Origin of the sequence: Enterococcus hulanensis (assembly GCF_005405485.1) — a bacterium.
Lineage (GTDB): Bacteria > Bacillota > Bacilli > Lactobacillales > Enterococcaceae > Enterococcus_A > Enterococcus_A hulanensis.
The window spans coordinates 173,015-229,004 of record NZ_BJED01000001.1; the positions used below are offsets into that span (position 1 = coordinate 173,015).

Here is a 55,990-nt window from a genome sequence, read left to right on the forward strand (position 1 = left end):
TGTTCGATGGGCCCAACGGTCAAGGCTTATCGAGAAAAGCCATTATGTCGCAAATTGATCAAAGCCTGCAACGTTTGCAGACGGATTATGTGGATCTATATATTATTCATCGATGGGATTATACGACGCCGATCGAAGAAACGATGGAGGCGCTGCATGATGTCGTGAAGGCTGGTAAGGCTCGGTACATCGGGGCCTCTGCCATGTATGCTTATCAATTTCAGCAGGCCAACAATATTGCTGAAAAAAACGGCTGGACCAAATTTGTCTCAATGCAAAATCATTTAAATCTGATCTATCGCGAGGAAGAACGTGAGATGATCCCGTATTGCCGTTCAGAAAAAATTGCCTTAACGCCATACAGTCCTATGGCATCCGGTAGATTAATCCGCGATCGCTCAGAAGCGACCAAGCGCAGTACTACTGACACGGCACAAAAATCAAAATACGATGAAACCGCCGATATGGATCAACTCATTATCGATCGTGTAGCTGAATTAGCCGATAAATATGAAACGAATCGTGTGAATATCGCATTAGGCTGGTTGCTGCAAAAAGATCCAGTGGTCGCACCAGTCATAGGCGCGACAAAAATGAGCCACATCGAAACAGCAGTTGGTGCGGTGGATTTCAAATTATCAGCAGAAGATGCAGCGTATTTGGAAGAGCCATATATTCCTCATAAAGTGGTAGGTCATGACTAAATTAAAAGGGAAACTGTGTCAATTTAATTGGCACGGTTTTTTGTCGTGGAAAAGGGATCTTAAAGGAATAGGAGCTGTGATTTGGTAGGGAAGTACAGAATTATTTTGTGTCTAGGATTAACTTGAAGTACACTTTAAGTTAATAAATAGTAAAAAGGAGTGAGCTTAGTGAACATTTCTGAAGTAGCAGCGAAATTTGAAATGACACCAGCGACGATTCGCTATTATGAAAAGCAAGGATTGATCCCGCCAATTACCAGAAATGCCTCTGGAGTAAGAGATTTCCAAGAAGAGGATCTGAATTGGGTTGAGTTTATTAAATGTATGCGAGATTCGGGATTATCGATTGATTCATTAGCTCAATATTCCAAGCTGTATCAGCAGGGAGACTCAACGTTAATCGAACGTAAAAAGATTTTGATAGACGAATATCAGAAACTGCTGGAAAAGCAGCGGCTGATCAATGGAACTGTCGCTCGTTTAGAGACGAAATTGGATAATTACGATCATATGATCCAAGAATGCCAGCAGCAAATTTTTTCTAGTACGTATAATTAATTTCAAAGAAGAGTTAGCGATTTTTATCTAAAAAGTGCGCGGGAAAGTGCTCTTCTCCTTTTTCGCAAAAAGTAAATTGAAAATCCCCGTCAAGAATAGTACCCTAGATAGAAATACTTGTTTTTTTGGAAATGTGAGGGAAATTGATGGGGAAGATAATATTTTTAGATATTGATGGTACTTTGTGTAATGATGTTGGAGTTGTTCCAGCGAGTGCTAAACAAGCGATTATTCAGGCTTATGAAAATGGGCATCGCTTTTATTTATGTACGGGCCGATCTAAGGCAGAGATTTCTGAGGAAGTGCTGGACTTGCCGATTAGCGGGATCATTGGCGCGGGAGGCGGTTATTGTGAGGTCGACGGTGAAGTGATTCTGCATCAGGTTTTTGATTCAAATGAATTGAAAAAGCTAATCGGTTTCTTAGAGGAGCATCGTGTGGAGTATTACCTTGAATCGAATCAGGGACTATTCGCAAGTGCTAATCTGAAAAGCCGACTTATCCAGCTTACATTAGGTGACACTAAAGAGGATTCTGCAGAAGGGCAAGAAAAAATCGCGGCCATTAACTGGTTTTTAGATTTGCTGATTGATGATCCTAGTTTGATTGATTACGAAGATGTCAATAAAGTTTCTTTTGTCAATCACTCGATTCCTTATGAGGTGATTGAGGCAGAGTATGATGGTGATTTTTATATGCTGAGAAGCACGGTTCCAGCCTTTGGACCAGACAGCGGCGAGATCGGGATTAAGGGGATCAATAAAAAAACTGCGATTGAAACGTTGTTAAAACATATCCAGCGGGATAAGGAAGATTGTCTGGCCTTTGGCGATGGCAATAATGACCTCGTGATGTTTGAAGCAGTGGGAACTGGGATCGCGATGGGAAATGCCAAGGACGAATTAAAGGCCGCCGCCGATGAGATTACGTTGACTCATGATGAGGGCGGTATCGCTCATACATTAGCTAAATTAGATTATGTTAAAATTTAGGCGAGTACACCTTAAAGTATGCAGTTGATTGAGCTGCATACTTTTTTATCTGTTGGAATAAACTACTTTAGAGCTAGGCGGATTTTTAAATATTTTGGTGCTGTGAGCGAATCTGCTATAGTTAAAAGAAAAGAGCAAAGAGGAAAATTATGGAGATCAGACTTTTACGTTACTTTTGGGCAGTCGCACAAGAAGGAAATATCTCGCGGGCCTCACGCATTTTAAATATCACCCAGCCGACATTGAGCCGCCAGATCAAGGAGCTTGAAGAACGGATCGGCGCGCCGCTTTTTCATCGCGAAAAGAATCGCCTGAGTCTAACCAAGGACGGCTATTTTTTGAAAGAGCGGGCGGAAGAAATTCTAGCTTTGGATGAAAAATTAGAACAGGCTTTTTCTGCCCAGCGGAACGAGCAACTGAGCGGGACGATCTCGATTGGCTGTGTTGAGGCGGATAATTCCGATACGGTTGCGATGCTGCTGGAGGAACTGATCAGCGATTACCCTCAAATTCAGTTTAATTTAGTGACTGGCACTAGCGATGACATCTCGGATCGTCTTGAAAAAGGGATTTTGGATCTAGCGATATTATTGGAGCCAGTGATTTTGAATGAAGTAGAGACATTGATTTTACCGCGAGAGGAACGCTGGGGCTTTTTGGTTTCGAAGGAGATGTTTATTGCCGAGAAGGAATTTTTGAAACCTCAGGATATCAAGGGCTTGCCGATTCTTTGTTCCAGCCGAAGTGAGGTGCAGAATTTATTGTCTGACTGGTCGGGAGAATCTTTGGATCAACTGAACATTGTTGGAAACTTCAATTTGATCTTCAACGTGCTTCCGCTGGTCAATCATAAAGTCGGTGCAGCGCTGTCGGTCGAAGGCGCGATTTTAGATCGGAGATTGGAGGAAGCCGTGTTTATTCCTTTGCAACCATCGGTCAAAACACATTGCGTTTTAGTCTGGAAAAAAAGAGTCCAAACACCGGCTGTCCAAGAATTAATTAATCGATTTAATCATGCCTTCAAGCTATAGTACTATGACTATATAGGCATTAGACATAGATGGAAATGAGTCGTATTCTGAAGTTGTTCAGAGTATGACTCATTTTTTAATCTATAAATATTTCACAAGCAAAAACATTGAATCAACAGCGTTAACGGTGTCCGGCTTCACGAACTAACTTTATCGGCAATAAGCGAAAATTTTGTTAAGTCTGAGAAACGCCAAGTAGGTATCAATCAACATCAGCTCCTAAAGATCGCTGTGTTTCTTGACAACTTATCAAAATTTTAGACTTATTGTTGTGAGACACAGCGATCGGTTTTTGGAGCTGATGTGGAACAGTACCTACTTGGTGCTCAAAAGCTGAGCGAGTTCGCGAAGCCTTTCTAATTAAGGAGGCTATTTATGAAGAAGAGAATGATTGGTCAGAATAAGCTGGAAATGTCGGAGTTAGGATACGGCTGTATGGGCTTGAATCATCATCGCGGCCCAGCAAAAGATCCAAAGGAAATGATGCGCGTCGTTCAAGCGGCCTATCAACAGGGGATCACAATGTTCGACACCGCGGAAGTCTACGGTCCGTATACAAATGAAGAACTTGTGGGTGGGGCCATCAAGGAGTTTCGCCAAGAAATTGTTTTAGCGACAAAGGGTGGATTCAAGATCGACGGACAAACGAATTATCCAGATAGCAGTGCTGCGACATTGAGAGCCTCACTTGAAGGCTCCTTGAAACGTCTGCAAACAGATTACATTGACTTATATTACATTCATCGAGTAGATCCCAATACACCTATCGAAGAAGTAGCTGAAACGATTCAGCAATTTAAACAGGAAGGAAAAATTTTGAATTGGGGATTATCCGAAGCCAGTGGTGAAACGATCAGACGAGCACATAAAATCGAACCGTTGACTGCGATTCAAAGTGAATATTCGATTTGGTGGCGTGATTTAGAGAAGGATATTTTTCCTGTTTTAGAAGAACTAGGAATTGGTTTAGTAGCCTACAGTCCATTAGGAAGGGGCTTTTTAACAGGGAAAGTGACGAAGGATTCCATCGCCAACGAAAATGATAACCGTGCGGACCTGCCGCGCTTCACAACAGAGGCGATGGCAGCCAATCAAGTAGTTTTGGATTTACTGCAAGAAATCGGTAATCAGAAGAATGCGACTTCCGCACAAATCGCTATCGCTTGGATATTAGCTCAAAAAGAATGGATCGTGCCAATTCCGGGCACAACGAATCTGAAACGCTTGAGCGAGAATAATCAAGCCGTCGATATTACGTTTACTAATGAAGAATTAAGTCGGATCAACACGGCAGTTGATCAAATGACGATTGTCGGCGATCGCTATCCTCAATCAGAAAAAGAGCGGACAAGAAGATAAAGCAATCAAAATTAGGAGGGGAGTTTATGCAAGCAGGAATCATTTTTTTCTCGCGGGCGGGAGAAAACTATATCAATGGAAAGAAACAACTGGTTTCAACCGGAAATACAGAAATATTAGCACAAAAAATCAGTGAACAAGCGCAGCTTCCGGTCTATTCGTTGCGACCGCTTGAGCCTTATTCGATGAATTATGATGAGGCGGTTCAAAAAGCAGAAAAGGAAAAGCAGACTTTAGCAAAAGTAGGCTATGAAGAGTTAGCAGCAGACATCGAACAGATGGAGACGATTTTTCTCGGCTTTCCCAACTGGTGGGGGACGTATCCCAGAATAGTCGCGACTTTTTTAGAACAGCAGGATTGGAAAAATAAAACACTCTATCCATTTTGTACCCATGAAGGCAGTGCCTTTGGTTCAAGTATCCAAGACCTGCATAATTATTGCCCGGGTGCTGAAATTAAAAAAGGTTTGGCGGTTCGTGGTTCAAAGGTCGATCGAGCAGATACAGCGGTGAAAAACTGGCTGCTTTCTTATCAAAATAATCATTAACGATTTGGAGGAAGATCTAATGGCAAAGCACGAAGAAGTAAAAAATGGTGTGATTTTTCCGATTGGCGAAAAAAATGACGCCTTCGCTCAATATTTTATTGGACAAAGCTATCTGCAGGGGCTGATTTCTGATCCGGAGATCAATGTGGGTGTAGCGAATGTAACTTTTGAACCGGGCTGCCGCAACAACTGGCACATTCATCATGAGGGCTTTCAATTATTGTTAGTGACTGGCGGCGAAGGCTGGTATCAAGAAGAGGGCAAACCCGCCCAGTTTTTGAAGGCAGGCGACGTGATTGTGACTCATGATGGTGTCAAGCATTGGCATGGTGCCGCGCAGGATAGCTGGTTTGAGCACATCGCCATCACAGCCGGTACACCTGAATGGTTGGAGCCAGTAAATGACGAGTGGTATGAAAAATTAGAAAAATAAGGGGAAATTACGATGAAAAAACAAACAGCTGGCAGAGAACAATTAGGAGATTTCGCACCGCAGTTTGCGGCTTTAAATGATGATGTTCTATTTGGCGAAGTCTGGGCAAAAGAGGAGGAACTCTCTGCACATGACCGCAGTATGATTACCTGTTCTGCACTTTTGGCGATGGGGGCGCCTCAGCTTGAGGCTCATTTGAAGATCGCTAAGGAAAACGGCGTGACGAAAGAAGAAATCAGCGCATTGATTACTCATTTAGCATTTTATGCTGGTTGGCCGAAAGCATGGAGTGCCTTTACAATGGCAAAAGAAATTTTCGAATAGCAAGTCGCATTCCATAATAGTTAATTTAAGAATAGAGGAATAAAATGATGGATTTACAGGAAAGCTATACATTAAATAATGGAGTTGAAATCCCTAAACTAGGATTCGGAACGTGGATGATTGACAATCAAGCAGTCGTTCAGGCCGTGAAAACTGCTTTAGCGATTGGTTATCGTCATATCGATACTGCTCAAGCCTATGAAAATGAAGCGGGCGTTGGTGCGGCTATTCGAGAATCTGCTGTTGATCGAAAAGATATTTTTGTGACCAGTAAAGTTGCTGCGGAATGGAAAAGCTATCAGGAAGCAGCTAAATCAATTGATGATTCCTTGAACAGATTGGGCTTGGATACGATTGATCTAATGATTATCCATGCACCTCAACCGTGGGCCAAGTTTAGAGAAGCAAATTATGATGCTGAAAACATTCAGGTTTGGCGCGCTTTAGAGGATGCCTATAACGCAGGAAAGGTTCGGGCGATTGGTCTTTCAAACTTTAATCAACAAGATGTGGAGAACATTTTACAGCATGCTGCTATAAAGCCCGCAGTAAATCAGATTTTAGCACATATTTCGAACACCCCTATCGAATTAATCGACTACTGCAAACAAAATGGCATTTTAGTCGAAGCATACTCACCAGTAGGGCATGGCGAGTTATTAAAAAATGCAAAGTTAAAAGAAATGGAAGAAAAATATCAGGTTAGTGTACCTCAATTAGCAATCCGCTATTGCTTGGAGCTAGGTTTGCTGCCGTTGCCGAAATCAGCGAATAAAGACCATATCCAAAATAATGCTGACTTAAACTTTGAAATTTCTCAAGCTGATATGAATGAGCTAAAAGCAATGAAGCCCATTGATGACTATGGCGAGTCGAGTCATTTTCCAGTTTATAATAAGAGATAGAGAGACAATATATAACTATATAGGGTAATAACTATTTTTTATGAAGTGCGCAAGCATGACACAAACCAACTGGCCTTTAAGTTTATGGGCTAGTTGGTTTTTTGTGAGTCAAAAGAGTAAACCGTCTAGACAGATCAATAGTCAATGCTGTATACTAAACGTTGAGTATAAGGCGATAGGAGGAGACTATTATGACGAGGTTAATTGTTTTAGGCTTATTAAGCGAAAAGCCGATGTCTGGTTACGACATTCAGCAAAGCATCAGTGATAGGGATGCAGAACGTTGGGGCGGTGTGTTGGTTGGCTCGATTTACCATGCTCTAAAGAAATTAGAAAAAGAACAGCAGATTGAAGTGGCAGGGGTTGAACAAACCGGACATCGTCAAAAGACCGTGTATCAGATTACGGATCAAGGAAGAAACTATTTGCAGTCATTAGTGATCGATTCATTAAGAACTACCTCGGTCAGCTATCCGACTACCCTTTATAGCGGACTATCTTTGCTGGATAAAATTCCGAGAGAAGCGGCCATCAAGGCATTAAAAGCACAAAAAGATTCGATTGATCAAGAGTATGAAGCAATCATTGAAAAGAATCGAGGCAATGAAGAGTCAGAAGAAGAGATTTCCGAAATCTCTCAGCTTACGATAGACAACATGTTTGCGATCGTCGAGCAACAGCAGCATTATATTGAATGTCTATTGAAAGTATTAGCGGGTGAATAGTTATGAAGACTATTTTGCTCTTTTGTGCAGGAGTGTTTCTTTTAATCTTAGCAATTCTTCTAGGTGGAAAGTCCTTCAATAGGATGAAATACAAAATTCGAACGAAAAATGGTATTCAAAAATCTGGCTATATGCGGATTGGTGGGATTGATCAGTATTATCAAATTCGAGGGGAAAATATAGAGAATCCGATTATTTTGGCACTTCATGGCGGACCGGGAAATAATATGTCTGACTTTTCTTATTGTTGGCAGACGGATTTGGAAAAAGAGTATACGATTGTTCATTGGGATCAGCGTGGTTGCGGAAATACTTATTATCGGGATACACAAGCCGAACGGCCTTCACTGGAATTGTTACTAGCGGATCTTGATGAAGTTGTAAATTATTTGAGAGTTGACTATCACAAAGAAAAACTTATCATTATGGGGCATTCTTGGGGTACATTTTTAGGTGCAATCTATGCTGGAAAACATCCTGAAAATGTATCGGCTTATATTTCGATTAGCCAAGTGTTGGATTTTAACCAATCGGAAAGAATTTCTGCACAAGAAGCTGTTCGTTTAGCGAAAATCGCTGGAAAAGAGCAAGATATACCGAAAATAAATGATTTGCTTGAACAGATAACGACCTATCAAAAAATTGGCAAAGCAGAAGTCAAAAGCTTACTGGAATTTCGACAGCTCAAAGAAAAATATCTGCCTAAACAATATGGAAATAAGATGATTCTGTATCGTTTGTTTTCTCCATATATGAATCTCAATGAGATAAGATGGATGTTCAGTATCAATAAAATGCTAGAATCAAACAATAAAATTTATGAAATGCTGATGATTGATGGAAGGTTGTCAATGTATGACTATCCATTGCATTATGACATTCCGGTCATTATGATCATAGGAAATCAAGATTGGACTACACCTTATAGTATGGCCTTGGATTATTACCAAGCAATTTCAGCCCCGCAAAAGGAGTTCATCACCATAGAAGGATCAGGACATCTGCCATTCATTGATCATTCGAAAGAATTTTCTCAAGTGCTGGAAAAAGCGTTGAACAAAATAGACTAGATTTTTACGAAAAAAAAGCAGGAAGGATATTAGATTTTTAATATCCTTCCTGCTTTTTATTGAAGTCAGCTACTCGCTGTGCATCAATCGCCATGATCTCTTCGCCGGAAATCATATTTGGATTGAAGACAAGATCGTAAGTTGGATCTTTGGGTTTGTATTGGTTTACACCAAAGGCGACACTGTTTGCTGGAATGTCTTTAGTAATGATCGCGCCTGCGCCGATCACTGTGTTTTCGCCGATCGTAATCGGTCCGAGAACTTTTGCGCCGTCAGCGACGATCACATTTTTTGCCAGAATCGGACTTCCAACCTGCTCCCATTTCTCCTGTATTTTGTTGTAGCGCATATTTGAACCAATCGTCACATTTTGATAAATGATGACATTTGCACAAATTTTGGCAGCCACCACCGTACAGCCGCGAGCATGATGCGCAAAGCGAACGCTTCGATCCATATCAGCGCAATGGATTTCACAGCCATAGCGAAATTCCAATAATTCAGCAGCCTTGGCTTGCTCAGCCGGATCTTCGGAGAAGCAATTGAACGCCAACAGTTCGTCAAAGGAATAATCTTTCATTAATAAAACCTCCTTATAGGTCAATCTCGTTCTAATTTCATTCATTATAGCGCAGATAAAAAAAGAAGCAGTCTTTTCTGAACTTTTTAAAGCAAAAAATCATTTGAACAATTTAGTCCAAATGATCCGTATTATAAATAAGTTCGTATCGCAGCGACTTGCGTCAATGCTTCTGCGATGATTGTTTGCTTTAGTTGGCTGAGATCTGAAAAATCAGGTCCTGCCACAAGCACAGTATCCAATACTGTATATTTCGGCATTTCGGTCTTAGCAGCATTCCATTTAAGATGCTTCAATTTCTCCCAATAAGTGACTTGCAGATCGGCATTTTGGGCCATCAGCCAAAGCTCAAAGCGCATCTCTTGATGATTTAAGACGATCCCAAAACGCAAGCCGTCACTTCTGAGCTGCTCATCAAAGAAGGGGAAATAAGTATAGTCCAAGTAACCTGCGGAAAGGTTGCCGACTTTATAATCAACGGCATCGATAAAAAATTCAGTTCGAACACTTCCGATAAATTTCAAAAGACCCGCATACGCACGACAAACGGGACTATCTTGATAAACATGCTGCTGGTAAACTTTGATATCTTCGGTTAAATTTGGCTCCATAAAAAGACCTCCATATTTTTAAGTAGCGTTCTAACGGCTGTTACTTTTTGCGAAACTGTTGGATCAAAAAAACAAAGACAAAGAAGAACAGTGCCTCCCAAAGCGTTGTTGTCCAGCTGTATCTTGGACTGATCCCGAAAATGAGGTTGCCGATATTGGAGATGAGCAAATAAACCAGTGTAATTAAGAAAGAACTCAGTAATCTTCGCATCATAAAAAAACACCCTCCGTTCATACCTTAGAGTATAAACGAGGATGATCAGCGCGTCCAATCATGAATGATCGGGCTTAGTAAATTTATCTGATAAAAAACGAATGATCTTCTATAATTAAGGCTTCTTTGTTGGTCAGCGGGACTAATTCAATCAGATCATTAAAGTCATGGAAAATCTCAAGTGAGACTGCTGAAAAATATTCTTCCTTATAGTGAGGAAGCGGGTAGCAGGTAGTCAAATTCAAACCATCATCAGAAATCAGATTTTCGGCTTGATTTCGGTCGTCCATCTTGGCGATATAAGAGATACTAGGCGCAGCGACAATCGCGCCGGCAGATTCTCCTAGATAAACTTTCCCAGCGCTGACTGCTTCGATGATTTGTTCGGCGGCTCCAGATGCTTTCAACTTTTCTAAAAGAAAGAAGCTGTTTCCGCCAGAAAGATAAATAAAATTATTCCGCTGCAAGGTTTCTTTGATCATTTCAGTATCTGCAATTGCTACATCCAGTTCTTCAATTTCAAATCCTAATAATTTGAAGGTTGCTCGTGCCTCATCCACATAAAAATCGATTTCCTCAACCAAACTGGCTGTCGGGATGAAGGCTACCGTTTTTGCTAAAGAAAATTTCTTTAGATAATCTTCAAATTGTTCCTGAACGTCTGCGAACGAGGATGATAGAAACATATTAATCATAAATAAAGCTCCAATCTGTTTTGATTATAAGTCTACCATTTCATAACCACAAAAACAAACATACGTTCTTTTTAGACTCGTATTTATTTTGTTTTCTTTTTTTTGATCGCAAAAGCACCAGATGCACCTAAAGCAACACCAAGCGCCATACCAAGTGCCAAATTGTCAAAAAGAAGTCCGAAAATTAACCCCAGTGACAATCCGATTGCTAGCGAACCTCCATCGTCCTTTTTCATTGTAACAACCCCCATTGTCTAATTTTTTCTACTTCTATTGTAAAGGATGCCAAAGGAAAATAATAGCTATCCAGAAGGAGTAATTTTATTAGCCGCAGCCGTGATACCATTTGTTCCATTTCATATTCAAAAAAATTTTTCACCATTTTTCAGCTATAATAGACAGAGAAATACCGACCAAATAATCGAAAAAACTTCCACTTTTGTGGGAGTTTTTTGTTTGATTTTACTTAGTTTAAATAAGTGAAGGGGGAAATATATTTTGTGTTAGCCGACCTTTTGAAACATCCGTTACTTCTATATAGATACAATAGTAAAATAGGCTGGAAAACTTTCCGATCAACTAGATAAAATAACGTTAATTTAAAATCGGAAGCAATGCTGAATTTTCAGCTATTTTAGGTTGCGCTTACATTTTTGCCAAAAAAGATTGCAAGAATCTCTACTTATCAAGAAAAATAAAGGGTTATATACTCACCTTAGACGAGAGGAAGATATGGATGAAGGATCGAACAGTAAAAATATTGCGGATTTTTATAACTTCTGATTATCCAGTGACACTCGCAAAACTGGAGGAGGAATTTCGTACCAGTGCGCGTACGATCCGAAATGAACTACGAGAAATCAATCAGTTTCTGATGGAAAAAGGTCTGCCGGAGATTAAAAATCTTAGGAAAAAAGGCTACCAGCTGACTTTGGAATCGGAAGAAAAAGCTGCTTTATTAGAACAGCTTGATTTGGCAGATGATGAACGCTATTTGGATCGTGAAAGCCGGATCTTTGATTTGATTCTTTCCTTTGCTTTAGGAAAGAAAGCGACCTTTCTTTATCAAAAGGAGGAAGAATATCAGATTTCCAAGAGTTCATTGGATGAGGACATGCGGCGAGTCAGGAATATTTTGGCGGAATATGGGATCGAGGTTTTGAGTGTGCCAAAGCAGGGCATTTTACTGCAAGGCGCCGAACGGTCGATTCGAACGATGATCTATGACATCATCAACAACTCGGTTGGGGTGATCACACCACAGGGCGAGCAGGAATATTCGATCAATATGACGATTTTAAATCATTATATTCCGCAGCGGCTGCTAAAGAAATTGGATCAGCTGTATGTCGAATCCGTCGCATCGATGGAGGACGCGATTTATCGTAATCAGCTGCTAATGTTTACCGCAGTGTGGTTAAGTCGGTATTTGCGAGAAGATCTGATCGCCAGTTCCGCCTGGGAAGCCGCCGATACTCCTCAAAGCGACATTCGTGATTTTGTTACGGCAATCTGCGAAGCCTTTCAGATTTCACCGCCGGAAGTCGAAATCAAGTACATTGTTTTCATGTTGAACACCTTTAATTCAAGAGACATGAACAATTCCATCGAGTGGGTCCAAGCCCAGCTGCTGTCAATTCAACTGATGCAGTTTGTGGAAGAACAGACGAAAATTCCTTTTTCACGAAAAGAGGAGATGCTGCAGGAGGGATTGTATAAGCACTTAGTCGGGTTGATCAATCGAGTGAAGAGCGACATCCAAATCGTTAATCCGCTGAAGGAAAATATCAAAAAGAACTATGGCAATATTTATTCCGCCATTGATCAATTTACCCCCTCGATCGAACAGATCACGGGTAAAAAGATAACCGAAGACGAGATCGCCTTTCTTACGATTCATTTTTCAACTTCTGTCAGTGCGATCAATCAAGATTTGCATTATATCTACAAAGCGGTGGTCATTTGCAACCACGGAGTCGCCACCGGCAAGCTGCTCTCGGAGAATTTGAAGGAGCTTTTCAATATCGAAGTTTTGGCCGTATTGAGCTCACGAGAACTGGATTTGATCGAAAAGCTGGATGTTGATTTGATCTTCAGCACGGTGGCAATCCACTATTCGCAAAAGCCTGTGCTGGAGCTGGAGCCGATCATCAAAGAAGAGAGCAAAAAAAGAATTACCAGTTTTTTGAATGAGAATCAAAACCTTAAACGCTTAGTCAACAATCAGGATTCGACACAATTGTTTCATGCACTGATCGACACCATTGAGAAAAGTGGCGGAGAAGTATCTGGCGAAATTTACAAAGAATTAGAAACGCTTTTTGACCAAAATCATTTAACGATAAACAAGAAGGAGATTCAGCCGATGTTAGAAGACGTATTGAAGGACAGCAATATTTTATTGAATCAGCAGGTAAATACTTGGGAGGAATCGATCCGCAGGGTCTCCGAACCTTTAATCAATCAGCAGGTGATCGAACCTAGTTATGTCACAGCGATGATCGACTCGGTAAAAGAATATGGTCCGTATATCGTGATCGGCAAATACATCGCCTTGGCTCATGCGCGTCCGGAAGATGGGGTCAATCAGTTGGGAATTAGTGTAGCGACGATCAATGAACCGATCGAATTTGGAAACGAAGAAAATGATCCGGTAAAAATCATTTTCTGCTTAGCGGCGATTGATTCTTACTCCCACTTGAATATCATGAAGAGCTTGATCGAATTGATCAATGACGAAGAAAAAGTGGATCGTTTAAGCCGCGAAACGGATATCGAGCGGTTCAAGGAAATCTTATTTAGTTAGGTAATTATGTATTATTCGATAAATAAAACAGAATGGAGAGAAAAAAGATGGGAAAACAAGTATCAATTTTATTCGTATGCGGGGCAGGTTTAGGAAGCAGCTTTGCAGCTCAAATGGCGGCAGAAGATGTGCTGAATGCACATGGCGTGGACGCAAAATTGGATCACGTAGATATTTCAACGGCGGCATCATCACAATCGGACATTATTATCACCGCGCAAAATTTCAAATCACAGTTTGAAAAATTTTCAATCGATGAAGAGAAAACCGCGATCGTCTATTTAAAAAATATCGTCTCAAAACCAGAAATCGAAGAAAAACTTATACCGATTTTGGAATCAAAAGGTGCGCTGTAGAAAATTACATCAATATGAATAAGGATGCCAGTTCCACCCTTAACAGTTATTGTAGCGGAACAATTCTAAAAGCAGGTAAAAACACTTATACGTAAAAGCTGCTAGTGGAATGGTATACGGCATGAAAATCAAACTCATTTTTCGTTTTTTGAAAAATGAATACATCAATATGAATAAGGAGCGAAACAAATGGGAGTAATTAATTTCATAATCGAGAATATCTTGACACAAGCATCGATCACGATTGCATTGATCGCAATGTTGGGGCTGTGTCTACAGAAAAAATCGGCTGGACAAGTGATTTCAGGAACCTTGAAGACCTTGCTTGGCTTCCAAGTTTTAAGTGCTGGTTCTAGTATTATTGTCGGCAGCTTGACCTACTTTGGCGAGATTTTTACTGCAGGCTTCCATATGCAGGGAATCATTCCTTCGATCGAGGCGATCAATGGACAAGCAATGAACGAATTAGGCTTAGGGCGCGACATTGCACTAACATTTCTAGGTATTTTTATTGTTAATATTCTGATTGCCCGTTTTACGAAATGGAAATATATTTTCTTGACTGGTCAGGCGATTCTTTGGATGGCGACCATGACAACTGTTTTTGGATACTTTGCTGGTCTGAGAGGCATAGTTTTGATTATTGTCGGCAGTATTGTAGGGGCCATTTTTGCGGTAGCGATGCCTGCAATTGCGCAGCCGATCATCCGTAAAATCACAGGATCAGACGACATTGCACTTGGTCATTTTTGTACTATTGGTTATATGTTTGAAGCGGGTGTGGCTTACATCTTTGGTGAACGCGGAGAAAACAAAAAATCAATCGAAGATATTAATTTGCCGAAATCATTTGAGTTCTTACAGGATACGTATTTGTCAGTAATGGTCGTGATGGTTCCTTTATATATCATTACCGCCGCATTTGCCGGTCCTGGTGTCGGTGATCCAGGCGGGCAGCACTATCTGATGTTCGCATTCTTGCAAGCAATTCAATTTGTGGTTGGTGTCTATGTGCTGTTATCCGGCGTACGTTTACTATTAGGCGAAATCGTGCCAGCCTTCCGCGGAATTGCGATGAAGCTTGTACCAAATGCGATTCCTGCCTTGGACTGTCCGGTATTTTTCCCTTATTCACCGAATGCCGTGATTTTAGGATTCATTACAACAACGATTGGAACGATCATCGCGATGTTTGTATTGCCGACATTTGGCTTGGCGATGATTTTACCGGGCATGCTGACTAACTTCTTTGCGGGAGGTACAGCAGGGATCTTTGGGAATGCAACAGGCGGACGTCGCGGCGCAATTATCGGCGGGATCGCTCATGGGTTCTTTATCACTTTACTGCCAGCACTTTTAGTAACGATTTTCAATCAAATGGGTTTTGTCAACGCGACTGCGACTGATGTAGATACTGTAGCTGCAGCCTTGCTTTATGCATGGATTCTTAGCCCGATCTTGAAAATGTTCTAATTAGGAGGTGTCACAATGTTTGGTTTCTTAAAGAAAAAGAACAAACCGGAAAAAACCGAGGAAAAAGTTGAGCTATCAGCTGAAGAAAAAACGGTCTTAACAGATGAAAACCAGCAATTAATGGCAAAAATTGCGGCGGCGGAACAAGCAGATCCAGTTGAAACCGATGAATTAGCCGGTTTATACGAAAAATTAGGTCTAAACTACGCCACACTGGAGCAAACCGATGCGGCCATCGAAAGTTTAGAAAAAAGTTTAGATCATAAACTGACGATCGGCGACGGCTACAAGAAATTAATGAGTCTTTACAATGGAAAACGGGCGGAAGCCGCTCGCAATGGGGATGATGCGGGCATCGATAAATACATGGGTAAAATGGATGAGATGCGGCAAATTGCTAAAAAAGTAACGATCAGCGGGTAATTAATCAAAAGAAAAGAAGGTATTGGACAAATGTATAAAACATTAAAAGAAGTAACACAAATAGCAGAAGATTTGAATATGACGATTGGTGCATTCAACACTCACAACTTGGAGATGCTGCCGGAAATGATTCGCGCAGCTAAGGAGAAGGGTTCACCGATCATTATTCAAACCAGTATTGATACAGCGAAATATATCGGCTACGACGTGATGGTAGCAGTAGTGAAGGAAATCGCTAATACTGAAATGGTTGATGTGGCCTTGCATTTAGACCATGCCAGAGATTTCAATGAGATCAAAGCGGCAATCGACGCAGGTTATTCTAGCGTCATGTATGATGGTTCCCATTTGCCATTTAAAGAAAATATTGCTAAAACGAAGGCGGTTGTTGAATACGCCCATGCAAAAGGTGTTTCGGTTGAAGGTGAATTGGGCACGATTGGCGGCACCGAAGAGGGTATCTCTGTTGCAGAAGATGACAAAGTTTATACTAAACCAGCGGATGCCGTGGAGTTTGTAAAACAAACGGATATCGATGCTCTTGCGATCGCGATTGGCACCAATCACGGACAATTCAAATCTAAGACCGAAGTCAATATTCCATTATTAAAAGAAATCCATGCAGTTGTCGATGTGCCGCTAGTTATCCACGGCGGTACCGGAGTAAAAGAAGAGGACTACCCAGAATTGATTAATAACGGAATTCGCAAATTCAATGTTGGAACTGAATTGTTAGTGAATTGGACCAAAGTAGCGAAAGAGTCTTTTGGAGAAACCGAAGTGAACAAATCACTGCGCCACAATGTTATTCCGGCAAATCAAGCAGTCAAAGAAATCGTCAAACACAAGATCGGCTTATTTATGAATGTCGACAGCCCATTGGCGATGCAAAAATAAATGAAGAAATATCTGATTTTGATTGCCGGCAGTCCCGCAACTGGGAAGTCCTATTTGATCAATGAAATGCGGCGTGTTCTAGGAAACTTTTTCCTGATCACGCCGGATGAAGGGAAAGAAATCCTAGCCGATCAGATTGGTTTTGATAATTCAGCTGAGAAAAAAGAGCTTGAAAAAAAGGTTTGGGCGTTCTATTACAACGCACTGGCACTTTATATGGAAGCAGGAAAGCGGATCGTCGTTTCCGAGTATCCTTTTAGCGATAAACAAAAGAGCAAGTTGAGCAATTTAGCCGACCGATATGGCTATGAGCCGATCACGATTCGTTTAGTTGCCGATTTTGAAACACTTTGGGCACGCAGAAAAGTTCGTGATGTCGAACCGGATCGCCATTTGTCACATATCATGACCCATTATCATTTTGGGGATGAGTTGACTGATCGGACCCAAGCTGATGATTTAATCACAGAAGAGGCTTTTCGTGAAGTTATCGAAAAGCGCGGTTACAACAATTTTCAACTAGGTAGCTTGGTGGAATTTGATGTATCGGATTTCTCAAAGGTCGATTACGAACCTTTCCTAAAAAAAATAGCTGAACGAATCGCACAGAACCGTTGATTGTTTTAATCAACGGTTCTTTTTAATGCGTTTGTTTTTGTCAAAATGGCTAACAAATAGACTAACCATCTGAGGTCAGTTAAATCTCAATGCTGTTTTTTTAAATAATTGTGATTGACAAAGCAGCAAAGGCATCGTATGATAGTTATGAAATCGATACCACAAGGCGGTGAGACATTGGCAACCATTAAAGACGTAGCAAAAAAAGCAGGCTTATCTGTATCGACGGTTTCTAGATTTTTAAACAATCATCCGTATATTTCTGAAGACAAACGCAAACGTATTCAAGCGGCGATGGCAGAACTGGATTATACGCCCAGCTCGGTAGCGACGCAGCTGCGATCAAAAAAGGGAACGATGATCGGCATCTTAGTCTCACGAATCGTCAATCCATTTTTCTCTCATTTAGTTGATTCAATCGAGAAAAATGCCCGTTCTCATGGATACAATGTTTTAGTCATGCAGACCTATGATGACAAAAAAGCCGAGACCAATATGCTTGAGATGCTGAAGCAGCAGGTGATCGCCGGTCTAATCATGTGTTCGATCGAGGGTGATCCTAAGGTTATCGAAGCCTATCAAGAATATGGTCCGATCGTCTTATGCAATGAACAAATTCCTGGCGCGGATCTGCCGCAGGTCTTTACGAATCAAGAGGCGGCCAGTTTTGATGCGACGGAATACTTGATCAACAAAGGACATAAAAAAATCGCTTATTGCACAGGCGGAACATTGACCCGAGGCGGGCATGGAAATTCCCGTACCGCAGGATTTGAACGGGCATTGAATCAGCATAAGCTGCCGATGAAAATTGACTGGATCTTTAAGCAAGTGCACACGATCGAAGACGGCAAGCAGGTAGCGGATAAGCTGTTATCGTTGCCAGAAGCCAATCGTCCTGATGCTGTATTTACCAGCAGTGATGAAGTAGCCAGCGGCGTGTTGGAAAGATTTTTAGAAAAAGGCAAGCGAGTGCCGGAGGATTTGGCGATTATGGGTTTTGATAATCAGCCCTTCACCGGAATGCTGGCAGTACCCTTGACCACGATCGCGCAACCAGTCGAGGCATTAGGACAAGAGTCCACGAATTGGCTGATCGCCCGCATGGAAGAAAGAGACTATCAATTAGATGAGTCTGAATTAGTACTAAACTTGATTATACGAAAATCTGCCTAAGCAGATTTTTTTAAAACTAAATGTGGTATCGATACCATAAAAGGAGAGTTATATAATGAACATGATTTTGAAAGAAAAGAACCGGTTGGATCAGCAGGAATTTTGGAAGGAAGAGGTTGTTTATCAAATTTATCCCAAGAGCTTTTATGATAGTGATGGCGATGGCATTGGAGACATTAAAGGGATCACGCAGAAGCTGGACTATTTAGCGGAGCTTGGGGTTACGATGCTATGGATTTGTCCGATTTTTACTTCACCAATGGTTGATAATGGCTACGATATTGCCGATTATAAAGGTATCCAAACAGAATTTGGCACGATGGAGGATCTAACGGAATTGATCGAGGCCGCAAAAGCGAAAGGAATCAAATTAATCCTTGATTTAGTCGTTAATCATTCTTCTGACGAACATGCGTGGTTTCAGTCAGCTCTAGCAGATCCCGAAAGTCCGTATCGTGATTATTATATCTTCAAGTCTGGCGAGGCAGGCAATCCGCCGAATAATTGGCGCTCGATTTTTGGCGGCAGTGTTTGGGAGCCTGTACCCAATGAAGACAACATGTATTATTTCCATACCTTTGATAAAAAACAGCCCGATCTAAATTGGGAAAACCCAGCTCTAAGACAAGAGATTTATGAAATGATTAATTGGTGGCTGGAAAAAGGGATTGCCGGATTCCGAATTGATTCCATTACCTTTATCAAAAAGGATCAGGACTATGAAGATGTCGCGGTCGATGGCAGCGATGGCTTAGGCAGTGTGAAGGTTAAAACCAGAAATCGGCCGGGAATCGAAAAATTCTTAGCGGAATTAAATCGTGAAACCTTTCAAAATTATGAATGTGTCAGTGTTGGAGAAGCCCCCGGTGTTCCGTATGACCAATATGATCAATACATCGGTGAAGATGGCTACTTCAATATGATCTTTGATTTCCATTATGCAGACATCGACGTGGAAAATGGCAGTGAATGGTTCCGTCGTACGAATTGGCAGCCGCAGGACTTGAAGGACTTATTATTTAAGAGTCAAGGAGCGATCCAAAATAGCGGATGGGGTGCCAACTTTTTAGAAAATCATGATCAGCCCCGTTCCTTATCCAAATATATTACGGATGAACGGTACCAAAATGAAATTGGAGCCAAGGCTTTGGGGACATTGTTCTTCTTTTTACGAGGCACGCCCTTTATCTATCAAGGACAAGAAATCGGTATGAAGAACTTTCAGCGGGAAACCATTGAGGACTTCAATGATGTATCTAGTATCGATAATTACCATCGCTCACTTTTAGAGGGATATTCTGAAAAGGAAGCGCTGATGTTTGTTAATCAACGTTCGAGAGACAATAACCGGACACCGTTTCCGTGGGATGCTGCAGAAAATGCCGGCTTTAGTGAATCAAATGAACCTTGGTTAAAATTAACGGGAGATCAAGCGGCAGTGAATGCGGCTGATCAGGTTCAACGTGAGGATTCGGTTTTTTCTTATTATCGTCAAATGATTCAATTACGAAATCATTCGGCGTATCGCCAGACACTGATCTATGGTCAGTTTTCTCCATTAAAGAGTGCAGATGCAGTGGTTGCATATGAACGATCTGGAAATGAAACGCTGCAAGTCTTTGTTAATCTAAGTAATCAAGAACAGGAAATCGAAACATCAGGAGAAGTATTGTTGAATAATTATCGTGAGTTGCAGATGCAAAACGGAGCACAAGTTTTACAGCCTTACCAAGCGGTTGTTATCAGAAAGGGTGAAAAGCATGACTAAAACAAACTATCAAGAGATCGCGAAAAAACTTGTCGCAGTCGTAGGAGAAGACAATATCGTCTCTGCTACGCACTGCGCGACTCGCTTACGTCTGCAGGTAAAGGATCGGAAAGCCATCGACGACAGTCAAGTGGAGCAAGTCGAAGAAGTCAAAGGGGTCTTTTATAACGCCGGGCAGTATCAAATCATTCTAGGAACAGGGATCGTCAATAAAGTTTATGATGCTTTGCAATCGATTTATTCATTTAATGAGGTATCAAAGGACCAAATGGCGAAGGATGATTCTTCTCCATTACAACGGGCGGTCAGAAATATTGCCGACATCTTTGTCCCGATTATTCCAATTCTAGGTGCCACAGGTCTTTTTCTTGGGTTGAAGGGTGTGCTTTTCAATGAAACCGTTCTTAATGCAATGGGCTTGACCCCTAATAGTATTCCTGAATGGCTGAGCGCATCGGTGACTGTTTTGACCGACACGGCTTTTGGGTTCTTAACAGCATTTATCTGCTGGTCAGCCTTCAAAAAAATGGGTGGCCTGCCGATTATTGGTTTCTTAATCGGGCTGATGCTAGTTTCTCCAGCTTTGCCAAATGCTTATGCCGTTGCAGGCGGAACAGCCGAACCGATCATGGCTTTTGGAATGATTCCGTTAGTTGGGTATCAAGGCTCGATTCTGACGGCGTTGATCACCGGGATGATCGGTGCGACGTTAGAGAAGAAATTGCGCAAGATCATGCCGAATGCGATGGATTTGATTTTTACACCTTTTTTAGTCATCCTCGTTTCTGTTTTCGTTGCTTTGTTTGTATTAGGACCTATCGTTCATGGCTTTGAAGGTCAAGCGGTGAAAGTGATTGAAATGTTTTTGCATCTGCCATTGGGTATCGGCGGCTTGATCATCGGATTCTTGTATCCAATCGCGGTAATGACTGGAATGCACCATATGTTTATTATGATCGAAACCTCTTTGATTGCTACGACTGGTTTTAATCCATTGATCACTGTTTGTGCGATGTATGGTTTTGCGAATGCAGCAGTTTGTTTGGCGATTGCCTTGCGAACAAAGAGTGCTTCGATTAAAACCGCGGGAATTTCTGCGACGATTACGCAAATGCTGGGGGTCAGTGAACCAGCGTTGTTCGGTGTGGTGATGCGCACAGGAATGAAAGCGATCCTAGTGATGCTGGGCAGTTCAGCCGTGGGCGGTATGGTTCTTTCGTTATTAGGGATCAAAGCGAACAGTTATGGTTTAGCAGTTTTGTTGTCGCCATTGATGTATATCTATGAACCATATCAGGTAATTACTTATGTAGCGGTGGGGATCGCGACCTTTATCCTAGCTTTTGTTTTAACCAATCTATTCGTTATCAAAAAAAGCGAAACGGTTGAAAAGACTGCCGAGTCTCGCGGAAATACTAAAAATATCAAAGTCTATTCACCAATTGACGGAGAAATCATTCCGATTACGGAAGTGAATGACCAAGTATTTGCCAGCAAAATGATGGGTGAAGGCTTTGCGGTGTTACCAAGTCAAGAAACGATCAAGGCGCCCGTTTCAGGTGTAGTAAAAATGATTGCTCCGACAAAGCATGCAATCGGCATCGTGACGGATGATGGTATGGAGTTATTGCTCCATCTGGGAATTGATACGGTTGAATTAAATGGTGCTCCCTTTAAGTTGAACATCAAGGAAGGCCAGACGATCCAGCGGGGACAGAAGATCGGAACAATTGATTTGAAAATGATCGAAGCCAAAGGCAAAGATGCGACCGTCATGGTGATCATCACGGATTCGAAGGAAACAATCGCGGGATTGGAATACAATCAAGATTATGTCCTGCCGATTCTTGGATCATAGGTGAGTAAAATGGAATGGACACAAGAAATGCGCTATCGTCAGTATCAAGAGTGGTCGGAGAAATATGTTCGCGAGTTAAAAACGAATGTCGAACAGTCAAAATGGCGCTTAAACTATCACATTCAGCCAGAAACAGGCTTACTGAATGATCCGAATGGCTTCAGCTTCTTCAATGGAAAGTGGCATTTGTTTTATCAATCTTTTCCTTTCGGAGCTGTTCATGGCTTAAAGTCTTGGTATCATGTGAGCTCCACGGATTTGATTCATTGGGAGTCGGAAGGAGCAGCCTTAGAACCGGATTGCGCTTTTGATTCTCATGGGGCCTATTCTGGTAGTGCCCTGCCGGTGGGGGAGGCGTTGTTTCTGGCTTATACCGGAAATGTACGCGATCAATCATGGGAACGCCGCAGTTATCAATTAGGTGCTTGGATGAACAAGAAGGGCGAAATAAAAAAAGTCGCAGAACCACTAATTAGCGAGCCGCCTGCTGGATTCACCGCCCATTTTCGTGATCCGCAGCTTATCCGTTCTAATGATGAATATTTAATGGTGATCGGCGGGCAAACGCTTGATGAACAAGGCGAGGTTTTGGTTTTTGCTAGTCAGGATTTGGTGAACTGGCAGTATCGTGGACCAATGAAGATTCATCAAGATTTAGGCTTTATGGTGGAATGTCCGAATCTTCTTTCGATTGAAGAGCATGCGGTGCTGCTGCTTTGTCCGCAGGGACTAAAAGAATTGGACTATCAAAATGTATATCCCAACACCTATATTTTGGCAGAGGAATACTCGGCAGAAACCAATAGCTTAAAAAATCCACAGAAGCAGCAAGTATTAGATGAAGGTTTTGATCTTTACGCGACCCAAGCCTTCACTGCACCAGATGGACGTTGTTTAAGTGTTGGCTGGATCGGACTACCCGAAATGAGTTATCCGACATTTGGCGAAGGCTGGGCACATAGTCTGAGTTTGGTCAAAGAGCTGACGATCAAAGACGGCAAACTTTATCAATATCCTGTGGAGGAGACGCAGCGATTAAGAGGATCACAAGAAACATTAGTGGCTGAAGCGAATGAAACATTCATGAAGCAAACCGCTAACAGCTATGAGCTGCAACTAGAAATCTCTTCAAATTGCCAAGGCAGCATACATTTATTTTCCGATTCAATCAACAAAAAGTCCCTTGTGTTAAGTTATGATACCAAGCAGGGGAAAGTCAGACTGGATCGCAGCAAGACTGATTATCCGCTAAATCCTGAGTTTGGAGAAACTCGAGAAACAATCGTTGAACAAGGAAAATCGCTGACGATCGCAATTTTCGTAGACAAATCAACCTGCGAAATATTCATCAATGCAGGGGAGAAAACCCTGACGGCAAATTATTATCCGACAGAAGAACAAACTTACTTATTGTTAGAGAACAGTCAAAAATGTCACGCTAGCTATTACACACTGAATAAATAGAAAGAAGCTCCTTTTCCAATAATGTGTGGAAAGGAGCTTCTTTCTTATATTTTTTCATTTGTTGCGGCTTCATGCTGCTGACTATATTTATTGATTTTTCGATCAATCTTGTTCAGGTAGGCTTGTGTCTGCGCCAACTGCTTTTCGACTTCTTTTTTATGTTCGATAAAGAATTCAAGCCGGTTCTCATAAGTTGGATCGCCATCCATCGACCATTCGACAAACTGCTTAATGTCATTTAACTGCATGCCGGTATTTTTTAAGCAGGTGATGATCGACAAAAAGTCTAAGTCCTTATCCTTGAAATCGCGTCGGCCGTTTTCGTCACGGGCAACAAATGGAAGCAGCCCTTTTTGATCGTAAAACCTTAAAGTATAAGCACTAAGACCTGTCTTTTTTGAAATCTCACTGATTTTATAGCCCATTGTTTCTCCTTCTTCTCTTTTTCTTTAATTTTACCAGATTGCAAGCCTCGTTATTGTGAATTTTTAAGGATCAGGTAGATTGCTGCTTTTTCATTCACCTCTTCTTGCGGCAGACAGCTTTTGATTAGTTCACTCATTTCTGTATCGGTGAGAAAAATCCCGGCATCTTCAAGGGTTGCAGGGAAATGAAATCCTCGACAGAATTTTTCCATCGCATGAATCCCTTTTAGCGCTGTTTCTTCATCACTACTACATGGTGCAACATTCATGATGTTTACGGCAAAGTCGACAAAACGTTGAAGGTGTTCTTGATAATTCGAGCGTGCCCAGTTTGGCCAAATAATGCTTAAGGCAATGACAGGTGAAAGGTCAAAAGCTTTGCTAAGTCCAAGAGCCATTTTTTGTACGGGCAGCTGGGTAAAAAGTTCGGGGGTTCGTGATAAACGACCATTTCCTTCTATAGAATATTGTAAGGTAGTAGTCATCATATCCTTTAACAATGCTTGAAAAAGTTTATCGATGATAACCGGACGTCCGCCTTTTGTTAGATAGAAGGTCGTAAGGTGCAAAAGGAAATACACGTTGTTTTCAATTGCGGTTTCTTCAATGAAGCGTGGACTTATTGTTGGATAGTATTGAGATCGTTCCATAATAATCACTCCCTTTTTTTGGATAAATTAAGCTTAGTACTTCGAGTACACTCTAAGTCAACCGGAAAAATAAGATTAAGTGATTGACTTTCAATTTTTTGAGGATATACTAAAAATAGTTAGCTGGCTAATTATATTAAAAAGGAGATACCATGGAGAATTATACATTTAAGGATCGTCCCGATAATCAACGGATTCAATTGACAATTGATCACTATGCGCAAGAATCTGATTCAACGATTGCCTCGTTGTTTTTGGATTTTCAGTGGACCTATCGGGAAATGCAGAAGGCGTACGATGCAGTATTAGAAGAGTATGGACTTTCAGAATCAAAATTTATTATTTTGATGTTTTTGGAGCGGGCGGAAGAGCATTCTTTGATGCCATCAGAATTAGCAGAAAAGCTGGGGGCCTCCCGCGCAACGATCACGAAGCTAGTAAACAATATGGAACGAGATCAGCTAATCCGAAAAATCCCATCTGCTTCGGACAAACGAGCGGTACTAGTTCAAATGACTGACATAGGAACAGAAGTTTTAGTGGATTTTTTACCTAAAAATTTTGAAGCAACGAAAACGCTGCTAAATCAATTAAGTAAAGAGGAAATCGACCAACTTTTTTATCTGCTGAACAAAATCAAACAAGGCACTGACGAGTTAAACAAGGAAAGGGAGCAATTAAAATGAATGAAAAGAAAATCGAATTATTAGAAACGTATCTAAGTTTGTACATCAATCACTTTGTGGTATTAGAAAATATGGACAAGGAAGACTCGAAATACGTGGTGTTGGATGTTCGTAACGCACCGGCACAGGTGAAAAAAGATCAGATCAAAGGTGCAATTGCGATGCCTGCGAAAGATTTAGCCAATCATTTAGCTGAATTAGACAAGGAAAAAACATATGTGGTCTATGATTGGACGGGGGGAACGACACTTGGCAAGACCGCTTTATTGATTCTTTTGTCCAATGGATTTGAAGCTTACGAATTGGCAGGGGCACTTGAAGGATGGAAAGGCATGAGTTTGCCGATTGAAACTCTTTAAACTAAAAAAACTTTCGACCACGATATAGGTCGAAAGTTTTTTTAGCCAGCGGCTCTTTCTTTTTTCATTTGAGTTGCCGCCAAGAAATAATCTGTGTAGGTCCAGCCGTTTCTAGGATGAAATTTTCCGATTTCATCGGTCTCAAGCTACTCAATCATTTGAAGCTGCTTCAATAATCGTTTTTCATCTAATTGTGCATAGGCATAGGGGTCGATAAAGGAGACAAAATAAAAGCGGTTCTTCAAAGGATTAAGGTAAGGCAGTTCGTTCAGCAGCGGAAGACTTAATAATAAAATATCGCCAGTCAATTCATGAACGGCATCTTCGCCATATGTAAATACTTCCGTTTGGATCGTGACTCCTTGCTTTTCAGTCAATTCATTAAAGCGTGCAACAAGCTGATCGGTAACGCAGTGATCGGCTTTTTCTTTGATGATCGTTAATTTTCTGATATTGTTCATTTCAGGCAGTCCTTTCTGCAATGGTTAACCAAAAGCATTTTACACTGCTTGATAGAAAATTTAAAATAATCCGCTCTGTTTTCTGAAAATATAATGAAATTACATTTTTCGTAAAGGTACGGAGCAGCGTAAAAAACGCCCTCCAATCAGAGCGCGTTTCACAAATTATTGAACTGTACATTTGATTTGGTGCGACTCTAAAATCCTTTTGAAATAATCCAAGTCTTCTGTATGGAGCTGTGGAATGTCTTGCATTTGATACTTACGATCAAGAGAAGCGTATTTTTTCTCACCGAATTGGTGGAAGGGCAGGAGCTCCACTTCTGTGATCTTCATTTGGTTGAATAATTTTGCGAAGGCCTTTGCGTTTTCTTCACCATCGTTATAATTGGGAATCACTGGAATCCGTACGACTAGATTCTGCTGCTGCTCTAAAGCCAGTGCAAGGTTCTTCAAAATTGGTTTTAAGGAAACGCCGGTTCCAGTTTTATGCTGAGCCTCGTCATGATGTTTGACATCGAAATATAGTAAATCCACTTGTTCAATGAAGTTGCCAAATACTTCGGGTTTTGCATAGCCAGTCGTTTCACTGGCGGTGTGGATATTTTTCGCTTTTAATTGCCGCAGCAGCTCGGTCGCGAATTCTGCTTGATAGAGCACTTCGCCGCCGGATAATGTGACGCCGCCATTTGATTCTTCATAGAAGGCTTCATCCTTCATGACCTCAGTGATGATTTCCTCCATTGATTTATATTCGCCGACAGTTGTGTGGGTGTTTTTTTGTGTATCCCACATTTGCTCCGGCTTGCCATTTTGCGACTCCGGATTCGAACACCAGTAACAGCGCAGCGGACAGCCTTTAAAAAAGACCACCGTACGAATTCCTGGTCCATCGTGGATACTAAATTTTTGGATATTGAAAATACATGCTTTGTCATTCATCGGAAATCGCCCTCCATTTCATCTAGAGTTTATCACATCTGTTTATCAACGTAAATATAAAATGTTACGTTCGTAACTAAAAATACCGAAAAAGTTGTTCGCAATTCAAAAATATGATAGGCTGAAACAAATGACAGAATACAGGTGGAGAAAAGTTTATGTCTAGAGAAGAAGAGATTCTTGCGATCGTCAGCAAGAAGAAAAAAATCGAAGTCAACGAACTTTCAGCCTTGCTGAAGGTTTCGAAAGTAACCATTCGGAAAGATTTGGATAAATTAGAGGCACGAGGCTTGCTGCATCGCCAGCACGGTTATGCACTACTGAACAATATGGACGATATTAATTACCGTTTGGCGCAAAATTATGACTTAAAACGCAAAATCGCACTGGAAGCCAGCAAGATCGTCACTGATGGCGAAGTAATCATGATCGAATCAGGATCAACCTGCGCGTTGTTAGCAGAGGAGCTTGCCTTCAATCGAAACGACATCACGATCATTACTAATTCCTGTTTCATCGCATCTTATGTTCGTAAGGCCGAATCAGTCAAGGTGATCCTGATTGGCGGCGAGTATCAAAAAGAATCCCAGGTTAATGTCGGGCCGCTAGTCAAACAGGTCATCAATGAGTTTTATGTCGATAAATTATTTGTCGGGATTGATGGCTTCGATCAGCGCAGAGGATTCACTGGTAGTGACATTACTCGCTGCGACACCACCCGAATGCTGGCAACCGCGGCAAATCAAACGATCGTCTTGACGGATTCCAGCAAGTTTTCGCAAAATGGGGTTGTTTCAGAGTTTGCCTTTAGTGAGATCAGCAAGGTGTTTACCGATGAGGCGATTGACGCAGAGGCGCTAGCATTTTTGCAAAATGAACAGGTTGATGTATTTACGGTATAAAATTAGGAGCGATCAGTCAGAAAAATCTGGCTGATTTTTTATTTTATATGATGCTATACTGAAGGAAAATGCGAGGGGCAGATACTATTGGAAATTCGTCATGTACAAGAATCGGATCGTACTTTTTGGTTTACGCTGGATCAGCATTTGCCGGAAAGTCAGTTTGAACAGAAGGTTCGAGATAAGATGGGCTATGTCCTATCCGAAGAGGGGATGGCTGTTGGTTTATTAAGGTACAATCTTTTCTGGGATGAGCATCCTTTTTGCACGATGATTTATGTAAGGGCTGATTATCAAGGCAAAGGTTACGGGAAGGCCTTGATGGAATTCTGGGAAAAGGAGATGCACAAGTCAGGTTACAAAATGCTGATGACGTCGACTCAGGTTGATGAACAGGCGCAGCACTTTTATCGCAAGTTGGGTTATCAGGATGCGGGAGGCTTGTTGATTACGGTTCCTGAATATCAGCAGCCGCTGGAACTGTTTTTTACAAAAAAAATTAAAGCCAATCAGTAGAAAAATTGGCTTTAATAATGGTCTTTAGCGGAATAAATATAGAGAGTATCTTCCTCAACACTGTAAATGAGGCGGTGCTCATCACTAATACGGCGAGACCATTTTCCTGTCAATTCGTATTTCAATGGCTCGGGTTTTCCAAGACCTGAAAAAGGCGTGCGTTCGATATCTTTGATCAAGCGATTGATTTTTCTGATCGTCATTTTGTTTCCGTGTTCATACCAATACAGGTAGTCATTCCATGCGGCATCTGACCAAACTTTATTCATCCGACTCTTCCTCGATCAAGTCATGTGACGTAAAATTGCCTTTTTGAAATTGTTGTTCTCCTTTTTGAATTTTTTCCATTAAATAGGAGTTTGAAAGAATTCTCAGGGTCTCTTGAAGAGAATCGTAGTCACGTTTTGCCATGACAACGACTGTTTCATCAATGTCTTTACTAGTTACGATCAAGGCTTCAGCATCATCATTCACTTGTCTCATGTAACTTTTTAAGTTTTGTCGGAAATTTGAATAAGCAACTGCTTCCATTATTATTCCTCCTTTCCAATAAGGTACGTAAAAGTAGTAAATGTCTTCTTTGAATATATTGTACAATATTCTGTACAGCAATTCCGGAAAAACGATAATTTTTTAAGCATTCTAGAAAAATAGAGCTTCTTTCTAGTGCTGATATAGAAACAAAAAATAATTTAGTTAGGAGGAAAAAAATGAATTATCAGGGAACATTGATTGCGGTAAAAGATATTGAACAGGCCAAAGTGTTTTATCAGTCCGTTTTAGAATTGGACGTGATGGTAGATGCTGGTGAACATGTTCAATTGACAGAGGGAATCTTTTTACAGACGGTGGATAGTTGGGCGGATTTTATTCATAAGAAGGAAACCGAGGTCGTACTGGAGAATAATGCGATCGAATTGTATTTTGAAACGAAGGACATGGACGCTTTTATTGAGCGGTTGGCTGCACGAAAAGACATCGAATATTTGCATCCGCTGCTGGAACATAGCTGGGGGCAGCGAGCAATCCGCTTTTATGATCTAGACAAACACATTATCGAAGTGGCTGAAAGTATTGCAATGGTGGTCAAGCGTTTCATTGATTCCGGCATGACGATTGAAGAAGTGGCAGAGCGAACGGGTGTTGAGCCTCCATACATCAAAGATATTTTAGATAAGCTGTAAGAAATCGAGATATTGCACATCTGTGCAATATCTTTTTTTGGTTGGAATCGTTTCAGATTCTATTGACTGTATTTCTATTCACATGCTATTATATTTACGAAAGAAGTATAATATAGTTTCGAATGAAAAAACGGAGGGTGTAATCATGAGTATTCAAATGAAGGAACAAAACGCGCCGTATTTTGGAAAATTAACCAATCGAATGAACCATTTCCGCGAGTCAGTGTTGACGAAAAAGCCCTATATTGATGCAGAGCGGGCATTACTGGCAACAGAAGCTTACAAAGAACATCAAAACCAGCCGAGTACCGTAAAGCGGGCCCTGATGCTGCAAAATATTTTGGAGAAAATGTCGATCTATATTGAAGAAGATACATTGATCGTCGGCAATCAAGCATCTTCCAATCGCGATGCACCGATTTTCCCGGAATACACGATGGATTTTGTCATGAATGAGCTGGACTTATTTGAAAAACGAGACGGTGATGTTTTTTATATTACTGAGAAAACGAAGGAAGATCTGCGCTCGGTCGCGCCTTTCTGGGAAAATAATAATTTACGTGCCAAAGGCTGGGCGCTGCTGCCGGATGAAGTGAGTGTCTTTATGGAGACAGGTTTCTTCGGAATGGAAGGCAAGCTGAATTCAGGCGATGCTCATTTAGCGGTGGATTATGGTCAAATGCTGCGAGTTGGCTTGAAAGGTTATCAGGAACGTACATTGAAGGAAAAAGCGGCGCTTGATTTGACGATTCCAGAAAGCTTGGATAAGTATCAATTTTATAAGGCAGTCTTGATCGTGATCGATGCGGTGAAAACTTTCGCGGAACGTTTCTCAGCATTGGCCAAGGAAAAAGCAGAAACTGCGAATCCGCAGCGGCGCGCTGAATTATTAGAGATCAGCCGAATCTGCAGCAAAGTTCCTTATGAACCAGCAGAAACTTTCCAAGAAGCGATCCAAGCAACGTGGTTCATTCAATTGCTTTTACAAATCGAATCGAATGGGCACTCGCTATCTTACGGCCGTTTCGATCAATACATGTATCCATATTTGAAGGCGGATTTGGAAAAGGGCAACATCACCGAAGAAAAAGCGGTGGAGCTGTTGACCAACCTTTGGATCAAAACATTGACGGTCAATAAAGTCCGCAGTCAGGCCCATACCTTCAGCAGTGCTGGCAGCCCGCTTTATCAAAATGTTACGATTGGCGGTCAAACCCGCGACAAAAAAGATGCGGTCAACGAATTATCTTATTTAGTATTACGCAGTGTTGCTCAAACCAAATTGCCGCAGCCGAATTTAACGGTTCGTTATCATGCCGGCTTAGACAATCGGTTCATGAATGAATGTATCGAAGTGATGAAGCTTGGTTTTGGGATGCCGGCCTTCAATAATGATGAGATCATTATTCCATCCTTCATGAAGGTGGGTGTGACGGAAGAGGACGCCTATGATTACAGTGCGATCGGCTGTGTAGAGACGGCGGTTCCTGGGAAATGGGGCTATCGTTGTACCGGTATGAGCTACATGAACTTCCCGAAAATTTTAATGATCGCTATGAATGATGGGATCGATCCGGTTTCCGGCAAACGCTTCGTTAAAGGCTACGGACATTTCAAAGACATGAAATCTTATGCGGACTTACAGGAAGCATGGGATAAAACAGTACGGGAATTAACACGGATGAGTGTGATCGTGGAAAATGCCATCGATCTTGGCTTGGAACGTGATGTACCGGATATTTTATGCTCGGCTCTGACGGAAGATTGTATCGGTCGCGGAAAAACCTTGAAAGAAGGCGGCGCGGTCTATGACTTTATCTCTGGTCTGCAAGTCGGCATCGCTAATATGGCGGATTCATTGGCAGCCATTAAGCAATTAGTTTTTGAAGAAGAAAAAGTGACGCCAGATGAATTGTGGGAAGCTTTGATGACGGATTATGCAAGTGAACGCAGCCAAGAAATCCAACAGATGATTCTAAATGACGTACCAAAATATGGAAACGACGATGATTCAGTCGATCAATTGATTACTGAAGCTTACGACAGCTACATTGATGAAATCGCGAAATATCCTAATACGCGGTATGGTCGCGGGCCAATCGGCGGGATTCGTTATTCAGGAACATCATCGATTTCTGCGAACGTTGGACAAGGTCGCGCAACGATGGCGACACCAGATGGACGGAATGCTTGGGTGCCGCTGGCAGAAGGCTGTTCACCATCGCATAATATGGATAAAAATGGACCAACGGCTGTCTTGAAATCCGTTTCGAAGTTAAGTACAGAGGACATTCTTGGCGGGGTGCTTTTGAATCAGAAGGTCAATCCGCAAACATTAGCTAAAGAAGAAGACAAACAGAAGTTGATCATGCTGCTGCGGGCGTTTTTCAATAAACTGCACGGCTACCACATTCAATACAATGTGGTATCAAGAGACACCCTGATCGACGCGCAAAAGCATCCAGAAAAACACCGCGATTTGATCGTGCGGGTGGCTGGGTACTCAGCCTTCTTCAATGTGTTATCGAAGGCGACACAGGATGATATTATTGAACGGACGGAACATGTGATTTAATAAAATAAGACTTGATGAATGTGATGTTCATCAAGTCTTTTCGATTTTTTGATACAAATAATTCAGCCATTCGGAATCTTTCCGGCGATTATCAAAAGGGACATAACCGTTGTATTTATAAATATAGTCGATTTTCCAACCGCCGTTCTTGGTTTTCTTTTCATTCAGCAGTTGCAGTAACTCATTCACTCTTGGATCATTGATACGTTGAGCTTTTTCAATAATGTATGCGAGATCCGTCAAAGAAAGGTGATAGCTTTGAGGAAACATGCTTTCTGTGATATGCGGACTGATCGGTTGTTTATTCGAAAGGCGGCGGAACATCTGGTGCTGAAGCATGTAATCAACGCCTTGCCGAATCATTTCATTAACCTGATTATCAGTGGAGTCGACTATTTCTTGATAGGTCAGTAGGGCCCGCACGGTTTTGCCGATGCCGATAAAACAGGGGACATTCTTCATGCAGCCGCCAAACTTGCAGATGCCTTTGTGAGGCCACGTTGTTTTCTGCTCACGATCAAAAACTTGATACCTTTTGATCCAATTAAGGGCGTTTTGAGCTTCCTCCGATTTTCCTAAACCTAGCCGACAATAGGCTTCGAAAAGCAGAGCATTATAGCATGGTACGATTTCTTCCATTTTTCCAGTAAAGGCGAATCCTTCCGGTGTTGCTAAGTATTGATTTGTGAAAGCTATCAACTCTTGGGTGAGCGGCAGCAGCTCGGCATAAGGAATTTCTGACAGACCAACCAAGGCAAAGATTTTTCCTAACGGCTTTAGTTCACTTAGTTCGGTATATTTTTTTAGGATTTCTGACTGGTTGAGATAGGTTAAGGGGTCTTTGATTGCTTTTCCTTGATCAACTTTTATGCGTAATATCAATGCTTGGTCCACCTGAGGGCACGTCCTTTCCGTTATGACTATTATCTCAAAATTTGAGGGAAATGAAAGTGTAGTAGATGTATTTTTGTGGTAGTCTATTATGAAAAAGAGTGGGAAGTTAAAATATCATACAAGACAAAAGCACACTAATCTTCATTATTTGAGGATCAGTGTGCTTTTATTATCCATTAATACTCAGTTCTTTGATTTCTAGGATTTGAATATCATTGATGAATCTGGTTACTTGAGCTTTGTTGATGGTACCGTTCGTTTCAAACAATGAATTGGAGATGCCGCAAGCCATTGCGTACTTGATCGAGTCCTCAAAGGAATAGCCATTACTGATGGCAAACGCCATTCCGCCAACGGTAGAATCGCCGCAGCCAGTAGTATTGACGATATCAACTTTGGGAATCTGTACATCATAGATTGTCGAATCGTGTTTGACGATCGCACCATCGCCGCCTTGAGAGATCATGATTGTTTCAATATTATCAAAAAGCGGATCATGTAAAATAGTGATAAGCTCTTCGTTTGTTTGGATATCTTTTCCGACAAGCTCTTCTAATTCGTGGGAATTAGGTTTGATAAAACTTGGACGAACAGCCGGTTGTGTTAAAACATTTTCCAATTGTTCGCCGGAAATATCCATTAAAATCGGAAATTTTTCCCCTACGATCGATCGAATAAAGTGAAGCAGCTGTAAGTGAAAATTTGAATCATCAGAATTTACTGAACCAGAAATACAAATTACGTCAATTGCGTATTTTTTTAAGAGATGAGCGATATGCTGGAAGAACAGCTGCTCATTCTCCTTAGAAAGATAAAGGCCTTTTTCCACAAGCTCGGTATGAGTGTTGCCATCGTGCATGATGGTTATCGCATTACGCGAATTGCCTTCAACTGAGAGGAACTCAAGCTGATAACGGTCCTCAGCAATCAAGGTATCTAAAATCATCTTTCCTACAGGACCGCCTAGAATCCCTGTCAATACGACACCTTCGCCAGATTGGGCAATCACTCTGCCGGCATTGATGCCTTTTCCGCCGATCGATGTATGGGGATTTTCGACGCGATTGACCTGATCCAGATTCAGTGAAGAAACAAGATAGTTGTAATCCATTGAAGGATTTAGTGTAATCGTCAGAATCATTCCTGTTCCTCCTTAATGATTGTCGTGAAGGAACTGTAATACTCCATCGTAGTATCTGAGAGCTTATTATCAGTAACTAAATAGTCCACATCAGACAATGAATAGAAGGTATAAACATCTGATCGGTTAAATTTAGAGCTGTCAGCAACAACACACTTCTTGCGAGAATGAGCAAAGGCCACTCGTTGGATCGAGCCTTCAATTGAATTTGCGGTGGTGACATTGTTATCAAAGACGCCATTGGTAGCCGCAAAGGCAATATCGATATTTAAGTTGTCAAAACTCTTTTCGGCAATTTCGCCATAAAACTCTTCAGTTGTCCGTGAAAATTCGCCGCCCGTCAGCAACACACGATAATCCGTGTTATAAATCAAATAATTAAAAGCCAGCAGACTATTTGTGATGACAAATAAGTTTGCTTTTTTGATTTCTGGCAGGGCATGAAGCATCGTCGTTCCAGCGCCGATGTAGATCGTATCGTTATCTGAAATAATACTGTTCATCACTTTTCCGATAAACTTTTTCTCTGGAACATTGGTATCGATTTTTTCTTGAGTGGAGAGTTCCTGCTCAATTTTTTCAAGCTTTTGCGCGCCGCCGTAGATTTTTACTAATAAAGATTGTTCGGCAAGTTCATTGATGTCTCTGCGGATCGTCATATCCGAAACACCTAAATTTGAAGATATTTCTGGAATGGATAAGTAGTCATTTTCATGTAACAAATCCAAAATTCTTTCTTGTCGCTCTTTTTTTAACATGAAATCACCTCGTATAAGTAAGCTCTTACAATCGACCATAATTCATTCGACCGTGTCTATACATTAATTAATAGCATTTAACGTCGGAAAAAGCAAGGAAAAAATGTTCATCTATGTTAATGTTTGTTAAAATTTTACGATAGCATTTAATGAAGCTTGTTTTTCTTTGAAATAAAAAGAAAAGAAAGCGTTGACAAACAATTTTAGGCGTTGTATATTTACATTGTGAAACACATCTTAACAAAGTTTAACAAAATGTTTCAACGGATGTTAGAAAGGAGTGAATTATTAATGGACTACAAAGAGATGTTTGATCAGCAGCTGATCAGTCTTGAAGTGGATGGAGAAAATGAGGAAAAGGTTTTTGAAAATGTGGCTGCTCACTTGCAGGCTTTGGGATTTGTCAATGACGGGTATCTGAAGGGGATCACTACAAGGGAGAAGCAATTTCCTACAGGGCTGATCACGCAGCATCTGAATATTGCTTTGCCGCATTCCGATCCTGAGTATATCGAAAAACCCTTTGTCTACATTGCAAGACTGAAAAACGAGGTAAAGGTTAAGCAAATGGGCGACAGTCAGGAGATGGGCGTAAAGAACTTATTTTTCCTTGGCATCAAGGACCCTAAAGGACAGGTCGGGTTGCTTCAAGCGTTTATGGAATTATTTATGAAAGAAGAGTTTGTTACAGCCTTTATGCAAGAAGAGGACAAAATGAAGATCTATCAATTATTTACTCAAAATATTTAATCAGAAGTTTTAACACAATAAATTATAGAAGCTGGAGGAATTTGAGATGAAAAGAAGATTGATTGTTGCATGTGGAAGCGGAGTAGCTACGAGTCAAACGATTGCTAGTAAGATCGCGAGTTTGTTAGAAGATGATGGAATTGATTTCCCGGTTGAAGCAGTGGATTATAAATCGATTCAAAATGAACTGCCGTCCACCGGAATTTATGTTTATGTCGCACAACCAGATGATGAAGTGTTGGAAAAGGCTGATGAGCTTGGTGTAAAGGTTTTCCCGGGAATCCCATTTTTAACGGGGATGGGTGCTGTTCAAATTTATGATGATATCAAGGCGTTGGTTGAATAACGAACAAAAAAATAAGTAGGGAAAGAAGTGGGAAGCGTGGAAATATTTCAGGACATTATCAACTATATCTTAGGGTTGGGTTCAGCTATTTTTGTTCCATTGATTATTTTGATTTTAGGACTTGTTGCCGGAATGAAATTCAAGAAGGCCTTTATGTCAGCGATTACTTTAGGGATCGCCTTTACCGGTATGTCGATGGTCATTGGTTTTATGTCCAATGCTGTAAGTCCGGCATCAGAAGCGCTGGCGAAAAATACCGGGCTTAACTTGCCGGCGTTAGATTTAGGTTGGACTGGAGCAGCTAGTATCACATGGTCTTGGTCTTATGCTTTTGTGTTCTTTGCAGTAGTGCTTGGTGTAAATTTTGTGATGTTGGTCTTAAATTGGACCAAAACGCTGAATGTCGACATGTGGAATGTTTGGGGGAAGGCTTTAACCGCTTATCTCGTTTATTTTATCAGCGGGAGTTTAATAGCCGGCTTTGCTACGGCAATCGTTCAAGTCATTTTGGAGTTGAAGATGGGGGATATGTTCCAGCGTCATATTGAGGATTTGACTGGTATTCCTTTGGTAACAGTTACACACTTAATGAATATTTCAGCGGTATTGTTATTGCCGATCAATGTGATCATGGATAAGATTCCGTTCCTTAACAAGCAGGCTGATACCAAGGCATTGAAGAAAAAAATTGGGGTCTTCTCTGAAAATTCTGTGATGGGCTTTATTATCGGTTTGGGACTTGGGTTGGCTGCGGCATATGGCGTGTCAGGTTCATTGAACTTAGCGATCCAAATCGCAACGGCAATGGCGCTGTTCCCAATGATCTCAAAAATGTTTATGCAATCACTATCGCCGCTAGCAGATGCTATGTCGGAAATGATGAAAAAACGCTTTAAGGATCGTGAAGTTTATATCGGATTAGACTGGCCGGTTTTGGCAGGACGCTCTGAAATTTGGGTTACGGCGATTCTGTTAGTTCCTGTGTTTATTGGCTACGCGATTATTTTACCAGGCAATGCGGTATTGCCGTTAGCTGGTATTATCAATTATTCGATCGCGGTGGGTGGTTTGTTGTTAACTGGCGGTAATCTTGTGAGAATGCTGATCATGGGTGTCATTTCAATGCCGATCTACCTGTATGCGGCAACGTACTTAACGCCGATTTTAACCGGTTTGGCAGATAAAACAGGAGCAGTCGAAGGAATCAAAAAAGGTCAGCAGATCACTTGGTCTTCAATCGAAGGACCGGAATTTAGAATCTTATTTGCTGAAGCTTTCAAAGGAAATATTTTAGGAATCGTTGGTGCTGTTGTCTTTATCGGGATGTTTGTTTGGCTATACAAATATATGAACAAAGCAAAAGTTCCAAGCCAAAGATATGAAGAAACAGCAGATAAAAAAGTCAGTAATGTAAAAGTTGCAGGGTAATAAAATCATTGAAGGGCAGGTAAAGTAAATGAGTAAGAGAAGCGAAAATAAAGAGAAAACTAAATGGCTGTTTGTTCTATTTCTTGCGATCATAAGCTTTATCCTAGCCTTTATGACGCAGCAAATAATCTTCAATTTTATTGCCATCGGCCTTGCAATCTGTGTTTATAAATATGGAAATCCTGTGATTTTCAAGGAATACGACGAACGTCGAAGGAAAAAATACGAAGAGGCGATGCAGGTTAGGCAAGCGGCACAAACGGCTATTACCAGTAAAAAAATTTTCAAAAAATAGAAAAGGTGGTCTCAACTATGTCAGATGGACGGATGATTTTTGAGAGAGAACGTGAAGATTTAGCACGAATCGTGAAATTGATTTTTGCAAGAAAGAATACGAATGTCGCAGGAGGCAACTTTTCATTCAAAACGACGGATCAAGAAGGTAACGAATATATTATTATGACCCCAACGATGATGTCGGAAGCCTATTTAGGCGAAGTATCACCGGCGCAAATCTTAGTAGTTGAACCTCATACGCGAAAAGTGATTGACGGTGTTGGAAAATTGACGCGGGAAATTAATTTACATGAGGCGGTTTATGATACGAATCCAGAAATCAAAGCGGTGTTGCATGCTCATGCTCCTAATTCAATGTTTTGGGCTACTGCCGGATTAGACATGCCAAATCTGACAGAGGCGACACAAAAGATCGGCTATGTACCTGTGCTTGATTTTGAACCGAACTGCTCACCGGAATTAGCGGAGCTCGTCTCCAACTACATGGAAAAAGAGAAGCTGGAACTGCCTAATATGCTGCTGTTGAACAGTCACGGGGTATTGATCAGCGCTCCAGGTGAAACAGGTATCGAAGCAATCCATAAAGCCTTACAAATCCTTGATACAACAGAATGGAATGCAGAGATCGCCTACAAACAAACGATTTTCCAATCATTAGGTCTACTAGACGGGTACTATTCAAAAGGCAAGCAAGTTGGTACGATCGATGATTTGAAAGATCATAATCCGATTTATAATCGTGAAGAAATTCTTGCAGGCGGGGATTAAGGCTAGACGAATGATGATAATACAAAAAGATGTTTCGCTGTAAAAGGCGAAACATCTTTTTTTGTTTAATCAAGCCAACCAAAGTCAACTAAACATTCGTTAATGTCCTTTTCAAAAGTAGAGATATTGATGCCCTGGGCTTCAATTTTATTGGTTGCCAGCCGCAGGTTTCTGAAACGATCTGCGTAACGCTTTTGATCGGGCAGGATGTATTGATTGATCAGCAGGTCGTCAAAGCCCAGCGCTGTGGCAACTTGCTTAGCAGCATCATAAGTAGAGAGAGCGTTTTGACTCGAAAAGTGATAAATTCCTCGTGGCAAATCAATGATCTTATCAAATTGTTCTGCCAGATTTTTGGCATAGGTCATACCGCGACACTCATTGACAGTAAACAGCGTAGGCTTTTGATAAAACATTGCCTTCATCACATTTTTGATGATGTTTGGACTGCTTTTGATTCCGGGATAAGAAAGACCCATCATCCAAGATAAACGCAAAATCACCCCATCAATTTGGTTTTCAAGCAAAAAGTTTTCGACTTCGATTTTTTGCTGCCCGTAAAGGGATGTGCTGTCTACGTGTGTCTCTTCTGTGTAGGGGAGGTCTTCTATGCGGTTATTGAAAACCTGCTCAGTACTCAAAAAAATGAATCGCGCGCCTTTTTCGTGGCAGACTTTGGCAATATTAATAGCACTCTCGGTATTTACTTTGTGAGTGTCTAACGGATTTTCCTCGCAGTCGGCCGTTTGTGTTCGAGCTGCTGCATGGAACACAAGATCATACTCTAATGTTTTGAAATAATCCTCAACGGCTTCAGGATTTGCCAAATCTACATCCTTTCGAGTAACTGGAATAAAATCAAAATCAGCGTGATTGATGGTTTGAATCAAGGAAGCCAAATATCCGTTGGCACCTGTAATAGCGATTTTTTTCATATTTTTCTCCTAAATAGTGATTGTTCCGTTAACAGCTTCTTGCTTTAAAGCCTCAATAATAGCGATACCTGAACTTGTACCAATACGCTCTGCGCCGCAAGCAATCATTTTTTTGAAGGTTTGAGCGTCACGGATGCCGCCGGCGGCTTTAACTTTAACTTCGGGACCAACATGTTCTTTCATTAACTTCACATCCTCGAAGGTTGCTCCTGAAGGGGCGAAGCCGGTAGAGGTTTTGATGAAGTCGGGCTTTACTTGTTTAGCAATCTCGCACAAAGCAATCTTTTCTTCATCCTCAAGATAGGCGTTTTCAAAAATTACTTTAGAGATGACCTCATTCTCCTTACAGATTGCTACGATTTGTTCCATTTCACCTTGTAAGTAGTTCCAATTCTTTTCTTTCACTTCAGTAATGTTGATGACATAATCGATTTCTGTTGCACCATTTTTTATGGCGTCTTTTGTTTCCGCTACCTTTGAAGCAATTGAAGTTTGTCCAAGCGGAAAGCTGATGGCTGCGCCGATGTTGATATCGGTGTCTTTCAGCAGGTCGCTGCATAATTCGGATTGAACCTGATTGATTGCGACCATTTTAAAATGATAGTCCTTCGCTTCGTTACATAAGAGACGCATGTCTTCTCTAGTAGCGGTCGGTTTTAGGTTTGTGTGATCAATAAAGCGAGCCAATTCGTCAATAGTAAAAGTTTTCATAGAACATTCCTCCTGTATATGTAATTACATAAAGAATAGTAAAATATAAAAACGGACTTGTCAACCGTAAAAAAATAGTTGACAACGCTTTCTATAGGAATTATAGTTATGACATAAAATAAAATGTAATTACATATAAAACGAGAGGTGATTTATTGATGAAACTATTGGTTGTAAGTCATGGTGCGTTCTGTCAAGGGATTTTGGATAGTTATCAGATGATTGCAGGTGAGAATAAAGATATTTTCGCGATCAGCTTAACAGATACTGGAATCCAGGATTTTTCCGAACGACTGAATAAACAATTAACGGAACTAGAATCGGAGGATATATTAATTTTGACAGATATTAAAGGTGGGACTCCTTATAATGAGGCCTATAAATATTACTTGTCGAATGAAGAACGAATTCGAGTGGCGGCAGGAATGAATTTACCAATGGTGATCGAGGTCGGTCTTAATTTAGCGAATACGAAGTTGAACGACTTGGCTGAAATGGCAATTGAGATCGGGAAAAATGGAATTGAAGGGATTGTTGAAGAGGCAGCAGAGGACAACGATTTGGAGTTTTAAGGTTTAGCCTAAACATTCATTGAATGTTTAAGATAGCAATCATTTTTTAGGAGGAAGTTATTATGACGATTACTTTAGCAAGAATTGATGATCGCGTGATTCACGGACAAACGACTACAAGATGGACAAAAGCGAGATCGGTACAAGGAATTTTAGTAGTTGGCGATGATATCGCACAAGATGATTTACGAAAAAAAGTACTTAAAGCAGCTGCTGGAAATTTAAAATTAGGCATTTACACGACTGAACAGGCGGTAGAAAGTGTTCCGAAAGGAAAAGACTCCGCAAAAGATTTCTTTTTAATCAGCAATTCTCCTCAAACCTTTGCTGAACTGGTTCGGTTGGGAGTAGATTTTGGCGGAAAATTAAATGTAGGGCCTATGAACACTCGTGAAGGAGCCAAGGTTTTAGGCAGAACAGTTGCTATTGACGAAAAAGATTATGAGGCCTTCGATTATATGGAGCAGCAAGGGATTGAAATTGGCTTCCAGCTTTTACCAGATGATGAACCAAAGCCATGGAAAACCATGAGAGCAAAGTATGATTCATTGACAAGTTAAAAAGGCACTAAAGGGACTAATGAAAGATATGAAGGAGGAGAAAAGATGGACGGAAGTTTATTTTTACCGGCGTTATTAACAGGGATTTTTTGTTACTTAGGGGCAATCGAAAGCCCATGGTTATTTGGAATGAGCGGTGGCTTTTATGTGGTAGGACGCCCTTTAGTAGCAGGCTTTTTGGTAGGGATCGCTTTTGGCGATATTCAAACAGGAGTATTGTGCGGCTTAGCAGTACAGGCCGTGTTTATCGCGAACTTATCTACCGGCGGAGCAACAAATAGCGAGATTACTTATGCGGCTTATGGCGGAATCGGGCTTGCTTTAGCTACCTCCGGAGAACCTGCAGTGGCTGTAACTCTTTCAATCCTGATCGGACAGACATTTGGACTTATTTTTTACAATACACGTATGGCATTGTATTCATTCTGGAACACTCGGGCGCAGACTGCTGCTGAAAACAATGATGATCGAGGGATCATGCTGAATCATATCGCATATCCGCAGATTACGACCTTCTTTCTCCGAGCAGTTCCAATTTTTGCTGCTATCTTCTTTGGGAGAGGTCTAGTTGATTGGTTGTTAAATAATGTTCCGCAAGTTGTGACAGACACTATTTCTGTTCTTGGCGGTGTTTTACCAGCATTAGGGATAGCTATGTTGATGGGGATCGTCGTTAAAGAAAAGATCCATTTAGTATTCTTTTTCGCCGGCTTTGTTTTAATGGCGTTCGCTAAATTGAATATGATTGCTTTAGTATTTCTAGCAGCTATGGTTGCTTATGTCGTTTATTTAAGTACGGGAAAAGCGGGCGGCGATAATAAGCTTGCTGCAGCTACAAACACGACTGTTGAGCAAAATGAAGCGGCCTATGAGGATGACGATCTTTTTTAAGGAGGGAAATAAATGGAAAATCGATTAACAAAAAAAGAATTGCGTCAGATTTGGAAACGTTGGGGATTTACGCATCTATCCTCAATGAGTTATGAAAAATTACAAGCACATGCTTGGGCGTATTCCTATCTGCCGTTTGCCGAAAAGTATTATAAAGATGATGAAGAAGCAAAACGCAGATTATTATTAAGACACTCGATGTTTTATAATACTGAGCCGCAAACCGGGCAATTGATCAATGGGATCGTAGCTTCATTAGAAGAAGAGATCGCTATTGGCGGCGATGTTCCAGAAGAAATGCCGGTAAACATCAAGACGACTTTGATGGGACCCTTAGCAGGGATTGGCGATTCAATTATCCAAGGGATCATCGTACCGATACTATTGTCCATTGCAATGGGCTTAGCTGCTGGTGGAAATGCTTTAGGTCCAATTTTCTATATGATTAGCTATGGGATTATTGGTCCGTTGATTTCATACTTATGCTTTATGAACGGCTACCGATTAGGTGTGAGTGCAATAGACGTTATTATCGGGGAGAACGCGAAACGAATTACTGATGCTTTCAATATCTTAGGAATCATGGTCGTTGGCGGCCTGGCAGCTTCGAATATTGCTTTGACGACTAAAATCAAAATTCCTATGGGAGATGAAGTTCAAAAACTGCAAACTGTCTTGGACGGAATTTTCCCTAATGTACTTCCTTTAGTCATGGTATTATTAGCTTGGTACTTGCTGACTTCAAAACAAATGACAGCCACCAAAGTTATTCTGGTTTTGACGGTTATTTCAGCAATTGGTGTGGTGATCGGAGTATTTTAAACAAACTGGGCGTGTTTCTTATGGAACGCGCCTTCTTTATTTAACAATAATGAAGGATTTAGGAGGACTATCAATGTATATTTTAGAGCCAGAATCGCGGGAAAGAATTTGGGGAACACCAAGATTACACGACTATAGCGGTGATCAGCAGATCGAAAAAATCGGATCGGTCTATTCGGCCAGCGGAGTTTCCGAGATCGACTGCGGCATCGTAAATGAAGAGAAGACATTCAGCGAAATGATTGCGGAGAATCCTGGAAAGTTCGGTCTTGAAGCAGGGGAAGTCTATCCCCTGATTATTTCTTTTACTGCTTGTGATGAGAACCTTAGTATTCAAGTGCATCCTACCGATGAATACGCTCAAAAGGTTGAACAGATGCCTTATGGTAAAAGTGAAGCATGGTATTTTATCAATCCGCCGGAAAAAGGATGGATTTATGCTGAACAGCAAATTCCGGAAAAATCGATTATTTTAGAAGCAGCAAAAGAAAATAATTATCCCAAAATTTTGAAGGAATATCCGGTTGCTCAACACGATTTGATCTACATTCCTTCTGGCACGATCCACGCGTTGACAAAAGGTTCTCTTGTTTATGAAATTCAACAAGCGACCGATATTACCTATCGCTTTTATGACTATGACAGGATAGATAAGAATGGAAAAAAACGCGATCTTCACGTTGAAAAAGCCATCGCAACACTGCAGCCAGATAAACAAGTAGAAAAGCGGACCTTTGAATCAGGAGAAACAGTCAATCAAAGGGAATTCACCATCCAACATTTAAAAGGGAAACAAATCGTAGAAAACAACTCTGATGTAGCGAGCATTCTTACCATTATTGCTGGTACACTAGTTATTGCTGGCACTACTTGCCAAGCGGGGCAAAGTATTGTTTTATTAAAAGATGAGATGTTTGAATTGCCAGATACGGTTGAAGCGGTTCTGGCTACACCGACAAAATATTGGAAAAAGTAAATATGATATAATGGATACAATTAATTGAGGAGTAGGTAGCTTATGAATATCCCTTTGCACAAAAAAATTCGAATGGATCTATTGGAAAAAATTCAAAATGGAGAATACGCGGAAAATCAACTGATTCCTACAGAGATGGAGCTGGCGGAACAATACAGTGTTAGTCGGCCTACTGTTCGTCAGGCTGTACAGGCACTAGTGGATGAAGGCTACTTAGAGAAGCGTAAAAAAAGAGGAACGATTGTCAAAAAAAATAAAATCCAGCAGGAATTTACCCATGTGATTGAGAGTTTTGATTCGGAAATGAGTCGAAAAGGGATTATTCCCAAAACAAAGGTCTTAAACTTCAAAAAAGTTGCGGCGAATGAGGAAGTCGCTGAAAACTTAGGATTGAGTCAAGGGGACGAAGTCTATAAGCTAACGCGTTTGCGTTACGCAGAGGTGAAGCCGGTGGTTTTGGTTACCAGCTACATTCCATGTGAGTTGTTTCCAAATTTTCAACAAGTTGATTTTACGAAAGAGAAAATGTATCAAGTCATAGAAGAAATGGGCTATCCGATTAAAACAGTCATGAGAAAATTGGAGGTCATTAAAGCGGATGAAACTATCAGCGATTTATTGGATGTGGCAGAAGGCGATCCGATGTTTTATTTCCATACGCAAGGCTTTTCAGAGAATCGCGTGCCAGTCGAATATTCGATATCGAAATACCGCGGAGATATTAACTATTTTGTTTTTGAATTAGCGCAATAAGCCTTGGTTTCAAGGCTTATTTTTCTGGAATGAACATTTTTTTCAATAAAATACTCTAGATGATGAAGTCGTTCTAGCGCTTTTCCAAGTAATTTGATAGTCTTAAAAAGAAAAGAGGCGATGAAATGTTAAAAACGGATCGATTTCAAGCGATCATGTCATTGTTAGAGGTTAGCGGAACAGTCCGTGTCAGTGATATCATGGACAAATTATCGGTTTCTGATATGACGGTGCGGCGTGATTTGGATGAATTAGAAAAGCAGGGCTTACTGGAGCGCGTGCATGGCGGTGCGAAATTGAAGGATTTTTATCGGCATGTGGAGCTTTCACATACGGAAAAGCAAATCATGCTGCAAGAAGAGAAGCAGCGCATCGTAGAAAGAGCCAATGAATTGATCAATGATGGAGACACGCTTTTTCTTGGACCGGGAACCACGATTGAGTTGCTGGCGAAAATTATCCAAGCGGATTCATTACGGATCGTGACGAATTGTCTGCCCGTGTTTGAGGAATTGAACAAACACAAAGGTAATCGGAAAATTTATCTTTTAGGCGGCGAACTGCGGGAGACGACTCAGTGTTTTGTCGGTGAAATTACCAACAAATCGCTAAATGACATGAACTTCCATAAAGCTTTTTTCAGCTGTAATGCATTAAATGAACAAAAGATCATGACTTCGACCTTTGAAGAAGGTCAGACGCAGCAGATTGCTTTGAATAATTCTGTTGAACGCTTTCTGTTGATTGATCACTCGAAGGTCGGAAAACGAGATTTTTCTGTTTATTACAGCCTAAATGATGTGACGGCGGTCATTTCAGACAAAGACGAACAAAAACATTTTGAAAAGATCGAAAAAGAAGAAAAGTATATCGTATAAGTTGGTCGAAACCGTCCTCAAAATCTTCCATTGAAGGTTTTGAGGACGGTTTTTGGTCAGAAAAAGTCAAATGCTCTTTTATTTTTCACCCAATTTGATTATTTTCAATAAAATTATAGAATGTTTTTTTTATCTTCTTATGGTGTATCATAATAATGAGGAATAAAGAAGGAATCATTATAATTCAAAGGTTATTATCAAATTAGAAGGAGAGAGCACTTATGCAAACAAAACCATTGTCACAGATCACACTTTTCACTATGGGGCGGGCGAATCTGGAGAAGCGCCTGGCGAAATTTTACGAAGATTCTTCCGATGCGGATTCGACGCTTCAATATTTGGTGGCGGTGCTGATTCGGCAATGTTTGTGCATCAGTGATTTCTCGGATTTTTGTGGGGACTTGGTTCGGGAGATCCTTTTATTTGCGGAGCCGTCAGATGTGCTGCGGAAGCTTGCTCCGTTGTTTCGGGCGTCCTTTACATCCGGCAAAGAATGGGAAGCGGTTACTCGCCGACTTTATAAAAATAAGAATGAATATCATCGCTACAACAATCGCGTGAGCGACAATAAAAAGTATTTATTTAGTGCTACAACACCACCCGAAAAAATGGATGGACAATATAAAGTCGTCTCGACCTTTGAGGACGCGGTGGGTAAAATCCATACATGGAGCTTGCGGGATGCCGATTCGGAATCATCTGGAATGAAAATTGATGCGGCGCTAGAGCTGCTGTCTTCTTTGACGATCTTTGAAAAGGATGGCATTCGCCGCTTTGTCAAGCTGGAAAATTCCGATATCTTCAACTGCACTCGCTATCCGAAAGTCAGACATGGTGTGGTCTTGGAGACGTCTGATCAAAATTCGGTTGATGTGGTGGCAGAGGCTCCAAGTCAAACTCCAGCACAGCAGCCAGCAGCTTTCGACTTCAGCAACTTGAGTGATGCAGAAAAACTCGCATTAGTGAAAATGCTTTTGCCAGAAGGAATGGTTTTGACAGACGCTCGGATGACGGAGCTTGGAGATGGAGCAAAGACCGAAAGTCCTGCCACCGTCGCACAAAAGGCTGAACCAAACAACGCTGGATCAACTTCGGCAGTCAAAGAAGCACCGAAAGCCGAAACTAAGAAGCCCGCAGATATTCCTGTACACAAGAAAAACTCCTATTCCAACTATCAAAAGCCGAAAAGTGAGAAACAGAAAAAGCGCGAGGCAAACGACGAACTGATGATGAAAAGAGAAAAAGGCAAGGGCGGGGTTGGAAAAAAGAAAGATCGAAAACGCAATAGAAGAAAATAGGTTGCGTTGATTGTGGATGTTCTTTGGTGATTTTCAATTTAACTGAGATCGTTCCGTTTTCATCTCAACAAGACATGTTTGTTTGTGTTTATTTTTTGTTCTTTTGTAATGGAAAGAAATGGATTTTGTAAAATAGTATTATTCCATACGTTTATTTGGTGTGCACTTGTTAACAGAGAGCTTACATTCGATGGAAATTTCTGATAGCAATAAGGAATGAAACTTATCTTGCTCAAAGTACATTTTACATACTTATAGCTGAATAGCAGGCTTCTTTTTTAAGACTAAAAAGGATTGGTTTAGACAGTCTCCAGTGTACAATTCGAAAGGAACAAATAGCTGCAGGGAAGATGGAGGTATTTCTTTTATCTAAAAAAAAGCAAACATTTTTTGTCTGAAAGTGTTTACAAATCGTTTTTAAGGTGCTATTCTATTACTGAAATCGAAATATTAGTGGATTGTTACTATTGAATTAGGCAAAAACCGCAAGTAACTGATTGGTGGATCAATCGGTTGTTTGCGGTTTTTTTTGTAGAAATGGGGTGAAATAATTGTATCGAGTAGTTCAGGTATTGAACAACAATATCGCTATTGTAAAAAAGAATCATGAACAGGCAATAGCGATGGGAAAGGGACTAGTTTTTCAAAAGAAGAAGGGGGATCTGCTATCAGAGGATTCGATTCAAAATCTATTTGTCTTGAAAAGTGAAGAATCAAAACAAAATTTCTCTTTTTTATTAAAGGACGTTCCATTGGATTTTATCACGACTGCATATGAAATTATTGAAAACGCTGTTACTAGGTATCATTATTCTGTTCAAGAATATATTTACGTTACATTAACAGATCACATCTATTGGAACTACAAGAGGCTGATAAAAGGAGAATATCAGAATAGTCTGTTGCCAGATATTAGTAAGCAATATCCGAAAGAGTATCAAATTGCAAAAGACGGCCTTCGAATAATCAAGGAACGCTTAGACATTGCTTTTCCTGAAGATGAACTGAAGAACATCAGTATTCATTTCATTAACGCACAAGGCAAAACGCCAGAGCCGACAGCAATACCAGCAGATACCTATGACGAGCAGCAGCGGGTTATGCAAATACTTGAAGAAGCATTACGAAAAAGAAACATTGTTCGAACAGAAAAAACACAGAATTTTTACGATCGCTTGATGATCCACTTACGCTATATGCTGGAGCGGACGGAAGAAGAAAAAGTAGACGAATTTGCTTTGAAGATGGAGGAAGATCTGAAAAAGGATTATCCGAAGGCCTACAGTGTAGCAGAGGAAATGTACAGAATCATCAATGAAAACACTGGTTTGAAGCTAAACGCCAGTGAAAAGGTTTACTTTACGATCCACATTCAACGATTACTATAAATGGAGGAAAGAGAAAAATGAAAAAATTACCAGAACACTTTATTTTTGGCGGAGCGACAGCAGCTTATCAATGTGAAGGAGCCACTAAAGAAGGTGGAAAAGGTGCAGTAGCGTGGGACGAGTTTTTAGAAAAGCAAGGACGCTTCAGTCCTGATCCAGCCAGTGATTTCTACCATCAATATCCGGTAGATATTGAATTGTGTGAAAAATTCGGAGTCAATGGCTTGCGCTTATCGATTGCTTGGAGCCGGATCTTTCCAGCAGGGATCGGCGAACCGAATCAAGAAGGGATCGATTACTATCACGATATTTTCAAAAAATGCAAAGAGCATCATGTGATTCCTTTTGTAACGCTGCATCATTTCGATACGCCAAAAGCATTATTTGATCAAAATGATTTTCTAAATCGGGACAATATTGATGCTTTTGTCAATTATGCTAAGTTCTGCTTTGAGGAATTTACCGAAGTGCAGTACTGGAGCACCTTTAATGAGATTTACCCAGTTGCTACGAATCAGTATTTATTAGGTGTCTTTCCACCAGGAATCAAATTTGATTTTACAAAAATAATTATGTGTCTGCACAACATGATGGTGGCACACGCCAAAACAGTCAATATCTTCAAAGACAATGGCTATCCCGGAGAGATTGGTGTGGTTCACTCCTTGGAAACGAAATACGCAAACTCAGATTCTGATGAAGACAAGCATGCGGCATTTTTAGAAGACGCATTATCAATCCGCTTTTTATTGGAGGCGACTTATCTTGGACGTTATACGGATGAATTGTTAGGAGCCTTAGATGAAATTTGCGCAGCGCAAAATGCGACGTATGACTTTTTGGAAGAGGATTATGTCGAGATGGAAAAAGCCTCACACCGGAATGACTTTCTGGGAATTAATCACTATCACAGTCATTTCTGTAAAGCATACCAAGGACCAAATGAAATTTATCATAATGGAACAGGTGATAAAGGAACTTCGGTGTATCGTGTAAATGGCATCGCAGAACGTGTTTACCGTGATGATATCCCAAGAACCGATTGGGATTGGTTGATTTATCCGCAAGGGCTGTATGATCTATTGATGCGCATTAAAAAAGATTATCCTCACTACAATAAAATTTATATCACGGAAAATGGTATGGGGTATAAGGATCATTTTGAAGACGGCGTCATTATGGATACTCCCCGAATCGATTATCTTCGTCAGTATTTGGGAGCATTGAGTGATGCGATCGAGGATGGCGTAAATGTAGGGGGCTACTTCTTATGGTCGTTAATGGATATGTTCTCTTGGACAAATGGCTACAATAAACGCTACGGACTATTCTATGTTGATTTTGAAACGCAAAAGCGTTATCCGAAGGAATCGGCCTATTGGTACAAACTACTAAGTGAAACAAAGACGATTATCTAATCGAAGGGTGGATGAAAGCACCAGTTGTTTTCATCCTTTCTAATCGACGGAATGAAAAGGGTTACATTGATGTAGGAGGAAACTATTATGAATAAAGAAGAATTACAGATGCTTGGATTTGAGATCGTGGCATATTCTGGTGATGCGAGAAGTACCTTAATGAACCTGTTAAGCGAAGTTCGCCAAGGAAATTTTGAGCATGTCGAAGAAGCCTTGAAAGATGCTGATGAAAATCTAAAGCTGGCCCATAATTCGCAGACACAAACGTTAGCTGATGAAGCTGCCGGCAGTAATTTGGATATTGGCTTCATTTTTATCCACGGGCAAGATCATTTAATGACTACGTTACTATTAAGAGATTTAGTACAGGATTTTATCGAACTTTATCGTGAAAAATTTCAGAAGTAAAAAGGAGAGGGTTTACCGTGAATGCAATTATTAAACAAATTGAAAAGGGAAAACCGTTTTTTGAAAAAATTTCCCGGAATATTTATTTAGGTGCAATTCGAGATGGCTTTTTAACAGCAATGCCGGCCATTTTATTTTCTAGTATTTTTATCATGATCGCTGCGATTCCAGAGGTTTTTGGAATCACATTGCCAGAAGCATTTTCTAGTTGGCTGTGGAAGGTCTATGGCTATTCGATGGGGATTGTGGGGGTGCTGGTTGCTGCAACAACAGCTCGCTGTTTGGCAGGATCAATGAACCGCCGGCTGGAAGATGGTAAGAACATTAATGAAGTATCAGTCATGTTAGCATCGATTGCCGGCTTCTTTATGTTAAGTGTGGAGCAGATCGAGGGTGGATTTGCGAGTGATTTTATGGGAACGAAAGGCTTGCTGGCTTCTTTTGTCGCTGCTTTTCTGACAGTCAATGTCTACAAATTCTGTGTGAAGCGCGATATAACGATCCGGATGCCAAAAGAGGTGCCCGGGACGATCTCGCAAATGTTCCGTGATGTTATTCCATTTTCACTTGCAGTGTTTGGTGCAGTTTTGATTGATGTATTATTTCGCAATGTGTTTCATGGTTCATTCGCCAACACAGCTATCACTGCTTTGCAGCCGCTTTTCACTGCTGCAGATGGTTATCTCGGGATCGCGATTATTTGGGGGGCAATGGCATTATTCTGGTTCGTTGGTGTCCATGGTCCATCCATCGTGGAACCGGCAATTGCAGCGATCATCTATGCGAATGTTGAGACCAATTTAATGCTTTTCCAAAATGGTGAGCAGGCGTCGAAAGTTTTAACTGTAGGAATGGGGAATTTTGTTGGAACGATGGGCGGAACGGGAGCTACCTTAGTAGTACCATTTTTATTCTTATTATTTGCTCGTTCTAAACAGCTGAAGGCCGTCGGAAAAGCTTCGTGTGTTCCGGTTCTCTTTGCGGTAAATGAACCATTGCTGTTTGCAGCACCAATGATCTTGAATCCCTATTTCTTCATTCCGTTTTTAGTAGCGCCAATTGTTAACGTTTGGATTTTCAAATTCTTTGTTGATGTCTTGAATATGAATAGCTTTATATATGTTTTGCCGTGGGCAACTCCGGCACCAATTGGGTTGGTTCTAGGAACAGGTGTCAGTGTGATAGCGGTTATCTTAGCTCTGTTACTAATCGTAGTGGATGCGGTTATTTACTTACCGTTCATCAAGGCCTATGATGCAGTGTTGGTCGAAGAAGAAAGCAAAAATGCACAGTTAGAAGAAGCCAAAGAGGAACTAGTTGAAGTTATCAATGACGGTGACAACTCTGTTGCGGAGGTACTATCTGATGTGGTGAAAGAAAAACTGAGCGATGGCAAACGTGTTCTGGTACTATGTGCTGGAGCAGGTACCAGTGCGATGTTAGCCAATGCGTTAGAAGAGGGTGCCAAAGAAACTGGTATCAATATTCAGGCTCAAGCAGGGGCATATGGCTCACATTATGATATTATGAAAAACTTTGATCTGATTGTATTGGCTCCGCAAGTTAATTCATATTTGTCTGATATCCAAAAAGATGCGGATAAGGTGGGAGTAAAAGTAGTCGCAACAAAAGGGGCAGAATATATCAAATTAACACGAGATCCCAAAGGTGCCGTTGATTTTGTTTTGGCGGAGATTTAACCGTAGTTTTGAAGAAAGGGCACGCTAATATTTGTTTGAAAGGCGAGGGCAGAACATGTTAAAAACCGATCGATTGCAGACAATCATGTTGTTGCTTGAGCTTAACGGACGAGTTCAAAGCAACGAGGTCATGGAGCATTTGGCCGTTTCTGATATGACAGTCAGACGTGATTTAGCAGATTTAGAAAAACAAGGACTTGTGGAACGTTTTCACGGGGGCGCGAAACTGCGTGCCCCTTACTGTCAAGATGAGCTTTCCCATATTGAAAAGAAAATCATTCATCATGAGGCAAAGGAAAGGATCGTTAAGCGAGCCGCAGAGTTTATTAACGAGGGTGATACGATTTTTCTTGGTCCAGGCACGACGATCGAACTATTTGTCCAATATATCCAAGCGGATTTTTTACGAATCGTGACAAATTGTCGACCGATTTTCGAACAGTTGAATAAGTGTAAAAAGAACTGGAAGATCTATCTGCTGGGGGGTGAACTGCGGGAAACGACGCAATCTTTCGTTGGCGAGATCACTAATAAATCTCTGATGAACATGAATTTTCATAAGGCCTTTTTCAGCTGTAATGCCCTAAACGGAGAAAAAATTATGACCGCAACCTTTGAAGAAGGACAAACTCAACAAATCGCACTAAACAATTCAATTGAACGCTTTCTGCTGATGGATCATTCTAAAATCGGAAAAAGAGATTTTTCTGTTTACTACAAGCTACAGGATGTGACGACGGTCATTACCGACGAGCATGAGCAAAAGCAATATGAAAAGATCGAAAAAAAAGAGAAGCATATCGTGTAAAAAAAATCCCAGAGATCTCAGATCTCCGGGATTTTTTATGCTATTTTGCTTCCGCAGCATAGGCAACGTTGCCTTTTGCTGTTGAAGGAGCGGCTTTTTCTTCTTTTTCTGCTGCATAAGCGGCGTTGCGTTTCTTCATTTGACGTGCATACCAGATGAAGATCAATAGGTAAGCAGCGAGAGCTAGGGCAGCGTAAATCACAAATTCGATTTGACCTTGAGAGGCGTTGCCGACTAAGTAGCCTAGGAATTTTTCGATTGGACCTTCCATGGTGGTATGAGAGATCATGGCTGATCCGCTCAAGCCTGCTGGGAAGGCACCGACTGCTTTAGCTGTTTGTGTAACGAACGGTGCGATCAAGGTACCTGACCACAAGAATAGTGGTAATTCAATAGCACCGATAACGATCATCCGGATCAGTTTTCCGCGAGTAACAACAAGCAATGCTGGCGTTACACCCATGGCGATGATCCCGCCTAATGGCAATAGTTTGTTGCCTGGTAAAATGATTGCTTCTAATAACATGATTGGTGCTAACACGTTAGCAGCTGCCCAGATTTCTGCGCGGCCTGCTAGGAAAGGCCAGTCCAAACCGATGTTGATCGTACGACCTTTCAAACGTTTGTTAGCAAAGTCGGTGATTCCTTGAGATAAAGGTTCTACGGCTGCGATAAACCATGCTCCGATCAAAGAGAACAATTCCAAACAGACTGCTGCGGTAAAGGCTAGTGAGAAAATTTGGGTGGGTGTTTGTCCGGCTAATAAGCCGACAAAGATTCCTAAATAGATCCCGATGGCAAATTTTGATCCCCAGAAACCGATTTTGCTGTTTAATTTAGCAGCATCGAAGTCGTATTTATCCAACCAAGGGAAAACTTTGTCAAAAATTTTGTCAAAAACCATAATGATTGGATTCATCATGTAGTTCATGTGAGTCGTCGTCATTGGGTTGCTGTCGGGTGCGTTCAATAAATCATTAAAAGTTGGTTTCATTAAATCAGAGTTCCAAATTTTTAGAACACCGATGAAAATTACTAGTGCTGTTGCGATAAATAGGTTGGCACCGCTGAAAATTGCGAATAGTCCTACGATAGCTAAGTGCCAAATATCAAAGATATCAACGTCTAAGGTATTGGTCTTTTTCATTGCCAGCATAACGATATTGACGATTACCATAACTAATAAGAAATAAAGGGTATATGGAGAACCCCAAGTAATGGTTGCCAATGGTGCCCAGCCGACATCTGTGATATTCAACGAAATTCCAGTACGTTCAACAAAGGCGGTCATAGCGTCTGAAAATGCGGTAGTTAAAATTCCAATAATAGCTCCGATCCCTGTCAACGCGATCCCTAGTTTGATCCCGCCTTCAAGGGCACGTGATGGTTTCACTTTAAAAAATAGGGCAATAACAGTTAGCACGATGGTCATTAATGGCGCCGCCCCTAAATTGATTAGGGGGGTAAAGACAGTATTGGCAATATCAATAATTGTACTCATTAGCTTGTCCTTTCTTGGTAACTATTTATTTAGTGATTGGATAGCGCTCTCCATGCTTTGGTAAACAGGTTCTGCCATAGCTGGGATGCGGTAAAGAATAGCACCTGCATCAACGACCGGAATATTTACGTTAAAGCCTAAGTCAGTATTGGCGATTTGAGCGAAAATATCGTAATGTGAAAGCATTTCTTCATTGATATCCTTGATCATTACGGCATCACAAGTTACTTGATATCCGCGATTGTTCAACTCTGTTTCTAAGGCACTTTTGATTTGGTGGCTTGAGTTAACGCCTGCGCCACACGCTGCTAAAATTTTGATCATGATTATTCTCTCCTCATAAAATTATTTTATCCTGCAGATTATGCAGAAACTTCCATAGTAAAGTGTTTCTCTAAAAACTGATAAATCGCTTCTGGGTCTTCCAGTTTGAAAAACGAACACAATTCTTCCTTATCAACGGAATTGATGAAATCCATGATGTCGGCCAGCATGCCGGCTTGTGCTTCACCATTTTCGTTTAAGATCATAAATAGGAAGTGAACCGAAATTTGATCACTAGGCGAGATCATATTATTGAAGGTGATCGCCTTTTTTAATTTGATGGGAACGATCCGAGTCGTTCGTACAAAGTCGCTCTCCGTGTGGGGAATAGCGATGTCCGGCAATACTTCAGAAACAGGCGATAGATCCAAACCCGTTGGATAATTACGCTCACGTTCTAAAAGACTCTCCAAAAAATCCTCAGTAACTAATTGTTTGTTTAATAGATCCAAATAAACTTCCTCAAAAACTTCTGCTTGTGTGTCCTGACTAGAAACGTAGGTCGTGTCCTTGAAAAAAAGCTTTTTCAAACAGAACAGCTCCTTTCTTAGTTCGTTTGTGTTTGTTTACATGTTGAGTATAATCGCTTACATTCCCTTTGTCAACAGAAAGCAAAAATAAATAAACATAAAGTGTTGATTAATGTTCGATAATGTTCTATTATAGGGGTGTGGAGGGACAACATATGCTGAAAACAGAGCGGCAACAATCAATCTTGGCTATGTGCGATCGCTATGGGACGATCACCGTAAAGTTTATCCAAGAGGTTTTAGATGTTTCTGACATGACCATTCGACGAGATTTAGAGGAGCTAGCACAAAACAAAAAGCTCTTACGGGTTCACGGTGGCGCACAGAAAATAAACAATCAGGAAGTTTTCACCTCTTCTATAGAAGCAAACGAACTTTCCCATAACGAAAAGAAGAAGCTGCACACGAAGGAAAAAGAATACATCGCTAAGAATGCGGCAGCCTATATCAATCCAGAAGATGACACGATCTTTCTAGGATCAGGAACAACGATCGAGCTGATGACGCGTTATATCGAGTCTCCCTCATTACGGATCGTGACCAACAGTCTTCCGGTGTTTAACCTATTAAGTGAAACAAACAGATTCGAACTTTACTTGATCGGCGGGCTCTATCGTGAAAAAACGGGTGCTTTTGTCGGTTCCATCGCCAATGAAGCGGTCCAGAAGATCGGGATCAAGAAGGCCTTTGTCGGCGTTAATGGCTTAAAAGGGCCGGAGGTTTCCAATTTTAGTATTGAAGAGGGAACACTACAGAAGATCGTACTCGATAACGCTGCTGAGAAATGTTTGGTTTCCGACGCCAACAAATTCGATCATAGTGATTTTTATACGTTTTATGATCTGCG

65 protein-coding genes (2 of these 65 cut by a window edge) are annotated in these 55,990 nt (G+C 41.0%); 46 read left to right on the top strand and 19 right to left on the bottom strand.

All coding sequences use genetic code 11. The features are described 5' to 3' along the window. The 11 genes from FFR60_RS00770 to FFR60_RS00820 form a co-directional block, all read left to right on the top strand. Window positions 1-704, top strand: the 3' portion of a protein-coding gene (locus tag FFR60_RS00770) for an aldo/keto reductase (protein WP_137662592.1). The gene continues 277 nt to the left of window position 1, outside the view; the window shows 704 of its 981 coding nt (coding positions 278-981); the start codon falls outside the window, past its left edge; its stop codon occupies window positions 702-704. Window positions 705-872: 168 nt separating this feature from the next. Further along, window positions 873-1,262 carry a MerR family transcriptional regulator gene (locus FFR60_RS00775; RefSeq protein WP_137662593.1) on the top strand — a complete coding sequence of 130 codons (390 nt, stop codon included), beginning with the start codon at window positions 873-875 and terminating at the stop codon, window positions 1,260-1,262. A gap of 146 nt (window positions 1,263-1,408) precedes the next feature. Continuing rightward, a complete protein-coding gene (locus FFR60_RS00780; protein WP_137662594.1) occupies window positions 1,409-2,254 on the top strand; it encodes a Cof-type HAD-IIB family hydrolase in 846 nt (281 codons plus the stop codon). 149 nt (window positions 2,255-2,403) lie between these two features. Then, on the top strand, window positions 2,404-3,285 hold the full coding sequence (locus FFR60_RS00785; RefSeq protein ID WP_137662595.1) for a LysR family transcriptional regulator: 882 nt from the start codon (window positions 2,404-2,406) through the stop codon (window positions 3,283-3,285). Window positions 3,286-3,660: 375 nt separating this feature from the next. Then, window positions 3,661-4,644, top strand: a complete 984-nt coding sequence (locus tag FFR60_RS00790) for an aldo/keto reductase (protein WP_137662596.1) — start codon at window positions 3,661-3,663, stop codon at window positions 4,642-4,644. Window positions 4,645-4,670: 26 nt separating this feature from the next. Continuing rightward, window positions 4,671-5,192, top strand: a complete 522-nt coding sequence (locus FFR60_RS00795) for a flavodoxin (RefSeq protein ID WP_137662597.1) — start codon at window positions 4,671-4,673, stop codon at window positions 5,190-5,192. Between the two features lie 19 nt (window positions 5,193-5,211). Continuing rightward, window positions 5,212-5,625 carry a cupin domain-containing protein gene (locus FFR60_RS00800; protein ID WP_137662598.1) on the top strand — a complete coding sequence of 138 codons (414 nt, stop codon included), beginning with the start codon at window positions 5,212-5,214 and terminating at the stop codon, window positions 5,623-5,625. Between the two features lie 12 nt (window positions 5,626-5,637). Further along, window positions 5,638-5,949 carry a carboxymuconolactone decarboxylase family protein gene (locus tag FFR60_RS00805; protein WP_137662599.1) on the top strand — a complete coding sequence of 104 codons (312 nt, stop codon included), beginning with the start codon at window positions 5,638-5,640 and terminating at the stop codon, window positions 5,947-5,949. 47 nt (window positions 5,950-5,996) lie between these two features. After that, window positions 5,997-6,854: an aldo/keto reductase gene (locus FFR60_RS00810; RefSeq protein ID WP_137662897.1), complete on the top strand. Its 858-nt coding sequence runs from the start codon at window positions 5,997-5,999 to the stop codon at window positions 6,852-6,854. A gap of 191 nt (window positions 6,855-7,045) precedes the next feature. Further along, a complete protein-coding gene (locus tag FFR60_RS00815) occupies window positions 7,046-7,579 on the top strand; it encodes a PadR family transcriptional regulator (RefSeq protein WP_137662600.1) in 534 nt (177 codons plus the stop codon). Between the two features lie 2 nt (window positions 7,580-7,581). Next, window positions 7,582-8,649, top strand: a complete 1,068-nt coding sequence (locus tag FFR60_RS00820; protein WP_137662601.1) for an alpha/beta hydrolase — start codon at window positions 7,582-7,584, stop codon at window positions 8,647-8,649. A 37-nt stretch (window positions 8,650-8,686) separates the two neighbouring features. Here FFR60_RS00820 and FFR60_RS00825 read toward each other — a convergent pair whose 3' ends face one another. The 5 genes from FFR60_RS00825 to FFR60_RS00845 form a co-directional block, all read right to left on the bottom strand. Next, a complete protein-coding gene (locus FFR60_RS00825; RefSeq protein WP_088934888.1) occupies window positions 8,687-9,229 on the bottom strand; it encodes a serine acetyltransferase in 543 nt (180 codons plus the stop codon). A gap of 131 nt (window positions 9,230-9,360) precedes the next feature. Beyond that, window positions 9,361-9,840, bottom strand: coding sequence for a DUF7000 family protein (locus tag FFR60_RS00830; protein WP_137662602.1), 480 nt, complete (start codon window positions 9,838-9,840; stop codon window positions 9,361-9,363). Window positions 9,841-9,880: 40 nt separating this feature from the next. Further along, a complete protein-coding gene (locus FFR60_RS00835; protein ID WP_171004837.1) occupies window positions 9,881-10,054 on the bottom strand; it encodes a hypothetical protein in 174 nt (57 codons plus the stop codon). Window positions 10,055-10,137: 83 nt separating this feature from the next. Then, the gene (locus FFR60_RS00840; protein ID WP_137662603.1) at window positions 10,138-10,749 is read right to left on the bottom strand and encodes a Type 1 glutamine amidotransferase-like domain-containing protein; all 612 of its coding nucleotides are present in this window, start codon (window positions 10,747-10,749) and stop codon (window positions 10,138-10,140) included. An 83-nt stretch (window positions 10,750-10,832) separates the two neighbouring features. Next, window positions 10,833-10,985, bottom strand: coding sequence for a glycine zipper domain-containing protein (locus FFR60_RS00845; protein WP_171004838.1), 153 nt, complete (start codon window positions 10,983-10,985; stop codon window positions 10,833-10,835). A 500-nt stretch (window positions 10,986-11,485) separates the two neighbouring features. On the opposite strand from FFR60_RS00845, the gene FFR60_RS00850 reads away from it, so the two are divergent. The 10 genes from FFR60_RS00850 (at window position 11,486) to FFR60_RS00895 (ending at window position 23,588) form a co-directional block, all read left to right on the top strand. Further along, window positions 11,486-13,555, top strand: coding sequence for a BglG family transcription antiterminator (locus FFR60_RS00850; protein WP_137662604.1), 2,070 nt, complete (start codon window positions 11,486-11,488; stop codon window positions 13,553-13,555). A gap of 47 nt (window positions 13,556-13,602) precedes the next feature. Then, a complete protein-coding gene (locus tag FFR60_RS00855; RefSeq protein WP_088934892.1) occupies window positions 13,603-13,911 on the top strand; it encodes a PTS sugar transporter subunit IIB in 309 nt (102 codons plus the stop codon). A gap of 189 nt (window positions 13,912-14,100) precedes the next feature. Beyond that, window positions 14,101-15,384 carry a PTS sugar transporter subunit IIC gene (locus FFR60_RS00860; protein WP_088934894.1) on the top strand — a complete coding sequence of 428 codons (1,284 nt, stop codon included), beginning with the start codon at window positions 14,101-14,103 and terminating at the stop codon, window positions 15,382-15,384. A gap of 15 nt (window positions 15,385-15,399) precedes the next feature. Next, window positions 15,400-15,807: a tetratricopeptide repeat protein gene (locus FFR60_RS00865; protein WP_137662605.1), complete on the top strand. Its 408-nt coding sequence runs from the start codon at window positions 15,400-15,402 to the stop codon at window positions 15,805-15,807. Window positions 15,808-15,837: 30 nt separating this feature from the next. Continuing rightward, entirely contained in the window at window positions 15,838-16,704 is an 867-nt protein-coding gene (locus tag FFR60_RS00870; protein WP_088934896.1) for a class II fructose-bisphosphate aldolase, read from the top strand. Next, window positions 16,705-17,322, top strand: a complete 618-nt coding sequence (locus tag FFR60_RS00875) for a P-loop nucleotide/nucleoside kinase family protein (RefSeq protein ID WP_137662606.1) — start codon at window positions 16,705-16,707, stop codon at window positions 17,320-17,322. It begins immediately after the preceding gene. A gap of 177 nt (window positions 17,323-17,499) precedes the next feature. Further along, window positions 17,500-18,498 carry a LacI family DNA-binding transcriptional regulator gene (locus FFR60_RS00880; protein WP_088935837.1) on the top strand — a complete coding sequence of 333 codons (999 nt, stop codon included), beginning with the start codon at window positions 17,500-17,502 and terminating at the stop codon, window positions 18,496-18,498. 55 nt (window positions 18,499-18,553) lie between these two features. After that, a complete protein-coding gene (locus FFR60_RS00885) occupies window positions 18,554-20,266 on the top strand; it encodes an alpha-glucosidase (protein ID WP_137662607.1) in 1,713 nt (570 codons plus the stop codon). Next, window positions 20,259-22,124: a PTS sucrose transporter subunit IIABC gene (locus FFR60_RS00890; RefSeq protein WP_137662608.1), complete on the top strand. Its 1,866-nt coding sequence runs from the start codon at window positions 20,259-20,261 to the stop codon at window positions 22,122-22,124. Before FFR60_RS00885 ends, FFR60_RS00890 begins: the two co-directional genes overlap by 8 nt. 9 nt (window positions 22,125-22,133) lie before the next feature. Next, window positions 22,134-23,588, top strand: a complete 1,455-nt coding sequence (locus FFR60_RS00895; RefSeq protein ID WP_137662609.1) for a sucrose-6-phosphate hydrolase — start codon at window positions 22,134-22,136, stop codon at window positions 23,586-23,588. A gap of 44 nt (window positions 23,589-23,632) precedes the next feature. Here FFR60_RS00895 and FFR60_RS00900 read toward each other — a convergent pair whose 3' ends face one another. Continuing rightward, a complete protein-coding gene (locus FFR60_RS00900; RefSeq protein WP_137662610.1) occupies window positions 23,633-24,013 on the bottom strand; it encodes a MerR family transcriptional regulator in 381 nt (126 codons plus the stop codon). A 50-nt stretch (window positions 24,014-24,063) separates the two neighbouring features. After that, window positions 24,064-24,663 carry a dehydroquinate synthase/iron-containing alcohol dehydrogenase family protein gene (locus FFR60_RS00905; RefSeq protein WP_088934902.1) on the bottom strand — a complete coding sequence of 200 codons (600 nt, stop codon included), beginning with the start codon at window positions 24,661-24,663 and terminating at the stop codon, window positions 24,064-24,066. A 152-nt stretch (window positions 24,664-24,815) separates the two neighbouring features. Between FFR60_RS00905 and FFR60_RS00910 the strand changes: the two genes are divergently transcribed. Together FFR60_RS00910 and FFR60_RS00915 are read left to right on the top strand one after the other, a co-directional pair. Continuing rightward, complete coding sequence (locus FFR60_RS00910; protein ID WP_137662611.1) at window positions 24,816-25,349, top strand: MarR family winged helix-turn-helix transcriptional regulator; 534 nt, start codon at window positions 24,816-24,818, stop codon at window positions 25,347-25,349. Continuing rightward, complete coding sequence (locus FFR60_RS00915; protein ID WP_088934904.1) at window positions 25,346-25,708, top strand: rhodanese-like domain-containing protein; 363 nt, start codon at window positions 25,346-25,348, stop codon at window positions 25,706-25,708. Before FFR60_RS00910 ends, FFR60_RS00915 begins: the two co-directional genes overlap by 4 nt. A 146-nt stretch (window positions 25,709-25,854) precedes the next feature. On the opposite strand, the gene FFR60_RS00920 is transcribed toward FFR60_RS00915, so the two are convergent. Together FFR60_RS00920 and FFR60_RS00925 are read right to left on the bottom strand one after the other, a co-directional pair. After that, a complete protein-coding gene (locus FFR60_RS00920; RefSeq protein WP_249354921.1) occupies window positions 25,855-26,169 on the bottom strand; it encodes a hypothetical protein in 315 nt (104 codons plus the stop codon). Window positions 26,170-26,334: 165 nt separating this feature from the next. Then, window positions 26,335-27,111, bottom strand: a complete 777-nt coding sequence (locus FFR60_RS00925) for a glycyl-radical enzyme activating protein (protein ID WP_137662612.1) — start codon at window positions 27,109-27,111, stop codon at window positions 26,335-26,337. Window positions 27,112-27,269: 158 nt separating this feature from the next. Here FFR60_RS00925 and FFR60_RS00930 point away from each other — a divergent pair, with 158 nt between their 5' ends. Then, window positions 27,270-28,013: a DeoR/GlpR family DNA-binding transcription regulator gene (locus FFR60_RS00930; RefSeq protein WP_088934906.1), complete on the top strand. Its 744-nt coding sequence runs from the start codon at window positions 27,270-27,272 to the stop codon at window positions 28,011-28,013. A gap of 87 nt (window positions 28,014-28,100) precedes the next feature. After that, window positions 28,101-28,529, top strand: a complete 429-nt coding sequence (locus tag FFR60_RS00935) for a GNAT family N-acetyltransferase (RefSeq protein WP_137662613.1) — start codon at window positions 28,101-28,103, stop codon at window positions 28,527-28,529. Window positions 28,530-28,540: 11 nt separating this feature from the next. On the opposite strand, the gene FFR60_RS00940 is transcribed toward FFR60_RS00935, so the two are convergent. Beyond that, entirely contained in the window at window positions 28,541-28,798 is a 258-nt protein-coding gene (locus tag FFR60_RS00940; RefSeq protein ID WP_088934908.1) for a Txe/YoeB family addiction module toxin, read from the bottom strand. Further along, window positions 28,791-29,060: a type II toxin-antitoxin system Phd/YefM family antitoxin gene (locus FFR60_RS00945; protein ID WP_137662614.1), complete on the bottom strand. Its 270-nt coding sequence runs from the start codon at window positions 29,058-29,060 to the stop codon at window positions 28,791-28,793. Before FFR60_RS00945 ends, FFR60_RS00940 begins: the two co-directional genes overlap by 8 nt. A 179-nt stretch (window positions 29,061-29,239) precedes the next feature. Here FFR60_RS00945 and FFR60_RS00950 point away from each other — a divergent pair, with 179 nt between their 5' ends. Next, a complete protein-coding gene (locus tag FFR60_RS00950; RefSeq protein ID WP_137662615.1) occupies window positions 29,240-29,713 on the top strand; it encodes a VOC family protein in 474 nt (157 codons plus the stop codon). A gap of 157 nt (window positions 29,714-29,870) precedes the next feature. Beyond that, window positions 29,871-32,288 carry a glycyl radical protein gene (locus tag FFR60_RS00955; protein WP_137662898.1) on the top strand — a complete coding sequence of 806 codons (2,418 nt, stop codon included), beginning with the start codon at window positions 29,871-29,873 and terminating at the stop codon, window positions 32,286-32,288. Window positions 32,289-32,318: 30 nt separating this feature from the next. Here FFR60_RS00955 and FFR60_RS00960 read toward each other — a convergent pair whose 3' ends face one another. The 3 genes from FFR60_RS00960 to FFR60_RS00970 form a co-directional block, all read right to left on the bottom strand. Next, window positions 32,319-33,170, bottom strand: a complete 852-nt coding sequence (locus FFR60_RS00960; RefSeq protein ID WP_249354922.1) for a hypothetical protein — start codon at window positions 33,168-33,170, stop codon at window positions 32,319-32,321. 181 nt (window positions 33,171-33,351) lie between these two features. Continuing rightward, window positions 33,352-34,323, bottom strand: coding sequence for a 1-phosphofructokinase family hexose kinase (locus FFR60_RS00965; RefSeq protein WP_137662617.1), 972 nt, complete (start codon window positions 34,321-34,323; stop codon window positions 33,352-33,354). After that, window positions 34,320-35,081, bottom strand: coding sequence for a DeoR/GlpR family DNA-binding transcription regulator (locus tag FFR60_RS00970; protein ID WP_088934920.1), 762 nt, complete (start codon window positions 35,079-35,081; stop codon window positions 34,320-34,322). Before FFR60_RS00970 ends, FFR60_RS00965 begins: the two co-directional genes overlap by 4 nt. A 291-nt stretch (window positions 35,082-35,372) precedes the next feature. On the opposite strand from FFR60_RS00970, the gene FFR60_RS00975 reads away from it, so the two are divergent. From FFR60_RS00975 to FFR60_RS00995, 5 genes are read left to right on the top strand one after another with little or no spacing between them, the layout of a single operon-like run. After that, on the top strand, window positions 35,373-35,831 hold the full coding sequence (locus tag FFR60_RS00975; protein ID WP_137662618.1) for a PTS sugar transporter subunit IIA: 459 nt from the start codon (window positions 35,373-35,375) through the stop codon (window positions 35,829-35,831). A 46-nt stretch (window positions 35,832-35,877) separates the two neighbouring features. After that, window positions 35,878-36,177, top strand: a complete 300-nt coding sequence (locus FFR60_RS00980) for a PTS sugar transporter subunit IIB (RefSeq protein WP_137662619.1) — start codon at window positions 35,878-35,880, stop codon at window positions 36,175-36,177. A gap of 36 nt (window positions 36,178-36,213) precedes the next feature. After that, window positions 36,214-37,605: a PTS galactitol transporter subunit IIC gene (locus FFR60_RS00985; RefSeq protein WP_137662620.1), complete on the top strand. Its 1,392-nt coding sequence runs from the start codon at window positions 36,214-36,216 to the stop codon at window positions 37,603-37,605. Between the two features lie 28 nt (window positions 37,606-37,633). Continuing rightward, window positions 37,634-37,900, top strand: a complete 267-nt coding sequence (locus tag FFR60_RS00990) for a hypothetical protein (protein WP_088934925.1) — start codon at window positions 37,634-37,636, stop codon at window positions 37,898-37,900. 17 nt (window positions 37,901-37,917) lie between these two features. Continuing rightward, a complete protein-coding gene (locus tag FFR60_RS00995; RefSeq protein ID WP_137662621.1) occupies window positions 37,918-38,670 on the top strand; it encodes a class II aldolase/adducin family protein in 753 nt (250 codons plus the stop codon). A gap of 65 nt (window positions 38,671-38,735) precedes the next feature. Here the strand turns inward: FFR60_RS00995 and FFR60_RS01000 are convergent, their stop codons facing one another. After that, window positions 38,736-39,605 carry an SDR family oxidoreductase gene (locus tag FFR60_RS01000; RefSeq protein ID WP_137662622.1) on the bottom strand — a complete coding sequence of 290 codons (870 nt, stop codon included), beginning with the start codon at window positions 39,603-39,605 and terminating at the stop codon, window positions 38,736-38,738. A gap of 9 nt (window positions 39,606-39,614) precedes the next feature. After that, window positions 39,615-40,316, bottom strand: a complete 702-nt coding sequence (gene deoC, locus FFR60_RS01005; protein WP_137662623.1) for a deoxyribose-phosphate aldolase — start codon at window positions 40,314-40,316, stop codon at window positions 39,615-39,617. A gap of 158 nt (window positions 40,317-40,474) precedes the next feature. Between deoC and FFR60_RS01010 the strand changes: the two genes are divergently transcribed. The 13 genes from FFR60_RS01010 to FFR60_RS01070 all read left to right on the top strand — a co-directional run bounded on the left by FFR60_RS01010 (window position 40,475) and on the right by FFR60_RS01070 (window position 52,788). Beyond that, the gene (locus FFR60_RS01010; protein WP_137662624.1) at window positions 40,475-40,888 is read left to right on the top strand and encodes a PTS sugar transporter subunit IIA; all 414 of its coding nucleotides are present in this window, start codon (window positions 40,475-40,477) and stop codon (window positions 40,886-40,888) included. Window positions 40,889-40,950: 62 nt separating this feature from the next. After that, window positions 40,951-41,448 (top strand): PTS sugar transporter subunit IIB, encoded by a 498-nt coding sequence (locus FFR60_RS01015; RefSeq protein WP_137662625.1) that lies wholly within the window; start codon window positions 40,951-40,953, stop codon window positions 41,446-41,448. A 45-nt stretch (window positions 41,449-41,493) separates the two neighbouring features. Then, on the top strand, window positions 41,494-42,339 hold the full coding sequence (locus FFR60_RS01020; RefSeq protein WP_137662626.1) for a PTS mannose/fructose/sorbose/N-acetylgalactosamine transporter subunit IIC: 846 nt from the start codon (window positions 41,494-41,496) through the stop codon (window positions 42,337-42,339). Window positions 42,340-42,351: 12 nt separating this feature from the next. Next, window positions 42,352-43,161 (top strand): PTS system mannose/fructose/sorbose family transporter subunit IID, encoded by an 810-nt coding sequence (locus tag FFR60_RS01025; RefSeq protein WP_088934932.1) that lies wholly within the window; start codon window positions 42,352-42,354, stop codon window positions 43,159-43,161. A gap of 73 nt (window positions 43,162-43,234) precedes the next feature. After that, window positions 43,235-44,137 (top strand): class I mannose-6-phosphate isomerase, encoded by a 903-nt coding sequence (locus FFR60_RS01030; protein WP_137662627.1) that lies wholly within the window; start codon window positions 43,235-43,237, stop codon window positions 44,135-44,137. Between the two features lie 42 nt (window positions 44,138-44,179). After that, window positions 44,180-44,890, top strand: a complete 711-nt coding sequence (locus FFR60_RS01035; RefSeq protein ID WP_088934934.1) for a GntR family transcriptional regulator — start codon at window positions 44,180-44,182, stop codon at window positions 44,888-44,890. Window positions 44,891-45,015: 125 nt separating this feature from the next. Beyond that, a complete protein-coding gene (locus FFR60_RS01040) occupies window positions 45,016-45,768 on the top strand; it encodes a DeoR/GlpR family DNA-binding transcription regulator (protein ID WP_137662628.1) in 753 nt (250 codons plus the stop codon). Window positions 45,769-45,989: 221 nt separating this feature from the next. Further along, window positions 45,990-47,066 carry a glycosyltransferase family 1 protein gene (locus tag FFR60_RS01045; RefSeq protein WP_137662629.1) on the top strand — a complete coding sequence of 359 codons (1,077 nt, stop codon included), beginning with the start codon at window positions 45,990-45,992 and terminating at the stop codon, window positions 47,064-47,066. A 551-nt stretch (window positions 47,067-47,617) separates the two neighbouring features. Continuing rightward, complete coding sequence (locus FFR60_RS01050) at window positions 47,618-48,454, top strand: PRD domain-containing protein (protein ID WP_137662630.1); 837 nt, start codon at window positions 47,618-47,620, stop codon at window positions 48,452-48,454. A gap of 17 nt (window positions 48,455-48,471) precedes the next feature. Next, window positions 48,472-49,872, top strand: coding sequence for a 6-phospho-beta-galactosidase (gene lacG, locus FFR60_RS01055; RefSeq protein WP_137662631.1), 1,401 nt, complete (start codon window positions 48,472-48,474; stop codon window positions 49,870-49,872). A gap of 87 nt (window positions 49,873-49,959) precedes the next feature. Next, a complete protein-coding gene (locus FFR60_RS01060; protein ID WP_088934943.1) occupies window positions 49,960-50,280 on the top strand; it encodes a PTS sugar transporter subunit IIA in 321 nt (106 codons plus the stop codon). A gap of 17 nt (window positions 50,281-50,297) precedes the next feature. Then, window positions 50,298-51,980, top strand: a complete 1,683-nt coding sequence (locus FFR60_RS01065; RefSeq protein WP_137662632.1) for a PTS lactose transporter subunit IIBC — start codon at window positions 50,298-50,300, stop codon at window positions 51,978-51,980. 55 nt (window positions 51,981-52,035) lie between these two features. Further along, window positions 52,036-52,788: a DeoR/GlpR family DNA-binding transcription regulator gene (locus FFR60_RS01070; RefSeq protein WP_137662633.1), complete on the top strand. Its 753-nt coding sequence runs from the start codon at window positions 52,036-52,038 to the stop codon at window positions 52,786-52,788. A gap of 40 nt (window positions 52,789-52,828) precedes the next feature. On the opposite strand, the gene FFR60_RS01075 is transcribed toward FFR60_RS01070, so the two are convergent. From FFR60_RS01075 to FFR60_RS01085, 3 genes are read right to left on the bottom strand one after another with little or no spacing between them, the layout of a single operon-like run. Beyond that, complete coding sequence (locus FFR60_RS01075; RefSeq protein WP_088934946.1) at window positions 52,829-54,289, bottom strand: PTS galactitol transporter subunit IIC; 1,461 nt, start codon at window positions 54,287-54,289, stop codon at window positions 52,829-52,831. Between the two features lie 21 nt (window positions 54,290-54,310). Further along, on the bottom strand, window positions 54,311-54,613 hold the full coding sequence (locus FFR60_RS01080) for a PTS sugar transporter subunit IIB (protein ID WP_010743375.1): 303 nt from the start codon (window positions 54,611-54,613) through the stop codon (window positions 54,311-54,313). Window positions 54,614-54,651: 38 nt separating this feature from the next. Next, window positions 54,652-55,143, bottom strand: coding sequence for a PTS sugar transporter subunit IIA (locus FFR60_RS01085; RefSeq protein ID WP_137662634.1), 492 nt, complete (start codon window positions 55,141-55,143; stop codon window positions 54,652-54,654). Between the two features lie 155 nt (window positions 55,144-55,298). On the opposite strand from FFR60_RS01085, the gene FFR60_RS01090 reads away from it, so the two are divergent. Beyond that, window positions 55,299-55,990 carry the 5' portion of a DeoR/GlpR family DNA-binding transcription regulator gene (locus FFR60_RS01090; RefSeq protein WP_088934948.1) on the top strand. The gene runs 85 nt beyond the window's last position, so the window shows 692 of its 777 coding nt (coding positions 1-692); the start codon lies at window positions 55,299-55,301; its stop codon lies beyond the right edge, outside the window.

Bases quoted from the DNA above. Each gene is read 5' to 3' on its own strand.
- FFR60_RS00780 (WP_137662594.1), top strand. From the start codon at position 1,409: ATGGGGAAGATAATATTTTTAGATATTGATGGTACTTTGTGTAATGAT.
- FFR60_RS00785 (WP_137662595.1), top strand. From the start codon at position 2,404: ATGGAGATCAGACTTTTACGTTACTTTTGGGCAGTCGCACAAGAAGGA.
- FFR60_RS00790 (WP_137662596.1), top strand. From the start codon at position 3,661: ATGAAGAAGAGAATGATTGGTCAGAATAAGCTGGAAATGTCGGAGTTA.
- FFR60_RS00795 (WP_137662597.1), top strand. From the start codon at position 4,671: ATGCAAGCAGGAATCATTTTTTTCTCGCGGGCGGGAGAAAACTATATC.
- FFR60_RS00800 (WP_137662598.1), top strand. From the start codon at position 5,212: ATGGCAAAGCACGAAGAAGTAAAAAATGGTGTGATTTTTCCGATTGGC.
- FFR60_RS00805 (WP_137662599.1), top strand. From the start codon at position 5,638: ATGAAAAAACAAACAGCTGGCAGAGAACAATTAGGAGATTTCGCACCG.
- FFR60_RS00810 (WP_137662897.1), top strand. From the start codon at position 5,997: ATGGATTTACAGGAAAGCTATACATTAAATAATGGAGTTGAAATCCCT.
- FFR60_RS00815 (WP_137662600.1), top strand. From the start codon at position 7,046: ATGACGAGGTTAATTGTTTTAGGCTTATTAAGCGAAAAGCCGATGTCT.
- FFR60_RS00820 (WP_137662601.1), top strand. From the start codon at position 7,582: ATGAAGACTATTTTGCTCTTTTGTGCAGGAGTGTTTCTTTTAATCTTA.
- FFR60_RS00825 (WP_088934888.1), bottom strand. From the start codon at position 9,229: ATGAAAGATTATTCCTTTGACGAACTGTTGGCGTTCAATTGCTTCTCC.
- FFR60_RS00830 (WP_137662602.1), bottom strand. From the start codon at position 9,840: ATGGAGCCAAATTTAACCGAAGATATCAAAGTTTACCAGCAGCATGTT.
- FFR60_RS00835 (WP_171004837.1), bottom strand. From the start codon at position 10,054: ATGATGCGAAGATTACTGAGTTCTTTCTTAATTACACTGGTTTATTTG.
- FFR60_RS00840 (WP_137662603.1), bottom strand. From the start codon at position 10,749: ATGATTAATATGTTTCTATCATCCTCGTTCGCAGACGTTCAGGAACAA.
- FFR60_RS00845 (WP_171004838.1), bottom strand. From the start codon at position 10,985: ATGAAAAAGGACGATGGAGGTTCGCTAGCAATCGGATTGTCACTGGGG.
- FFR60_RS00850 (WP_137662604.1), top strand. From the start codon at position 11,486: ATGAAGGATCGAACAGTAAAAATATTGCGGATTTTTATAACTTCTGAT.
- FFR60_RS00855 (WP_088934892.1), top strand. From the start codon at position 13,603: ATGGGAAAACAAGTATCAATTTTATTCGTATGCGGGGCAGGTTTAGGA.
- FFR60_RS00860 (WP_088934894.1), top strand. From the start codon at position 14,101: ATGGGAGTAATTAATTTCATAATCGAGAATATCTTGACACAAGCATCG.
- FFR60_RS00865 (WP_137662605.1), top strand. From the start codon at position 15,400: ATGTTTGGTTTCTTAAAGAAAAAGAACAAACCGGAAAAAACCGAGGAA.
- FFR60_RS00870 (WP_088934896.1), top strand. From the start codon at position 15,838: ATGTATAAAACATTAAAAGAAGTAACACAAATAGCAGAAGATTTGAAT.
- FFR60_RS00875 (WP_137662606.1), top strand. From the start codon at position 16,705: ATGAAGAAATATCTGATTTTGATTGCCGGCAGTCCCGCAACTGGGAAG.
- FFR60_RS00885 (WP_137662607.1), top strand. From the start codon at position 18,554: ATGAACATGATTTTGAAAGAAAAGAACCGGTTGGATCAGCAGGAATTT.
- FFR60_RS00890 (WP_137662608.1), top strand. From the start codon at position 20,259: ATGACTAAAACAAACTATCAAGAGATCGCGAAAAAACTTGTCGCAGTC.
- FFR60_RS00895 (WP_137662609.1), top strand. From the start codon at position 22,134: ATGGAATGGACACAAGAAATGCGCTATCGTCAGTATCAAGAGTGGTCG.
- FFR60_RS00900 (WP_137662610.1), bottom strand. From the start codon at position 24,013: ATGGGCTATAAAATCAGTGAGATTTCAAAAAAGACAGGTCTTAGTGCT.
- FFR60_RS00905 (WP_088934902.1), bottom strand. From the start codon at position 24,663: ATGGAACGATCTCAATACTATCCAACAATAAGTCCACGCTTCATTGAA.
- FFR60_RS00910 (WP_137662611.1), top strand. From the start codon at position 24,816: ATGGAGAATTATACATTTAAGGATCGTCCCGATAATCAACGGATTCAA.
- FFR60_RS00915 (WP_088934904.1), top strand. From the start codon at position 25,346: ATGAATGAAAAGAAAATCGAATTATTAGAAACGTATCTAAGTTTGTAC.
- FFR60_RS00920 (WP_249354921.1), bottom strand. From the start codon at position 26,169: ATGAACAATATCAGAAAATTAACGATCATCAAAGAAAAAGCCGATCAC.
- FFR60_RS00925 (WP_137662612.1), bottom strand. From the start codon at position 27,111: ATGAATGACAAAGCATGTATTTTCAATATCCAAAAATTTAGTATCCAC.
- FFR60_RS00930 (WP_088934906.1), top strand. From the start codon at position 27,270: ATGTCTAGAGAAGAAGAGATTCTTGCGATCGTCAGCAAGAAGAAAAAA.
- FFR60_RS00940 (WP_088934908.1), bottom strand. From the start codon at position 28,798: ATGAATAAAGTTTGGTCAGATGCCGCATGGAATGACTACCTGTATTGG.
- FFR60_RS00945 (WP_137662614.1), bottom strand. From the start codon at position 29,060: ATGGAAGCAGTTGCTTATTCAAATTTCCGACAAAACTTAAAAAGTTAC.
- FFR60_RS00950 (WP_137662615.1), top strand. From the start codon at position 29,240: ATGAATTATCAGGGAACATTGATTGCGGTAAAAGATATTGAACAGGCC.
- FFR60_RS00955 (WP_137662898.1), top strand. From the start codon at position 29,871: ATGAAGGAACAAAACGCGCCGTATTTTGGAAAATTAACCAATCGAATG.
- FFR60_RS00965 (WP_137662617.1), bottom strand. From the start codon at position 34,323: ATGATTCTGACGATTACACTAAATCCTTCAATGGATTACAACTATCTT.
- FFR60_RS00970 (WP_088934920.1), bottom strand. From the start codon at position 35,081: ATGTTAAAAAAAGAGCGACAAGAAAGAATTTTGGATTTGTTACATGAA.
- FFR60_RS00975 (WP_137662618.1), top strand. From the start codon at position 35,373: ATGGACTACAAAGAGATGTTTGATCAGCAGCTGATCAGTCTTGAAGTG.
- FFR60_RS00980 (WP_137662619.1), top strand. From the start codon at position 35,878: ATGAAAAGAAGATTGATTGTTGCATGTGGAAGCGGAGTAGCTACGAGT.
- FFR60_RS00990 (WP_088934925.1), top strand. From the start codon at position 37,634: ATGAGTAAGAGAAGCGAAAATAAAGAGAAAACTAAATGGCTGTTTGTT.
- FFR60_RS00995 (WP_137662621.1), top strand. From the start codon at position 37,918: ATGTCAGATGGACGGATGATTTTTGAGAGAGAACGTGAAGATTTAGCA.
- FFR60_RS01000 (WP_137662622.1), bottom strand. From the start codon at position 39,605: ATGAAAAAAATCGCTATTACAGGTGCCAACGGATATTTGGCTTCCTTG.
- deoC (WP_137662623.1), bottom strand. From the start codon at position 40,316: ATGAAAACTTTTACTATTGACGAATTGGCTCGCTTTATTGATCACACA.
- FFR60_RS01010 (WP_137662624.1), top strand. From the start codon at position 40,475: ATGAAACTATTGGTTGTAAGTCATGGTGCGTTCTGTCAAGGGATTTTG.
- FFR60_RS01015 (WP_137662625.1), top strand. From the start codon at position 40,951: ATGACGATTACTTTAGCAAGAATTGATGATCGCGTGATTCACGGACAA.
- FFR60_RS01020 (WP_137662626.1), top strand. From the start codon at position 41,494: ATGGACGGAAGTTTATTTTTACCGGCGTTATTAACAGGGATTTTTTGT.
- FFR60_RS01025 (WP_088934932.1), top strand. From the start codon at position 42,352: ATGGAAAATCGATTAACAAAAAAAGAATTGCGTCAGATTTGGAAACGT.
- FFR60_RS01030 (WP_137662627.1), top strand. From the start codon at position 43,235: ATGTATATTTTAGAGCCAGAATCGCGGGAAAGAATTTGGGGAACACCA.
- FFR60_RS01035 (WP_088934934.1), top strand. From the start codon at position 44,180: ATGAATATCCCTTTGCACAAAAAAATTCGAATGGATCTATTGGAAAAA.
- FFR60_RS01040 (WP_137662628.1), top strand. From the start codon at position 45,016: ATGTTAAAAACGGATCGATTTCAAGCGATCATGTCATTGTTAGAGGTT.
- FFR60_RS01045 (WP_137662629.1), top strand. From the start codon at position 45,990: ATGCAAACAAAACCATTGTCACAGATCACACTTTTCACTATGGGGCGG.
- lacG (WP_137662631.1), top strand. From the start codon at position 48,472: ATGAAAAAATTACCAGAACACTTTATTTTTGGCGGAGCGACAGCAGCT.
- FFR60_RS01060 (WP_088934943.1), top strand. From the start codon at position 49,960: ATGAATAAAGAAGAATTACAGATGCTTGGATTTGAGATCGTGGCATAT.
- FFR60_RS01070 (WP_137662633.1), top strand. From the start codon at position 52,036: ATGTTAAAAACCGATCGATTGCAGACAATCATGTTGTTGCTTGAGCTT.
- FFR60_RS01075 (WP_088934946.1), bottom strand. From the start codon at position 54,289: ATGAGTACAATTATTGATATTGCCAATACTGTCTTTACCCCCCTAATC.
- FFR60_RS01080 (WP_010743375.1), bottom strand. From the start codon at position 54,613: ATGATCAAAATTTTAGCAGCGTGTGGCGCAGGCGTTAACTCAAGCCAC.